Consider the following 56160-nt stretch of genomic DNA (forward strand, 5'->3'; position numbering starts at 1 on the left):
CGCCGAGGCGGATGGCCTGAAGCAGGCGCTCGACGGTCTCCTCGAAGGCGTTGCCCGCGCGAACCGGCCGGAACAGCGCTTCACCGGCATTCGCCACCGAGGTCGACTCCATCCCGCGAGTTTAAGCCGCGGCGCACCTTCGGAGTGGCTTCGGGCTCGCGAGGCGATCACACTGTGTTCGCGGTGCGGAAAACCAGTGGAACCGGACGGCCACGGTCGGCGACGATGGCACCACCGACACCGAACATCGACGCAGGGGGCGATCCGGTGCACTTCCTGATGGCGGAAGACCTGGTCCACGAGCGAGAGGACGAGCTGCGCCACGGCGTCCGCAACCGCCCACCGGGCCGGGCGACGCCGAGCCGCAGCCCGGGAACGCGCAAGCAGCAACTGGGCTGGCGCCTGGTCGAGGTGGGCCTGCGGCTCGCGGTGGAACCCGAGGACCGCCGGAACTGAGCCAGGCCGCGGCGTCAGCACTCGATGACGTTCACCGCCAGGCCGCCGCGGGCGGTTTCCTTGTACTTCACGCTCATGTCCGCGCCCGTCTCGCGCATCGTCTTGATCGCCTTGTCCAGCGTCACCACGTGGCTTCCGTCGCCGCGCATCGCCATTCGCGCCGCGTGGATCGCCTTCGACGCTCCCACCGCGTTGCGCTCGATGCACGGGATCTGGACCAGGCCGCCGACCGGGTCGCACGTCAACCCCAGGTGGTGCTCCACCCCGATCTCCGCCGCGTTCTCCACCTGGGCCGGCGTGCCGCCCAGCACCTCCGTCAGGCCCGCCGCCGCCATCGCCGACGCCGAACCGACCTCGCCCTGGCAGCCGACCTCCGCGCCCGAGATCGAGCCCGTCTGCTTGAGGATCGAGCCGATCGCGCCCGCCGTGAGCAGGAACGTCACGATCCCGTCGTCGGTCGAGTGCCGGATGAAGCGCTGGTAGTAGTGCAGGACCGCCGGGATGATGCCGGCCGCGCCGTTGGTCGGGGCCGTCACCACGCGCCCGCCCGCCGCGTTCTCCTCGTTGACGGCGAGGGCGTACAGGCTCACCCAGTCCATCGCGTACAGCGGGTCGTCCGCGCCGTCCTCGGCGAGGAGCTTCTCGTGCAGCGAACGCGCGCGCCGCGGCACCTTCAGCCCACCCGGCAGGACGCCTTCGTGCGTGCACCCGTTGCGGACGCACTCCGCCATGACCGCCCAGATGTCCAGGAGCCCGGACCGCACCTCCGCGGCGGTGCGCCACGACAGTTCGTTCGCCAGCATGATTTCGCTGATCGGCTTGCCGGTGGCCGCGCAGTGCGCCAGGAGGTCCGCGCCCGTGCGGAACGGGTACGGCACCGGTGTCGAGTCCTCGACGAACACCGTGTCCGTCTCGTACGACTCGTCGCGCACGAACCCGCCGCCGACCGAGTAGTACGTCCGTTCCCGCAGCACCGCGCCCGACGCGTCGAACGCGCGGAACACCATGCCGTTCGGGTGCGCCGGCAGGGACTTGCGGCGGTGCATGGTGAGGTCGGTGTCCTCGTCGAACGCGATCTCGTGCGTGCCGGCCAAGCGCAGCCGCCCGGACTCGCGGATCTCCGCGATGCGCCCCGGCACGGTGTCGGTGTCGATCTCTTCGGGACGCTCGCCCGACAGCCCGAGCAGGACGGCTTTGTCGCTGCCGTGGCCGAAGCCGGTCGCGCCGAGCGAGCCGAACAGTTCGGACTGGACGCGGGACGTCCGCGCGAGGTCGTCGCCGAGTCCGTCCACAAAGGTCAGTGCGGCCCGCATCGGCCCGACGGTGTGGGAGCTCGACGGGCCGATGCCGATGGAAAACAGGTCGAAGACGCTGATCGCCATTGATCCGCCCCTTCCTATCGTGCCAGCAGGGAGCTGGCTTCTTGCGAAGCCGGGCCCTGGTCGGCGAGGTGGGCCAGGTTCTCCGGCAGCTCTTCTCCACGGTAACGCTTGGTCTGGGCGTAGAGCCGTCCCGCGCGGTACGACGAGCGCACCAACGGCCCCGCCATCACCCCCGCGAAACCCATCGCCTCCGCGGCCTTCGAGTGCTCGACGAACTCCTCCGGCTTCACCCACCGGTCCACCGGGTGGTGCCGCGGCGAGGGACGCAGGTACTGCGTGATCGTCAGGATCTCGCACCCTGCGTCGACCAGGTCCTGCATCGCCGGAGCCACCTCTTCGGGCGTCTCGCCCATGCCCAGGATCAGGTTCGACTTGGTCACCAGACCGGCTTCACGCGCCCTGGTGATGACCTCCAGCGACCGCGCATACCGGAACCCCGGACGGATCCGCTTGAAGATCCGCGGCACCGTCTCCACGTTGTGCGCCAAGACCTCCGGCCGCGACCCGAACACCTCGGCCAGCTGAGCCGGGTCGGCGTTGAAGTCCGGAATCAGCAGCTCCACCCCGGTGCCGGGGTTCAGCGCGTGGATCTGCCGGACCGTCTCGGCGTAGAGCCAGGCGCCGCCGTCTTCCAGGTCGTCACGGGCGACGCCGGTGACCGTCGAGTACCGCAGCCCCATGGCCTGCACCGACTCGGCGACCTTGCGGGGCTCGGTGCGGTCCAGCTCGGCCGGTTTCCCGGTGTCGATCTGGCAGAAGTCACACCGACGCGTGCACTGGTCACCGCCGATCAGGAACGTGGCCTCACGGTCTTCCCAGCACTCGTAGATGTTGGGGCAACCGGCCTCTTCACAAACGGTGTGGAGGCCTTCGCGGCGCACGAGACCCTTGAGTTCGGTGAACTCCGGCCCCATCCGCACCCGCGTCTTGATCCACGACGGCTTCTTCTCGATCGGCGTCTCACTGTTGCGAACCTCGAGACGCAGCAGCTTCCGCCCTTCGGGCTGAGCGCTCATCGGGACAGGTCCGCGTACAGCGGGTGCTTCTTCGCGAGGGTCTCGACGCGGTCGCGCAGCTTGGCGCGCACGGCGTCGTCGAAGTCCGGCTTCAGCGCCTCGGCGATGACGTCGGCGACCTCGGTGAAGTCTTCCGCCTGGAATCCGCGGGTGGCCAGCGCCGGCGTGCCGATCCGCAGGCCGGAGGTGATCATCGGCGGCCGCGGGTCGAACGGGACGGCGTTGCGGTTGACCGTGATGCCGACCTCGTGCAGCCGGTCCTCGGCCTGCTGGCCGTCCAGAGTGGACTGGACGAGGTCGACGAGCACCAGGTGGACGTCGGTGCCGCCGGTCAGCACCCGGACCCCGGCCGCAGCGCAGTCTTCCTGCGACAGCCGCGCGGCGAGGATGCGCGAGCCTTCGAGCGTGCGCTGCTGGCGCTCCTTGAACTCCTCGCTCGCGGCGATCTTCAGCGCGACGGCCTTGGCCGCGATGACGTGTTCCAGTGGCCCGCCCTGCTGGCCGGGGAACACCGCCGAGTTGATCTTCTTCGCCAGCTCCTCACGCGACAGGATGAGCCCGCCGCGGGGGCCGCCGAGGGTCTTGTGCGTGGTCGTGGTGACGATGTCGGCGTGCGGCACCGGCGACGGGTGCAGCCCGGCCGCGACCAGCCCGGCGAAGTGCGCCATGTCCACCATCAGCTTGGCGCCGACCTTGTCGGCGATGCGGCGGAACTCGGCGAAGTCGAGCTGACGCGGGTACGCCGACCAGCCGGCGATGATCAGCTTCGGCTCGTGCTCGCCGGCCAGGCGCTCGATCTCGGCCAGGTCGACGATCCCGGTCTCCTTGTCGACGTGGTAGGCGACCACGTTGTAGAGCTTGCCCGAGAAGTTGATCTTCATCCCGTGCGTCAGGTGGCCGCCGTGCGCCAGGTCGAGGCCGAGGATCGTGTCGCCCGGCTTGAGCACGGCGAACATCGCGGCCGCGTTGGCCTGCGCGCCCGAGTGCGGCTGGACGTTGGCGTGCTCGGCGCCGAAGAGGGCCTTCGCGCGGTCGATGGCGAGCTGCTCGACGACATCGACGTGCTCGCAGCCGCCGTAGTAGCGGCGGCCGGGGTAGCCCTCGGCGTACTTGTTGGTCAGCACCGAGCCCTGCGCCTCGAGCACGCCCACCGGCGCGAAGTTCTCGGAGGCGATCATCTCCAGGGTGGACTGCTGGCGGGTCAGCTCGTCGGCGACGGCCGCGGCGACCTCGGGGTCGACGTCGGCGAGGTGGGCGTCGAAAGTCGTCATCAGTTCTCCTGGGTGTGCGCGGCGTAGGCGGCGGCGTCGAGCAGCTCCGGCACGTCCCCGGTCAGACGCACCTTCAGGAGCCATCCTTCGGTGTACGGGTCGGAGTTGATGACCTCGGGGGTGTCCGATGTGGTGCCGTTCACCTCGACGACCTCGCCGGAGACCGGCGCGTACAGCTCGCTGACCGACTTGGTCGACTCGACCTCGCCGAACACCTCGCCGGCGGTGATCGTCGAACCCGCGTCGGGGAGCTGGACGAACACGATGTCACCGAGCGACTCGGCGGCGAAGGCGGTGATGCCGACGGTGGCGATGCCGTCCTCGACCTTCAGCCACTCGTGTTCCTTGGTGTACTGCAGGTTCTCGGGGATACTCACAGCTGGGAGTCCTTTACGCGCGGGAGTAGAAGGGCAGGGCGACGACCTCGACGGGCTCGATCCTGCCCCGGATGTCGACGGAGAGCTCGGTGCCGGGCTCGGCGTACGCCCGATCGACGTACGCCATGGCGATCGGGTAACCCAGCGTGGGCGACAGGGCGCCGCTGGTCACCTCGCCGATCTCGGTGCCGTCGGCCAGCAGCTTGTACCCGTGCCGCGGGGCCCGGCGGCCGGCGCCCTTGAGCCCGACCCGCACGCGCGGGACGTCCTGCTTGGACCGCTCCTCGAGAGCCGCGCGGCCGACGAAGTCGCCCGGCTTCTCGAACTTGACGACGCGGCCGAGCCCGGCCTCGAACGGGCTCTGGTCGAGCGTGAGTTCGTTGCCGTACAACGGCATCCCGGCTTCCAGCCGCAGCGTGTCGCGGCAGGCCAGGCCGGCCGGGACGAGGCCGTGCGGCTCGCCCGCGTCCATCAGCAGGCGCCACAGCGCCGGCGCCTCGTCGGCGTCGACGAACAGCTCGAAGCCGTCCTCGCCGGTGTAGCCGGTGCGGGCGAGCAGGACGTCGTGGCCCTTCACCGACGCCGGGACGCTGGCGTAGTACTTGAGCGCGTCCAGGTCGGCGTCGGTCACCGCGCCCAGGATTTCGACGGCCTTCGGACCCTGGACGGCGATCAGCGCGGTGGTCTCGGACCTGTCGTCCACGACGGCGTCGAAGCCCGCGACCCGCTCGGCGAGGGCATCGGCGACGACCTTCGCGTTGCCCGCGTTGGCGACGACCAGGTAGTGCTCGTCGGCCAGCCGGTAGACGACCAGGTCGTCGAGCACACCGCCGGAAGCGTCGCAGATCATCGTGTACCGCGCCCGGCCCGGCTTGACCCCGGTCAGGTTGCCGACCAGCGCGAAGTCCAGGACGTCGGCCGCCTGCTTGCCGGTGACGTGGATTTCGGCCATGTGCGAGAGGTCGAACAGCCCGGCCGCCTCGCGGACGGCCTTGTGCTCGGCCAGTTCGCTGGCGTAGCGGACCGGCATGGACCAGCCGGCGAAGTCGGTGAACAGCGCACCGAGTCCCTTGTGGACTCCGTGCAGGGAGGTTTCCTTCGACACGTCGGGATCAGCCTTCGTAAGCGTTGAGGGGCGGGCAGGAGCACACGAGGTTACGGTCGCCGCGGGCGCCGTCGATGCGACGCACCGGGGGCCAGTACTTGTTCTTGCGCGAAACACCCGCCGGGTACACGGCCAGCTCGCGGTCGTAGGGCTTGTCCCACTCGCCGACCAGCGTCTCCGCGGTGTGCGGGGCACCGCGCAGCGGGGACTCCTCCGCACTCCAGCGGCCGTTGGCCACCTCGTCGATCTCGGCGCGGATGGCGATCATCGCGTCGCAGAACCGGTCGATCTCGCCCAGGTCCTCGGACTCGGTCGGCTCGACCATCAGGGTGCCCGCGACCGGGAACGACATGGTCGGCGCGTGGAAGCCGTAGTCGATGAGCCGCTTGGCGACGTCGTCGACCGTCACGCCGGTCTCCTTGGTGAGCTGGCGCAGGTCGAGGATGCACTCGTGCGCGACCAGGCCGTCCTGGCCGGTGTAGAGCACGGGGTAGTGCGGCGCCAGGCGCGAAGCGACGTAGTTCGCGGCCAGCACGGCGACCTTGGTGGCCGCGGTCAGGCCGGGCGCGCCCATCATCCGGACGTAGGCCCAGGAGATCGGCAGGATCGACGCCGAGCCGTAGGGCGCGCCGCTGATCGGGCCGACGCCGGTCTCGGGACCGGCCGCGTCGAGCAGCGGGTGGTTCGGCAGGAACGGCGCGAGGTGCGCGCGCACCGCGACCGGGCCGACGCCGGGGCCGCCACCGCCGTGCGGGATGCAGAAGGTCTTGTGCAGGTTCAGGTGCGAGACGTCGCCGCCGAACTCGCCCGGCTTGGCCAGGCCGAGCAGGGCGTTGAGGTTCGCGCCGTCGACGTACACCTGGCCGCCGCCGTCGTGGACGATCTTGGCCAGCTCGTCGATCGAGTGCTCGTAGACGCCGTGCGTGGACGGGTACGTCACCATGATCGCGGCGAGCGTGTCCTTGTGGGTGTCCACCTTGGACTTGAGGTCGGCCAGGTCGACGTTGCCCTCGTCGGTGCACTTCACGACGACCACGCGCATCCCGGCGAGCACCGCGGACGCGGCGTTGGTGCCGTGCGCGGACGACGGGATCAGGCAGACGTCACGGGCCTCGTCGCCGTTCGCGCGGTGGTAGGCGCGGATCGCCAGCAGCCCGGCCAGCTCGCCCTGGCTGCCCGCGTTCGGCTGCAGCGACACCTTGTCGTAGCCGGTGACCTCGGCCAGCCAGCCGGCCAGCTGCTCCACCAGCGTGTGGTAGCCCTCGGCGTCCTCGGCCGGGGCGAACGGGTGGATGCCGGCGAACTCGCGCCAGCTGATCGGCTCCATCTCCGTGGTGGCGTTGAGCTTCATCGTGCAGGAGCCGAGCGGGATCATGCCGCGGTCGAGCGCGTAGTCGAGGTCGGACAGCTTGCGCAGGTAGCGCAGCATCGCCGTCTCGGAGCGGTGCGTGCCGAAGACCTCGTGACCCATGAAGCCGCTCTCGCGGGCCAGGCCACTGGGCAGCGCGACACCGTCACCGGCCTCTTCTTCGACGCCGAACGCGCGCAGGACCTTCGCGGTGATCGCGGGGGTACTGACCTCGTCGAAGGCGACGCGGACGTGGTCGGCGTCGACGTGGCCGAGGTTGATCCCGGCCGCACGGGCGGCCGCGTGGACCTCGGCGGCGCCGCCCGGGACGCGCGCGACGACGGTGTCGAAGAAGGACTCGTGCACGACCTCGACACCGGCCGCGCGCAGTGCGGCGGCGAAGCCCGCGGCCAGGCCGTGGACACGCTGGGCGATCTTCTTCAGGCCGTCCGGGCCGTGGTAAACCGCGTACATCGCGGCCAGCACGGCCGGCAGGACCTGCGCGGTGCAGATGTTGGACGTCGCCTTCTCTCGGCGGATGTGCTGCTCACGCGTCTGCAGCGCGAGGCGGTAGGCGGAGTTGCCGTCGGCGTCGACCGAGACGCCGACGAGACGCCCGGGCAGCGAGCGCTCGAGCCCGGAGCGCACGGACATGTACCCGGCGTGCGGGCCGCCGTAGCCGAGCGGGACGCCGAAGCGCTGCGTCGAGCCGGCGGCGACGTCGGCGCCGAACTCGCCGGGCGAGGTGATGAGCGTCAGCGCGAGGAGGTCGGCGGCGACGGTGAACAGCGCGCCCGCGGCCTTCGCCGACTCGGAAATCGCGTGGTAGAAGCCGCGGCCGCGCAGCACGCCGGACGCGCCGGGGTACTGGACGACGACGCCGAAGAACTCGTCCGGCAGGCCGGTGAGCAGGTCGCGGACCTCGACCTCGATGCCGAGGGCCTCGACGCGGGTGCGCACGACGGCGATGGTCTGCGGCAGGCACTCGGCGTCGAGGACGACCTTGTTCGACTTGGACTTGGACGCGCGGCGCATGAGCGTGACGGCTTCGGCGACGGCGGTCGACTCGTCCAGCAGCGAGGCGTTCGCGGTGGCCAGGCCGGTGAGGTCGGCGACCATCGTCTGGAAGTTGAGGAGGGCTTCGAGCCGGCCCTGGGAGATCTCCGGCTGGTAGGGCGTGTACGCGGTGTACCAGGCCGGGTTTTCGAGCACGTTGCGGCGGATCACGCCGGGGGTGACGGTGTCGGAGTAGCCGAGGCCGATCATCTGCGTCATCGGCCGGTTGCGCGCGGCGAGGGCGCGCAGCTCCGCGGTGGCGTCCTCTTCGGACGCGGCGGGCGGCAGGGTGAGTTCCTTCGTCGCGCGGATGGCGCTCGGCACGGCGGCGCCGACGAGGGCGTCCAGGCTGCCGTAGCCGCACTCGGCCAGCATCTTCGCGCGTTCGGCCTCGGACGGGCCGATGTGGCGGGCGTCGAACTGCGTTGAAGTGATGGGGAGCTCCTCGGGCCTGGGCACACAACGGTGCGCTGGGAACTCCCCCTCTGTCATGGCACCTGAGAGTTTCACCGTGGGATGCACGGCTTTCACCTTGGGTGAGGCGCGGGTGCGCCTGCTTTCCAGAGTGGCCTCGCGCGAAGCGGTAACAGGTACCTGAGAGATTCTGGGGAGTTTGCTCCTTCGGTGCCCCACCGACTTCGTGGGGGCTCTCCCGCTCCGGCTCTACGGCCCGATCTGCAGTTGTGACGGTCACGGTACCTGCCGGGTTCGAGGTCCGTCTACTTCACCCGGGCAACACCACATCAGTCTTCGAGCGCGCCTCGACGCATGACGCTCCCGGCGAGCGCCGGTGGCCGCCGGACCCGGCCGGACGGCAGGACCAGGCGCTTGAGCGGCCCGCCCACCGGCACCGGCGGGTGCCCGGCGCCCAGCAGCACCTGCTCGACGATCTGCTCGGCGTGCCACGCCACCGCGTCGTTGAGCCGGTCCAGCGAGGGGTGGTCGCCGTCGAAGACGTCCTCGTCGGCGAGCGTCACCTCGAAGTACGCGCAGCCCGGCGGGACCGCGATCGCCTCCTCGATCGCCCGGACGCCGTCGAGGGGGTCGGTGAACCCGGCTTCGAGCAGCGCCGACCGGTAGATCCGCGCCGCCCGGGCCCGCATGCGGGGGCCGTAGCGGACGACGACCGGGAGCCGTCCGGTCAGGTCCGGCACGGCCAGCCCGTGCAGCAGCATGATCGGCGGCACCGAGTGCACCAGCCGCGGCGCCGGTTCGGCCAGCTCGCGGGCGGTGATCCGGACGCGGTCGGCCATCGCGTCCGGGAGGCCGAAGTAGCGGAAGTCGACGGTGCCGAACCCGAGCCCGTCGGCGACCAGCGACGCCAGCAGCTCGCCGTACCCCCAGATCGGCGACAGCACCACGACCGGCGGCGCGGCGATCACCGGCGACGGCGCGGGCGGCCGCGTCGCCTCCTGCTCGGGCACCTGGATGACCAGCCGCGGCGGCTCGTGCCAGTCGTGCACCTCGGCGACCCGCCAGTAGAGCCCGAGCGGCCGCCACAGCTCGCCGAGGATCTCGTGCTCGATGATGCGGCGCGTCTCGGCGTCGTCGTACGGGAAGTCCCGCGGCGGGACGATCCCGACGTAGTGGTGGTAGGTGACGCGCACTTCGTCGCCGCGGGTCGCCGAGCGGATCCGCATCTCCCAGTCGATCGGCGACGCGGCGATCGCGTTGGCCACCTGCGTGCCGGGCGAGGAGTAGACGAGCGCCGTGGCCTGCCGGAGGAACTGCCCGGCCTGGTCGATGCCCTCCCGCAGCGCCTTCGCCGCCTGCGCGACGTGGACCGGCGACGCGAGGGAGTCGGGCAGCACGCCGGCGACGCGCAGCAGCTCGGCCTCCCCGAGCCCGGTGACCTCGGCGAGCTGCGCCCAGTGGTCGAACACCGTCACCTTCGGCGCGTGCCGGTGCTCGATCCAGCTGCGCAGCGTGGACGTCGGGACGCCGATCCGGCGGGCGGCCTCGTCGAGGGAAAGCCCCCTCGCGCGGATGCCCGTCCGGACCGCTTCCGCCCACTCGCCGGCGCGCCAGTGCGTCACCTCACAAAGCTAACGAAACCGGCTAGCTTTGCGCACGGACGAATCGCCCGCGCGCGCCCGACGCTGTGAGCATGACCACCACCATCATCGCCCTGACGCTCATCGTCGGCGTGCTGACCTTCGCCGCCGGTGCCTTCCTCGCCTCCGAGATCGCCGTCCGCGTGCTGCGCCGCCGCGAACGGCTCGTCTCCGAAGAGCGCAAGAAGCTCAACGCCGCCTGGAGCTACCTGCGGGAGGTCTACGGCGTCAAGAAACCGACCAAGCGTTAGAGCGGGGTGACGTAAGCGCCGGAGATGCCGCCGTCGACCAGGAACTGCGAGGCCGTGATGAAGCTGGCGTCGTCGCTGGCCAGGAACGCCACCGCCGCCGCGATCTCCTCGGGCTCGGCGAACCGGCCGACCGGCACGTGGATCAGCCGCCGCGCCGCGCGTTCCGGGTCCTTCGCGAACAGCTCCTTGAGCAGGGGCGTGTTCACCGGGCCCGGGCAGAGCGCGTTGACGCGGATGTTCTCCCGCGCGAACTGCACGCCGAGCTCGCGGCTCATCGCGAGCACGCCACCCTTGGACGCGGTGTAGGAGATCTGCGACGTCGCCGCGCCCATCACCGCGACGAACGACGCCGTGTTGATGATCGAGCCCTTGCCCTGCCGCTGCATGTGCGGCAGGACGGCCTTGCAGCAGTGGTACACCGACGTCAGGTTGACGCGCTGCACCCGCTCCCAGGCGTCGATGCCGGTGGTCAGGATGGAGTCGTCCTCGGGCGGGGAGATCCCCGCGTTGTTGAACGCGACGTCGACCGAGCCGAACTGCTCGACCGTGCTGTGGAACAGGTTCTCGACCTGTTCGGCGTCGGTGACGTCGGTCTGGACGAACGCGCCGCCGACCTCGTCCGCGGCCGCCTTGCCCTCGGCCGGCGTCAGGTCCCCGATGACGACCTTCGCGCCTTCGCTCGCCAAGCGGCGCGCCGAGGCGAGCCCGATGCCGCTCGCGCCGCCGGTGATCACCGCGACGCGGCCTTCGAAACGCTGGACCATTACTCCTCCGTGCTGAGAAAGACGTTCTTGGTTTCGGTGAACGCCGCCGCGGCGTCGGGGCCCAGTTCGCGGCCGAGGCCGGACTGCTTGAACCCGCCGAACGGCGTCCAGTAGCGCACCGAAGAGTGCGAGTTCACCGACAGGTTGCCGGCTTCGACGCCGCGCGCCACCCGGAACGCGCGGCCGGCGTCGCGGGTCCAGATCGACCCGGACAGGCCGTACTCGGTCGCGTTGGCCATCCGGACGGCGTCGGGCTCTTCGGCGAACGGCACGACGGCGACGACCGGGCCGAACACCTCCTCCGCCACGGCCGGGTGCCGCAGGTCGGGCGGGGTGAGGACGGTCGGCGGGAACCAGTAGCCCGGGCCGGCGGGCGCGCTGCCGCGGAACGCGACGGGTGCGTCGTCCGGGACGTAGGAGGCGACCTTCTCCCGGTGCGAAGCCGAGATCAGCGGCCCCATCTCGGTCTTCTCGTCGCCGGGGTCGCCGACGACGACGCCGTGCACGGCGGGTTCGAGCAGTTCCATGAAGCGGTCGTACGCGCTCGCCTGCACGAGGATCAGCGACCGCGCGCAGCAGTCCTGCCCGGCGTTGTCGAAGACGCCGTAGGGCGCGGTCGCCGCGGCCTTCTCCAGGTCGGAGTCGGCGAAGACGATGTTCGCGTTCTTGCCGCCGAGTTCGAGGGTGACGCGCTTCACCTGGGCCGAGCAGCCGGCCATGATCTGCTTGCCGACCTCGGTGGAGCCGGTGAAGACGACCTTGCGCACGCCCGGGTGGTCGACGAACCGCTGTCCCACCACGGATCCCTTGCCGGGCAGCACCTGGAAGACGTCTTCCGGGACACCCGCCTCGCGCGCCAGTTCGGCCAGCCGGAGCGCGGTCAGCGGCGTCAGCTCGGCGGGCTTGAGGACGACGGTGTTGCCGGCGGCGAGCGCGGGCGCGAAGCCCCAGCCGGCGATCGGCATCGGGAAGTTCCAGGGCACGATCACGCCGACCACGCCCAGCGGCTCCTGGAAGGTGACGTTGACGCCGCCCGGCACCGGGATCTGCTTGCCGATCAGGCGTTCCGGGGCGGCGGAGTAGTAGTTGAGGACGTCCCGGACGTTGCCGGCCTCCCAGCGGGCGTTGCCGATGGTGTGCCCGGAGTTCTCGACCTCCAGCCGCGCGAGGTGCTCGATGTCGGCCTCGACGGCGTCGGCGAAGCGGCGCAGCAGCCGCGCACGGTCGCCGGGGGTCACGTCGCGCCAGGCCGGGAACGCCGCCTGCGCGCGGGCGATCGCCGCGTCGGTCTCCTCGGCGCTGGTCAGCGGGACGGTCCGCACCACCTCCCCGGTGGCGGGGTTCCGGACGTCGAAGCTGCTGGTCATGCCCTCTCCTTGCTCGCGTCGACCAGGGCTCGGAAGAGCCGCACGTCGTCGCTGTCCTGCTCGGGGTGCCACTGGACGCCCAGGGTGAACTCCCCCGGCACCTCGGCGGCTTCGATGGTGCCGTCGGCGGCCCAGCCGACCGGTTCCAGGCCGGCGCCGAGCCGGTCGATGGCCTGGTGGTGGTAGCAGAGGGTCTTGGTTTCCGGGCCCAGGATCGCGGCGGCCCGGCTGCCCTCGGCCAGGGTGACCGTGCCCCGGCCGAACGTCGCCGGCGCAGGCTGGTGCTCGGTGGTTTCCCTCGCTTCCGGCAGGTGCTGGGTCAGGGTGCCGCCGAGGGCGACGCTCATCACCTGCAGGCCGCGGCACACTCCCAGCACCGGCTTGCCCTGGCGGCGGGCCGCTTCGAACAGGCCGAACTCGAAGGCGTCGCGCTCGGGCCGGGTGTAGGTGGCCGGGTGCGGCTCGTGGCCGTAGCGCCCGGGCTCGACGTCGGCGCCGCCGGTCAGCACCAGGCCGTCCACTGTGGACATCAGACGGCCGTGGGCTTCGGACACCGGCGGGAGCAGCACCGGGACGCCACCGGCCGCGACGACGCAGTCGACGTAGAACCGGTGCAGCAGCGCGGCTTCGGTCTCCCAGACCCCGAACTTAGCGGGCTCGAGGTAGCTGGTGAGGCCGATGACCGGTTCAGAGGCGCTCGAAGCCACGGATCAGCTCCCAGTCGGTGACGGCGGCGTTGTAGGCGTCGATCTCGATCTTCGCCGCGTTCAGGTAGTGGTCGACGACGTCGTCGCCGAAGGCGTCGCGGGCCAGGTCGCTGCCGTCGAGGGCCGCGGCGGCCTCGGGCAGCGTCGTCGGCACGGTGCCGCGGTCGGAGTGGTAGGCGTTGCCGCTGAAGGGTTCTTCCAGCTCCAGCTCGTTCTCGATGCCGTGGAGGCCGGCGGCGATGAGCGCGGCGACGGCGAGGTAGGGGTTCACGTCCCCGCCCGGCACGCGGTTTTCGACGCGCAGCGACTCGCCGTGCCCGACGACGCGCAGCGCGCAGGTGCGGTTGTCGGTGCCCCAGGCGATGGCGGTCGGCGCGAAGCTGCCGGGGACGAACCGCTTGTAGGAGTTGACGTTCGGCGCGAAGAAGTAGGTCAGCTCGTGCAGCCCGGCGAGCTGGCCGGCGAGGAACTGCTCCATGAGCGTCGAGAAGCCGTGGTCGTGGTCGCCGGCGAGGACGGCGCGGCCCTCGGTGGAGCGCAGGCTGATGTGGATGTGGCAGGAGTTGCCTTCACGCTCGTTGTACTTCGCCATGAAGGTGAGGCTCTTGCCCTCCTGCGCGGCGATCTCCTTGGCGCCGTTCTTGTAGACGCTGTGGTTGTCGCAGGTGCGCAGGGCGTCGGTGTAGCGGAAGGCGATCTCCTGCTGACCGGGGTTGCACTCGCCCTTGGCGGACTCGGGGTAGAGCCCGGCGCCGGCCATCTCGTTGCGGATGCGGCGCAGCAGCGGCTCGAGGCGCGCGGTGCCGAGCATCGAGTAGTCGACGTTGTACTGGTTGGCCGGCTTGAGACCGTGGTAGCGCTTGTCCCAGGCGGCTTCGTAGGTGTCGTCGAAGACGATGAACTCGAGTTCGGTCCCGACGTAGGCGGCGAGCCCGCGCTCGGCGAGCCGGTCGAGCTGCCGGCGCAGGATCTGCCGCGGCGACATGGGAACGGGACCGCCTTCGACCCGCTCGACGTCGGCGAGCACCAGCGCGGTGCCCTCGTGCCACGGGATCTCGCGCAGCGTCTCGAGATCGGGGCGCAGCACGAAGTCGCCGTAGCCGCTGTCCCAGGAGGAGAGCGCGTAGCCGTCGACGGTGTTCATGTCGACGTCGACGGCCAGGAGGTAGTTGCAGGCCTCGGTGGCGTGCCCGACGACCTCGTCCAGGAAGTACTCCGCCGAGCAGCGCTTGCCCTGGAGCCTGCCCTGCATGTCCGTGATCGCGACGAGCACGGTGTCGATCGTGCCCGCGTCCACCCGGGCCCGGAGCTCGTCGAGGGTGAGCATGCCTCGCCTGCGTGCCATCAGCCACCCCAAAGGTTTGATGCGAATCCTTTGCGGGTCCTTCCTACCGGGCGAGGGGCGCGGGGTCAACTGGAACAAAGGTATCTTTTTGAGCCATTGAGTTGCGGTCGGCCGTGCGGGTGCGGGACGGCCGCTGTGCTGGTGTCCGGGACCCGCGCCGGCTTCCCGGCTCGCTGCTCCGGGCCCCGCGTCACGCCCGCCGCTCGGCCGGCGTTGCGACGGGTAGCCCGGCTCGCGCGGTGGAGTCGCGGTGGCGGCCCGCCGCGCCGACCGACCACCACCCCGCTCGACCGGCGTTGCGGCAGCGCGACGGGTAGCCCGGCTCGCGCGGTGGAGTCGCGGTGCCGGCTCGCCGCGCAGCCGCCCGCCCCACGGCCGGCCATCGCGCAGCGTTCGGCAGCCGCGGCCGCCAGTCCTCCGCCGCGGCCCGCCCCACGGCGGCCACCACCCCCGCCCGCCCCGCGTCGGCCACCGCGCAGCGCTCGGCACCACGCCCCGACCTCCCGCTCCCCGGCTCCATCCACCCCACCCGCCCCCGGCCTGCGCTCACCGCCGGATTGCGCGGTTTGCCCGGCTGAGAAGACCCTGTGAATTCGCCGCGCCGGGAGGAATTCCGGGTACTCCCACGTTGAACGGGGCAGGAGAGGTGAGATCGATGACCACAGCATTCACGCAGCAGAACACGATCGGACAGCAGCAGGCGCGGCCCCAGCTGCCGACCATGCCCACCGGCTGGCCGATCGGTTCCTACGAGTCCTACGAGCAGGCGCAGCGCGCGGTCGACCACCTCGCGGGCACGGACTTCCCGGTCACCGACGTCACGATCGTGGGCGTGGAGCCGATGCTCGTCGAGCGCGTCGCCGGCAAGATGTCCTGGGGCAAGGTCCTGGGCAGCGCGGCGACCTCCGGCGCGATGTTCGGCCTGTTCCTCGGCCTGGTGCTCAGCCTGCTGAACCCGGGCGCGGGTCTGGTCCCGATCGTGATCGGCCTCGTCGCCGGTCTCGGGTTCAACCTGCTCTTCGGCGCGCTGGGCTACGCGGTGAACCGCAACAAACGCGGGTTCATCTCCCAGAGCCAGCTGGTCGCCCGCCGCTACGACGTCCTTTCCCAGCCGCGCAACGCCGAGAAGGGCCGCGCGCTCCTGGCGGACCTCGCGGCGCGCAGCGCCTTCGGCCACTGACACCCTGAAGAGCGAAGGCCACCTCCGCCGGGAGGTGGCCTTCGTCGTACCTGGGGACAGCTCCGGTCGCCACTCCCCGAACTGTCGGTGCCCGCCGGTAGCGTGGAAAACGGGGGCTGCTCAGCTCCCCGAGGCCACCGCGGGAGCGTCCGGAACCCCCGTCGGATCCGGAGTCCCCGCCGGGCGGCCCGCCCGCAGCAGCTCGCCCCAGCGCGCCCGGTCGTACTCCGCCGGCGCCGTCGAAACCAGGAACTCCCGCAGGATCGCCAGGAACCGCTCGGGGTCCGCGCGGTGCGGGAAGTGCCCGGCGCCCTCGAACAGCACCAGCCTGCTGCCCGGCATCGCCCGGTGCGCGCGCAGCGCGTGGCCGCTCGGCACGACCCGGTCCTCGGTGCCCCACACCAGCAGCGTCGGGATCCCGCTGGTCAGGTAGCAGCGGTCGAGCATGTTGACGACCTGCCCGCGCCAGTCGACGACCGAGCGCAGCGTCCGCAGGAACGCCGACCGGGTGCTCGGCTCCAGCAGCCGGACGTACCGGGTCAGCACGTAGTCGAGGTCGGTGTCCTCGAACACCCGCAGCAGCCCGGCGAACCCGCGCAGCGCCGTCAGCGCCGGGCGGCTGCCCAGCAGCGGCAGGACCATTCCCGCGCCCGGGGCCGCGGCCAGCCGCAGCAAGGGGTGCACGCCCGCGCCCACCCCGCCCGAGCCGACCAGGACGAGGCGCTCGCAGCGTTCCGGGAACTGGTAGGCGAACTGCATCGCGACGCCGCCGCCGAGCGAGTGCCCGACCACCGTCACGCGGTCGACGTCGAGCGTGGTCAGCAGGTCGCGCATCCCGCACGTGTAGGCGGCGACGGAGTAGTCCGCGCGCGGCTTGGCCGAAGCGCCGTGCCCGAGCAGGTCGGGCGCGATCACCGTGTGGTCGGCCGCCAGCGACGACAGCAGCTCCAGCCACGTCGACGAGTCGTCACCGATGCCGTGCAGGAACAGCAGCGCGGGCCCGCGCCCGGCCATCCGGTAGGCGCGCTCGTACCCGTGGACCACGCGGGTCCGCGGGGCGAAGGCGTCCGGCACCCACCCAGCTCAGCACGCCCGCGTTCGCGGGACGTTTCGCGCACGTTGGGATCGGGTGAACGCCGGGAGCGGCCCCGAACCGGCTCCCGGCGTTCGTTCCCCCGTTACTTCGTCGGCGTCGGCGTGGCCGGCGCGGACGAAGACGTCGGTGCGGTGGACGTGGCCGGTGCGGTGGACGTGGCCGGCGGGGCCGTCACCTTCGGGATCGCCGCGCTGAACGGCACCCCCGCGTCCTCGCGGCAGGCCGAGCGGTACCCGTTGTAGCCGTTGTAGTTGCCCTCGTCGTCGGTCACGCCCTGCTCGACCCGCGGCCGCGGGAACCGGTTGTCCGCGCCGATCTTCTCCTTGGTCCCGCTCGCGCGCTCGCAGCCGTAGCGGGTCAGCGTGAGCGGACGGCCCTCCTCGTCGTAGAGGTAGACCTCGGTCAGCGGCTTGCCCTCGGCGTCGAACGCGTAGACGTTCTCGACCTCGTGGCCGCCGTAGGTCAGCTGCTCGTTGCCGTACCGGTCGGACGACGACGGGTAGTACGACGGCGAGCTCGAGTAGGAGTTCCGGTGGGAGATCAGGTCGACCGCCGCGCCGAAGCCGCCCAGGATGCCGCCGATGACGAACGCCGAGATCGGCACGGCGAGCCACAGCAGCCGCCGGTCACGGCGCACGCGCGGCCCCGCCCACACCGCCGCGCCCCCCGCGACGAACAGGAAGGGCAGCAGCAGCACCGCGCTGCGCGATCGCAGCATGAGCAGCAGCCCGAACGCGATCAGCACGACGGCGCACACGACCCACCACGCCGGTTTCAGCGACGCGAGGTAGGTGATCGCCTTCCCGGAGTCCTCCTGCCGGCGCCCCTTGGCCAGCGTCTCGCGCAGCCACCCGACCTCCGGCAGCGCCAGCACCGGCTCGACCCCGCCGCGCAGCAGCAGGAAGAGGCTGATGAGGAACACGGGCAGGAACAGCACGGCGCCCAGCAGCCCGTCGGGGTCGACGCGTACCGCGGCGGCGAACGCGAACAGCGCGAGCGCCACGGCGCTGAGCACCAGGCCCCAGAACGCGATGCGCGGCTTCGCGAGGCTCGGGGCCTTCGCGGTGGCGAGCACCTGTGTCGCCCCCTCGGCCGGCGCCGGGTACCCGCCGGACGCGCGCAGTTCGGCGGCGTAGCTCTCGGGCGTGCCGAGCCGTTCGATCAGGGCCTCGACGCGGGCGCCCTCCCCCAGCTCGGCCTCGAGCTCCGCCAGGTGCGGGCGGACGTCCTCGAGGATTTCTTCGATCTCGCTCGCGGGCAGGTCGGCGAGCGCGGTGCGGACCCGCGCCAGATACACCCGCACGGCGGTCGGCTTGTCGCTCATGCTGCCTCTCCCACTGCGTCTCCCAGGAGTACGTTCATCGTCGATGCGAAGCTCTGCCAGGTCTTGCCCGACTCCGCCAGCCGGGCCCGGCCCGGCTCGTTCAGGCTGTAGTACTTGCGGTGCGGGCCCTCTTCGCTGGGCACCACGTACGAGGTGAGCAGGCCGGCTTTGTAGAGCCTGCGCAACGTCCCGTACACCGACGCGTCCCCCACCTCGTCCAGGCCGGCGCTCCTGAGTCTTCGCAGGACGTCGTACCCGTAGCCGTCTTCCTCGCGGAGCACCGCGAGCACGGCGAGGTCGAGCACCCCTTTGAGCAGCTGACTGATCTCCACTGCACCCTCCAGTCTTACGCTTGGGAAGGTACCACGCATTGCACAGTAGTGCGCACGGCGGAGGGCCGAACGGGCGTGTCGAGCGCGGCGGCCTGCCACGAAGATGGGGAAATGGATCAGGTCAAGACGGACTTCGAAGTGCTCGACGAACGCTTCGCGCGCGTCAACGGCGACGAGTGGATGCAGCGCCTGTACACCGGCTGCCGCTGGACCGAAGGGCCCGCCTGGTTCCCGGCCGGGCGCTACCTCGTGTTCAGCGACATCCCGAACGACCGGATGCTGCGCTGGGACGAGACGACCGGGCACGTGGGGGTCTTCCGGCAGCCGTCGCAGTACTCGAACGGGCACACTGTCGACCGTCACGGACGGCTGATCAGCTGCGAACAGGGCACCCGCCGCGTCACGCGCACCGAGCACGACGGCTCGATCACCGTGCTGGCGGCGGAGTTCGAGGGAAAGCGGTTCAACAGCCCGAACGACGTCGTCGAGCACTCGGACGGGTCGATCTGGTTCACCGATCCGAGCTACGGCATCGACAGCGACTACGAGGGGTACCGGGCGGAGAGCGAGATCGGCGCGTGCCACGTGTACCGCGTCGACCCGTCGGGCGAGGTGCGGATCGTGGCCGACGACTTCTCACGGCCGAACGGGCTGGCGTTCTCGGCCGACGAGTCGCTGCTGTACATAGTGGACACCCGGCGGCAGCCGAGCCACATCCGCGTGTTCGGCGTGGGTTCCGGGGGAAAGCTCTCGGGCGGCGAGGTCTTCGGGACGTGCGACAACGGCGTGTTCGACGGCGTCCGGGTCGACAGCGAAGGCCGGGTCTGGGCGGCGGCCCACGACGGCCTGCACTGCTTCGCCGCGGACGGCACGCGGATCGGCAAGCTGCGGGTGCCGGAGGTCTGCTCCAACTTCACGTTCGGCGGGCCGAGGGGGAACGACCTGTTCATCACGGCGTCGAGTTCGGTCTACACGCTGCGGGTGACGGTCACCGGGGCGCGCTACCCGTCGTGAGCCGTTGCCAGGCCTGGCTGACCCGGACCAGCCACGCCGCTTCGGCTTCGACGTCCGCGTCGGCTTCCGTGAGGTCGCCGGGCTCGCGTCGCGGCGGCTCGAAGCGGCGGCCCTCGCGGACGGCCTCGATCGCCGCGGCCAGGGCCACCGCCTCGACCGTCGGTGCCACGTCGGCTTCGCGGACTCCGGCTCGGCGGGCCTCCGTCTCCGCGCGGGCCGGGAGGTCCGGGTCGAAGTGGGCCCGCAGCGCCAGGTGGCCGTCGCGGATCTCGATGACCCTGCGGTACAGCGCGAATTCGGCACCGCCCGCCAGCTCGCGGCCCGGGTCGAGCGCGATGCCCGGCACCGCCGCGCGCAACGCCGTCCACAGTGGCTCGATGCGGCGGTACGCGCGGTACGCCCGGATCCGGCCGAGCACCGACGTGAGTGCCGGCGCCCACGCACCGAGGGTCGCGCCGGCGGTGACGAACCCGATCGTCGCCGCGGCGAGCACCGACGAGGGCAGGTCCTCGCGCGCGCCGATCCGGCCCGTCTCGGCGAGGGCGCGGACGTCGTCGATGTCCCAGAACGTCCACGCGAACGCCGCCACCACGCCGACCAGCAGCAGCCACAGCCCGGTGCGCAGCGGTCCCGGCTCCGCGTGCCACGCGCTGCGGGCGAACACCGCGATCAGCAGGCCGAGGCTGATCAGGCTGTAGACGAGGAAGATCACTTTGTCGGCGAGGGCGAACGGCAGGCCGCCGGGTGAGAAGACGGTGTCGTCGCCGACGCGTCGCGGCTCGGAGAGCGTGAAGGACACCGCGAGCAGCACCATGGTGGCGCCGGTGAACAGCGCGTGCGGGGCGAGCCGGGCGCCTTCGCCGCGCCACACGGACTGGGTGAAGGCGACGGCGAACCCGATCGCGCCCAGCTTGAGCTCGTCGCCGGCCAGGCTGAGGACCCATTCGGCGACAGGGCCGGGCCCGGCGAGGGCGGCCATGGCGGGCGTCAGCACGACGATGCCGGCGGCGATGCAGATACCGAAGCCGGCGAGGAACCACATGGTGCGCACCGGCTGGCTGCGGCGCGCCTCGACGAGCTTGTAGCCGAACCCGGCGAACCCGACCAGGCAGAGGTGGTAGGCGAGGGTCTCGATCACGGCGCCCGGCGGCGGGACCGGCCGCCGAAGAGGGAGTCGAAGCGCCGCACGCCGTCCGGGACGTCGGCGGCGAGCTCCCGCGGCTCTTCGGGCCGCACGACGCGCTGGGCGAGCAGGCTCGCGACGAGCTCGGCTTCGCGTTCTTCGACCTCGGTGTAGGTGGTGCGGCCGAGCACGCGCCGGACGAGTTCGGGCGAGAGGTTCGGCATGAGCTGCCGCCCGGCGGCGGCGTCGATGGCGACGCCGTCCGCGCCACCGTCGGCCCCGGTGTGGCCGCAGAGCAGGTGGCCGACCTCGTGGAGCAGGATGTGCCGCCGGTGCAGGGCGGTGGTGTTGGTGGGGTAGAGGATGTAGTCGGCGCGTTCGGTGCTCATGAGCAGCCCGCAGGGAGCGCCCTCGGGGGCGCTGACGGGCATGAGCTCGATGGGCCGCCGCCTGGTGGCGGCGAGGCTCGCGACGAAGGCCTCGGCATCGAAGGGTTCGGGCAGGGCAACGGAACCGGCGACTTCCCGGGCCCGTTTCCACAGGGCGCGCCCCGCGCGCCGCGACGGTTGCGCCACGTCAGCCCTCCCTCCTGCCGCGCCCCCACGGCCTCGGCCGGTTCAACGCGGCGGCGGCGGTGGGGATACGCGGGGGCAGGAAGATCGCGAGCGCGAGTTTCGGCCGCGGTCGCGGGGCGGCGGACAAGGGCCGGCTCGGAGCGGCCGCCGGCTGACGGGGCGCGCCCGACCGCAGGTCAGCGCCCGGCCGACGGCGAAGGCTCGTGCCCGGCTGGTGGCTTGCAGCAGCGCCTGGCCGGTAACCCACGCGAGCGCCCGGCCGGCGCGCGGGTCTGGCCACCGCCGTCACCTCAGGCCTCCCTCTTCGGTGTGCCGCGACCTGCCTCCCTTCGGGCGATCGCGTCGATCATGTCGCTGATCGTGTCCAAGCCGTCCGAGGACAGCGTCACCGCTCGCAGCGCCAGATCTCGGACCCCCGCGTCGCGCAGCGCTCCCAGCAGGGCCAGCTCTTCCGCGATCTTCGTGCTCTGCTCGTCGTCGAAGAAGTATGCCGGAGGGACTCCGAAGAACTGGGCCAGTGCCTCCAGGTGCCGCTTCGTCGGGTTGTCGCGGCGGCCCGTGCGCAGCTGCCACAAGTACGTCGTCGAGAAGCTCTCGCCCGTTGCCTCGCGGCACGCCTTCGCGACCTCTTCGTTGCTGTACGGCTCCCGATCGGGCCTGCGGACCACGTGGAACAGCCGGTCGATCTTGTCGGCCAGCGTCGACTTTCCGGGCTCCTTGACCACGATGCACTCCCTCAGCTACCAGGCACATTCATCCTAGCTGAAAGCTGAACACCATTTATCAACGCAAGTTGGCGCGCGGCCGGGGCTGGCACCGCGGGCAGGAGAACGACGACCGGTTCATGAACGGCTCCCGCCGGATCGCCGTCCCGCAGCGGTGACAGGGCATGCCTTCCTGGCCGTACGCGTCCAGGGAACGGTCGAAGTACCCCGACTGCCCGTTCACGTTCACGTACAGCGCGTCGAACGACGTGCCGCCCGCGCCCAGCGCCGCGTTCATCACGTCCGACGCCGCCGACAGCAGTTCACGCCCCTTCGCGAGCGTCAGCTTCTCCGTCGGCCGGGCCCAGTGCAGGCGGGCGCGCCACAGTGCTTCGTCCGCGTAGATGTTGCCGATGCCCGACACCAGCGTCTGGTCCAGCAGCGCCCGCTTGACCTCGGTGCGCCGCGACCGCAGCGCGCGGACCGCCACGTCGAGGTCGAACGCCGGGTCCATCGGGTCACGCGCGATGTGCGCGATCGTGTCCGGGAGCAGCACGTCGTCACCGATGTCGTGGACGTCGTCGAGCGCCAGGCCACCGAACGTCCGCTGGTCGACGAAGCGCAGCTCCGGCCCGTCGTCGGCGAAGCGCAGCCGCACCCGCAGGTGCTTCTCGTCCGGCGTGCCCTCCGGCTGGACGAGCATCTGCCCGCTCATCCCGAGGTGCGCCAGCAGCGCCTCCTTGTCGGACAGCTCGAGCCACAGGTACTTGCCGCGGCGCCGCGCCGCCTCGACGCGGCTGCCGATCAGCCGCTTCGCGAAGTCCTCCGCGCCGAGCGTGTGCCGGCGGATGGCGCGCGGGTGCAGGACCTCCGCCTCGCGGATGGTCCGGCCCGCGACGTGCGCCTGCAGGCCCAGGCGGACGACTTCGACCTCGGGGAGTTCGGGCATACGACCATTGTGCCCGGGAGGTACGACAGTTTTAGGGGGCGGCCGGTCCGACGTCGGCTTTCGTCAGCGGGACGCGGGTCGTGCCGGACGCGAAGTACTCGTCCGCGCCGACGTCGTACGCCCCCGAACGCGCCTGCAGGTCGAAGTCCTTGGCCGCGGAGGGGTAAGACCCCACGCCGGCGTCGATCGCCGGGCTCCCGGAAGCCAGCCGGTACAGCCCGGCGGCGTCCTTGACCAGTTTCGGGTCCACCGACCGCGACGGGATCCCCGCGGCGCCACCGAAGGTGATGTTGCCTTCGTACTTGACCGTCGACCCGCTCGGCAGCGTCACGAGCGTCCCCGACGTCCCCTTGACGATGTTGTCCGCGACCACGCAGTCCTTCGGCTTGAAGTCGCCGCCGTCGCCGTCGATCACCGAAGAGCTGCCCAGCACCGTGTTGTACGCGACCGTGACGCGGTCCGGGCGGTCGTGCAGCTTGCTCGTCGGCCCGCTGTCGGCTTCGTCGCCGGACCCGAACACGATCGCCCGATCGCCGGAATTCGCGACGTAGTTGTTCACGATCCTGTGGTCGTTGCCGTGGAACCGGATCCCCGAGCCGAAGAGGACATTGCCTTCGACGGTGCTGCGGTTGCCGTGGCGCAGCACGATGTAGCCCCTGCTGTCGCGGATCGTGTTGTAGCGCACCACGTTGTCGGACGACTTGACCGAGATCGCCTCGCTGTCGCCGTCCGCCTTCTCGAACAGGTTGTTCTCGATCAGCGCGTTGGCCGAGTACGACTGGTGGTCGCTGAGTCCCAGCCGGATCGACTCGCCGCCGTTCGAACCGCTGAACTGGTGGTTGTAGAAGTAGTTGTGGTGCACGTGGACGTGCTTGGCCATCGCGCCGGACGGCCCGAGGATCTGCAGGAACACGCCCTGGCTGGTGCGGTTCTGGAAGACGTTGCGGTCGACGACCGTGTCGTCGCCGCTGACCGTCACCCAGTTGCCGTCGGTCGTGAGCTGGAAGTCGTTGCGGGTCAGGCGGTTGCCCGGCGCACCGGCCGGGACGCTCAGCTTCGCGCTGCCCCGGAACTTGAACCCCCGCAGCACGACGTTCGAGACACCGCTCGCGAAGGCGAACGTCTTCGAGCCGGTGATCGTCGCCTGGCCGGTGTGCTCGGCGGCGACGGTCACCGGCGCGGTGGACGTGCCGGACCGCTTGATCGAGAGCGTCGAGCCCGCGGAGTAGGAACCGTCGGCGAGCACGATCGTGTCACCGGGGTTCGCTTTGTCCATCGCGGACTGCAGCGCCGAAAGCGACGTGACGCGGACCTGCGCGGCCGAGGCCACCGGTCCGGGCACGACGACGAGCGCCGCCGCGATCAAGGGGACGAAGAACAGACGCATTCCGCCAAACCTCTCAGTCGGGATCGAGCGCGGCGGATCGCCACACGCTACTGAGCGGTTCGGGAAATCGTCAACGGAGGTTCCCGGTGATCAGGACTCCGGGTCGTCCTTCTTCTCGGCCTCGAGTTCGGCCGACAGCGAGCGCCACGCCGTCTCGGCGGCCTTCTGCTCGGCTTCCTTCTTCGTCGAGCCGGTGCCGTGGCCGAGGGGACGGCCGGCGACGAGCACCGTGGCCGTGAACTCCTTGCGGTGGTCCGGCCCGGTGTCCTCGACCTTGTACTCGGGCACGCCGAGGCCGGCCGACGCGGTCAGCTCCTGCAGGCTCGTCTTCCAGTCGAGCCCGGCACCGCGCAGCGGCGCTTCGGCGAGCAGGCCGTCGAAGAGGTGGTGCACGAGCTTGCGGGCGATCTCGATGCCGTGCTCGAGGTAGGCGGCACCGATGACCGCCTCCAGCCCGTCGGCGAGGATGCTCGCCTTGTCCCGGCCGCCGGTGAGCTCTTCGCCCTTGCCCAGCAGCAGGTGCGCCCCGAGCCCGCCCTCGCCGAGCCCGCGCGCGACCCGCGCCAGCGCGTGCATGTTGACGACGCTGGCGCGGAGCTTCGCGAGCTGACCTTCGGGCAGGTCGGGGTGCGTGGTGTAGAGGTGGTCGGTGACGACCAGGCCGAGCACCGCGTCACCGAGGAACTCGAGCCGCTCGTTCGGCGGCAGGCCCCCGTTTTCGTACGCGTACGAACGGTGGGTCAGCGACAGCCGGAGCAGCTCGGGGTCGAGTGTGACCCCGAGCGCTTCGAGCAACGGCGCCGGATCGGCGGGTGGTCCCCCGGGCGTCTTGCCCCCCATGTCGGCTACCCGATCAGGCGGGCTCGACGACCTGGCGGCCGTTGTGCTGGCCGCACGACGGGCACGCGACGTGCTGGAGCTTCGGCTGCTTGCAGGCGCGGTTGGAGCAAGGCACCAGCTGCACCGGAGCCGCCTTCCACTGGCTGCGGCGGGAGCGCGTGTTGGATCGCGACATCTTCCGCTTCGGGACGGCCACGAGTAGATCTCCTTAAGACGGTCTGCTCGCGGTCGTGCGAGCGAACTTCCTCACCATCGAGCTGGACGCTCGTCAGGCTTGCTCTTGTTCAGCTGGGCCCGGGCTTTTCGCCCGCGTTCTCGTCGAAGCGCTCGACCAGTGCGGCCCACCGAGGGTCTATCTTCTCATGCCCGTGTCCGGGCTCGAGATCGGCCCACTTGACGCCGCAGTCCGTGCAGAGCCCGGCGCAGTCTTCGGTGCACAGCGGCGCCAGCGGGAGGGCCAGCACGACGGCGTCGCGGACGATGGGTTCGAGGTCGATCTTGTCGTCGACCAGCCGGGGGATCTCGTCCTCCTCGGTGGTCTCCTCCGTGGCCGACCCCGGGTAGGCGAACAGCTCCTGGACCTCGACCTCGACCTCTTCGGTCAGGGGGTCGAGGCAGCGGGCGCAGGTGCCCTTCGCCGTGGCCTTCGCGGTGCCGCTGACCAGCACGCCTTCGACGACGGACTCGAGCAGCAGGTCGAGTTCCAGCTCGGAGCCGGCCTCGATGGTGATGACGTCGGGGACGCCGAGCGGCGTCTCCACCGGCACGCTGCGCGTGAGGGCGCGGCTGAGGCCGGCGTGACGGCCGAGCTCACGGGTGTCGATCACCCACGGGCTGCGGTCGTCGAGCTGGGGGGTCTTGTTCTCGGACATCCAATCCAGGGTACGCACGGGCCGCCACCACTTTTGAGCTGGGCGGCGCGGGCGTCACGCGACGGCTGAGAAGCTCGTCACACCTGGTAGTCGTAGAGCGTCGGCCGCCCGCCGGAACCCGGCAGGTTCGCCGGCGACCGCAGGTGGTTGCGGCCCGAGTCGACCGTTCGCAGCGTCGTCGCCAGCAGCTCGGAGAACTCCGCCAGCTTGCCGTCCACGTACGCGTCGCAGTCCGCGCGCTGGCGGTCGGCCTCCGCGTGGGCTTCGTCGACGATCCGGGCCGACTCCGCGTGGGCCGCCTGGACGACCTCCGTCTGGGCCACCATCCGCGCCTGCTCGGCGCGGCCGTCCTCGATCGCGCGGTCGTAGGCGTCGCGGCCGGCCTGGATCATGCGCTCGGACTCCGCGCGGGAGCGGTCGGTGAGGTTCTGGTACTCCGCCTGGCCCGCCGCCACCGTGCGGTCGGCCTGGTCGTGGGCGTCGGCGAGCATCTGCTCGGCGCGGGCGCGCGCGTCGGCCAGGATGCGCTCCGCCTCGTCCGTCGCCTCCGCGATCGCGCGCTCGGCCTCGGCGTTGGCCCCCGCGACCGTCTCCCCCGCCTCCTTGCGGGCGGCGTGGATCAGGTCGTCGCGCTTGTCGAGGACGTCCTGGGCGTCGTCGACCTCCGCGGGCAGCGCGTCGCGGACGTCGTCGAGGAGTTCGAGCACGTCGCCGCGGGGCACCACGCAGCTGGACGTCATCGGGACGCCGCGCGCCTCCTCGACGATGGTGACGAGCTCGTCGAGCGCCTCGAAAACCCGGTACACGGCAACTCCAATCCCCTGTCGCTGGGACCAGTCTGCCCGTTTCGGCGGCCGAACCGGTGAACGCCACCGGCACCGGGCGTGTCCCCCAGGAACACGCCCGGTGCCGGCTCCCCCTACGGCAGCACGAACGCCGGATCGGTGATCACCCGCGTGAGCTGCTCCTCGGTCAGCGGGTAGCCCAGGCCGCCGGTCACGATCACCGTCGAGCCGTCGGGCCGGTAGAGGAACCCGGTGCTGCCCTCGCGCACCGGTCGGCCGTTCTCGCCGGGGTAGACCAGTTCGGACAACACGAGCTGGCCGCCGCCGGGCCGCGGGAGCCGGACGCAGTGCGACTCGACGCCGGCCGCGGTGCAGAGCCGGTCGGCCGGGACGACCTCGTGCGCGGCCGACGCCCCGCGCACGACCAGCTGGAAGTTGCCGGGCCGTCCGCTCGCGTCGACGAATTCGGCCGTCACGCTCATCCGGTCCGGCCCGATGCTGTCGGCGGGCGACCGGCCCAGGGTCAGGTCGTGGACACCGGGCAGCGCCCGCGTGACAGCTTCGGCGAGCGCCAGCCGGATCCGGGACTGCTCGGCCACCGACGGCGGCACCGGTGCGGCCGCGGGTCCCACCGGCTCCCGCGAGGGGAGCAGGGCCAACGCGGCCGCGAAGACCGCGACGGCGGCGAGGACCACCCCGGCGGACCGGCGCCGGACGTGCCGCGCCGCGCGGTCGGCGACCTCGTCGGGGTCGAAGCCCAGCGGCGGTTCCGCGATCTCCACCTCGCGCAGGCGGGTTTCGAGGTCGGTCACCAGGTGCTCCTCTCCGCGCTGTGCTCGAGCACGCCCCGGAGGGTCTCGAGGCCGCGGGCGGCCTGGCTCCGCACGGTTCCCTCCGAGCAGCGCAGCACCTCGGCGACCTCGGCCGCCGGCAGGCCGGCGCAGTAGCGGAGGACGACGGCGGCGCGCTGCTTCGGCGGGACTTCGGCGAGTGCGCGCAGGAGCGGACCGGAGATCCCGGTCTCGGGCGCGGGCGAAGGCAGGTCCGGCACGACGCCGTCACGGCGTTCCCGGCGGCGCCACGGCCGGCGGGACTCGTCGAGCCAGCAGCGCAGCAGGACCTGCCGGGCGTAGTTGTCGACCGGGCCGCGCCGGGTGATCTTCGGCCACACCCGGTACAGCTTGACCAGTGCGTTCTGGACGAGGTCCTCCGCCAGGTGCCAGTCGCCGCACAGCAGGTAGGCCGTCCGTCTCAGCGCGACCGCGCGGGCACGGGCGAACTCCCGGAAGTCCGTGTCCTCCGCCGCCCGCATCGCGCCTCCTCGTCCGGTCCCGGTGTACCTCACGGACGAGGGGGCGCGGCGCGTTGCACGGGCTTCAGGAATTCAGGTCGATCCGCTTGAACGTGGCGTAGTGGTCGGGCGTGTAGGCCAGTTCGCCCGCCTCGCCGGCGATCACCCGGTCGTCCGTGCCGACGGCGAAGAGCCGGTAGTAGCCCGCGGCGCAGGCCGGGAGCACGCCTTCGCGGTTCTCGTAGGTCGTGCCGGTGGACGCGCCGCCGCGGACGTTGTCGACCACCGTGCGAGCCGCCGGCGACAGCTGCGAGTACCCGATCCCGGTCAGCTTCGACAGGTCGCCGCACTGGGACGGCGTGCTGCCGCCGTCGATGTCGATGACCTGGAAGGTGGCGTAGTGGTCGCCGGTGTAGAAGTACTCGCCGCCCGAGCCGGTCACGATGCGGCGCGTGCCGCGGTTGCTCGAGCCGGGCGTCGGCACCGTGTATTCGTGGTAGTAGCCCGACGCGCACGACGGGAGGATGCCTTCGCGGTTGTCGAAGACGACGCCGTCGTTCTGCGGGTACGGGAACGGCCCGTCGGTCTGGATCAGGTTGTACGTCGTCGTCGCTTCGGCGGGCAGGGCCGAGAGCGTCGTGTGCGAGAACCCGGAGAGGTCGCCGCAGGAGTTCTGCGCGGCGACCGCCGGTGAGTTCGTCACCGCTTCGGCGGCGGTGACCCCCATGGACAGCGTGGCCAGGAGCGCGAAGAGGACCGCGACCAGGCGTGATCGGTAGTTGGTCATTTTCGGACCGTAACTCGATCGAGTGATCTTCAGAAGACGGGAACGTGAACTCGGCCGGTAACGGCCGCAAGTCCCGACGAACGTAGGGGGTCGATCAGCGCCCGAGCCTCGGGAACTTCGCCGAGAGCCGCTCGTAGACCACCGGCGGGACCAGGTGCTCGATGTCGCCGCCGAGGGCCGCGACCTCCTTCACGAGCGAGCTGGACACGAAGCCGTACGCCGGGTTGTTCGCCATCAGCAGCGTCTCGACGCCGGTCAGCTCGCGGTTCATCTGGGCCATCTGCAGCTCGTAGTCGAAGTCGCTGACCGAGCGCAGGCCCTTGGCGACCGCCGCGATGTCGTTCTCGCGGCAGTAGTCGACCAGCAGGCCCTCCCACGAGTCGACGCGCACGTTCGGCAGCTTCGAGGTGATCTCGCGCAGCATCTCCAGGCGCTCTTCGATCTCGAAGAGGCCCTTCTTGCTCTTGTTGACCCCCACCGCGACGACGACCTCGTCGAACAGCACGCTGGCCCGTTCGATGATGTCGAGGTGGCCGTTGGTGGCCGGATCGTAGGAACCGGGACAGACCGCACGCCGCATGGCGCGGACGCTACCGTGCCGCACCCGGTTTCCGCCGCGTGGCTCACGCCACAGGCGTGTATTCGGCCCAGAAGACCGCCGTGTCGCCGTACTTCTTCGCGCGCGTCGCTTCGAAGCCCGGCGGCCAGTCCGGCTCGCCGTCGCGCGCGGCGCGTTCGATCACCACCAGCGCCGACGAGCCCAGCCAGCCGCCCGCGGCCAGCGACGCCAGGACCTTGCCCAGCGCGGCCGCGTCGACGGCGTACGGCGGGTCGGCCAGCACCAGGCCGAACGACGACGGCGCGGGCGCCGCGACGACCGCCTCGACCTGCCCGGCCCGGACCGTGCCGCCCAGGCCCAGCGCCGTCACGTTGCCGCGCAGGACGTCCACCGCGCGCCGGTCGGACTCCACGAACAAGGCGTCCGCCGCGCCGCGGGAGAGCGCTTCGAGGCCGAGCGCGCCCGAGCCGGCGTAGAGGTCGAGGACGCGGGCGCCGTCCACCTCGCCCGCCGTCTCCAGGGCGTTGAACAGGGCTTCCCGCACGCGCTCCGACGTCGGCCGGGTGCCCTTGGGCGGCACCTTCAGCCGCCGCCCGCCCGCCGTCCCGGCCACGATCCTGGTCACCCCCCGATTGTGAAGGCATGACACGGGGCACTGATGGCCGGGACATCGGTGTGCCCGCCGGAGCCAACGCGTAGAGTCGTTCTTCGCCCTCGGAGGCGATCCAGAGCTGTCAAGGAGCCATGCGTGTCGGAACCTCGGGTCAGACGGGCCGAGATCGCCATCGAACAAGCCCACGTCGATCGCGTGTACACCCGTCTGGACGAACTGCGCACCCAAGCCGAGGCGATGCGCACGAAGGGCTACGAGATCGGCCAGGGCGCGCAGCGCGAGGCGATCTTCGAGCAGGCGTCGATGCTGTTCGAGCGCGACATGATGGTCTACCACGCGAACCAGACGCTCCAGTCGCTCGACGCCGAGTACGAGGGGCTCGTCTTCGGCAGGCTCGACGACCGCGAGGGCGAACGCACCTACGTCGGCCGGCTGGGCATCCGCGACGCCGAGTTCGACAACCTCGTCACGGACTGGCGCGCGCCGGCCGCGGCCGCGTTCTACCAGGCCACCGCCGAGGAGCCGATGGACGTCGTGCGGCGGCGCGTGATCCGCTGCTCGGGCCAGAACGTCCTCGACGTCGACGACGACGTCCTGATCGCCGACGCCGTCCCCGAGGACATGCAGATCGTCGGCGAAGGCGCGTTGATGGCCGCGCTGGGGCGCTCGCGCGGCGAGAAGATGCGCGACATCGTCGCGACCATCCAGAAGGAGCAGGACGAGGTCATCCGGGCGCCGTGGCGCGGGGTCACCGAGATCACCGGCGGCCCGGGCACCGGCAAGACCGCCGTCGCCCTGCACCGCGCGGCCTACCTGCTCTACCGCTACCGCCGCCAGCTGGGCGGCGCCGGCGTCCTGGTCATCGGGCCGTCGGGCGTGTTCACCAGCTACATCTCGCGCGTCCTCCCCTCGATGGGTGAGACGAACGTCGAGCTGCGCGCGCTGGGCGAGGTCCTCGACGGGCTGGAGGCGACCCGCCAGGACGCGGCGCCGCTGGCCGCGATCAAGGGGTCGCTGCGGATGCGCAAGATCCTGCTGCGCGCGCTGCGCGACACGCCGCCGGACGCGCCGGAGGAGATGCGGATCGTCTACCGCGGCGAGGTCCTCAAGCTGACCGCGCGGGAGCTGGAGAAGGTCCGCCGCAAGGCCCACACGCAGGGCGCGCCGCCGAACCGGTCGCGGATCCGGGCGGCGGAGCTGCTGCTCGACGCGCTGGCGGCGAAGGCCGAGGAGTACGCGAAGGCCGACGGCAAGCAGATCGACCGCGCGGAGCTGATCACCGACCTGGGCGAGCGGATCGACTTCCACCGCTTCCTGGTCGTCTGGTGGCCGATCCTCTACCCGGCGCAGATCCTCAGGTGGCTGGGCGAGGAGAAGCGGCTGGCGTCGGTGGCGAAGGGCGTCCTGAACCGGCAGGAGATCTCGCTGCTGGCGGCGGACCTCGCGGACCGCTCGCGCGGCTGGTCGATCGCGGACGTCGCGCTGCTCGACGAGCTGCGCGTGCTGATCGGCCCGCCGCCGAAGCGCAAGCGCCGCCAGGTGATCGAGGTCGAGCCGGAGCGCTCGGGCGGCGCGCCGACGCGCCCGGAGCACTACGACGAGTACTCCCACGTCGTCGTCGACGAGTCGCAGGACCTCTCGCCGATGCAGTGGCGGATGGTCGGGCGGCGCGGCAAGTACGCGAGCTGGACGGTCGTCGGCGACCCGGTGCAGAGCTCGTGGCCGGACCCGGCGGAGGCGGCTTCGGCGCGCGACCAGGCGTTCGGCGTCAAGACGGCCCGCCGGCGCTTCACGCTCCGGACGAACTACCGGAACTCGGCGGAGATCTTCGACCTCGCGGCCAAGGTCGTGGCGGGGCACGCGGAGGCGGGCGAGCTGCCGGTGGCCGTGCGCAAGACCGGCGTCGAGCCGGAGGTCCGCCCGGTCGAGGCGGCGGGCCTGGCGACCGCGACGCAGGCGGCGGTGAAGGAGCTGCTGGGCGCGGTCGAGGGCACGGTCGGCGTCATCACGGCGATGGACCGGGTGCCGGAGGTCGCGGGCTGGGTGTCGGGACAGGCGGACGAGCGGCTCAAGGTCGTCGGCAGCCTGGACTCGAAGGGCCTGGAGTACGACGCGGTCGTGCTCGTGGAGCCGAACGACCTGATCGTCGAGTCGACGACGGGCCGCCGGGTGCTGTACGTGGCGCTGACCCGGGCGACGCAGCAGCTGATCGTGCTGGCCTCGAACCCCGACTGGATCCCGGCGGGCTGACCCCGGGCACGCTGAAGGGCTCCTCCGAGGGCGGGATGCGGGGGCTCCCGTCCTTGAAGGAGCCCTTCAGACCCCCGGTGAATGAACGTCGCGGGACGTGGCGTCCGAGGGCATGTCTAGTGGACAAACGTTGTTCGGTGTCCGCGTGCCGGCACCGAACAACAACGCCGAACAACTCGTTATGAACAGGGCGGCCGGTAATCGATGCCCGGCAGGCTCGCCGACCACTCGGCTTCGGTGACCCGGGGTGCCGCGACGGCGCAGATCCTGTCGGCCGCCCGGTCAGGATCGGTCTCGGCGAACCGTACCTTCCCGTCCGCGACCGCGCCCGCCAGCGTGTGGCCGTCCGGGGCGAACTGCACCGCGTAGACCCGGTCCCCTTCCTCGGGCAGCACCGCGTACGGCTCGGCGCGGGCGACGTCCCACAGCCGGATCGTGCGGTCGTAGCTGCCGGAGGCCAGCACGCGACCGTCGCCGCTGAAGGACACCGCCATGACGATGTCGGTGTGGCCGGCGAGGACCGCCGAGACCTTCGCGGCGGCGGGATCGGCGACGGACCACAGGCGCACCACGCGGTCGGCGCCCGCCGTCGCCAGCATGCGGCCGTCGGGGCTGAACGCGACCGAGAAGACCGTGTCGGTGTGCCCTTCCAGCTTCACCAACGATCTGGGGGCGCGGGGCGCCGAGACGTCCCACAGCCGCGCGGTGTGGTCCCAGCTGCCGCTGGCCAGCGTCCGGCCGTCGGGGCTGAAGGCGAGTGTGTGGACGTCGTCGTCGTGCCCCTGCAGCTTGGCGACCTCGACCGGGTGCAGGCGGTCGGCGAGGTCCCAGAGCCGGACCGTGTGGCCGTCGCCCGCCGTGGCCAGTACCTTGCCGTCCGGGCTGAACGCGACCGCGTCGATGTCGTCGTGCGGCCGGGAGAAGACCGTCGGCGGCCCCGGGTGGGCCGGGTCGGTGATGTCCCGCAGCGTCATCGTGTGGTCCCAGCTGCCGGTGGCCAGGGTGCGGCCGTCCGGGCTGATGGCGACGCCGCAGACCGCGTCGCCGAAGCCGCCGATCGTGGCGATCGTGCGGGGTGCGGCCGGGTCGGCGAGGTCGTGCAGCCGCACCACCTGGTCGTAGCCGCCGGTGGCAAGGACCCCGAGGCCGAAGGCTTCGTGGCACGCGCGCGCCGTGTGGGCGGGGACGGCCGGCCCGGGCAGGTCCCAGAGCCGGGCCGACTGGTCGTCGCTGGCCGTGGCGAGCGTGCGCCCGTCGCGGCTGAACACCACGGACCCGACCGCGCCGATGTGCCCGGGCAGCGACTGCAGCTCCCGCGGCTGCCGCGGGTCGGCGACGTCCCACAGCCGCGCGGTGCGGTCGAAGCCGGTCGTGGCCAGGGTGTGCCCGTCGGGGGCGAACGCGACCGAGCGCACGATGGCCTTGTGCGCGCCGAGCGAGGCCAGCTGCGCCGGGGCGGCGGGATCGGTGACGTCCCACAGGCGCGCGGTCTGGTCCGCGCTCGCGGTGGCGAGGGTGTGCCCGTCGCGGCTGAAGGCGACCGAGTGCACGACGTCGGTGTGCCCGGCCGCGACGCCGAGCGAGCGCTTCCCGGGAACGTCCCAGAGGCGGGCGGTCTTGTCGGCCGACGCCGAGGCGAGCAGCCGGCCGTCCGGGCTGAACGCGAGGTTGTTGACGTACGAGGTGTGCCCGGTCAGCTCCCCCGCCTGCCGCGGGTGGCCGGGGTCGGTGGTGTCGTACAGCCGCAGCGCGCCGGTGACGTCGGCGGTCACCAGCAGCGGCGCCACCGGGCTGAAGGCGACCGCGTAGGACTTGCCGTCGTGCTGCTCGACGATCGTGCCGGGCCCCGGCCGGGCGGGGTCGCGCACGTCCCAGACCCGGGCGGTGCCGTCGAACCCCGCGGTGGCGACGGTCCGGCCGTCGGCGCTGAAGGCGACGTTGTTGACGTTGCCGGTGTGCCCGGTGAGCACGCCCAGCGGCACCGGGTGGTGCGGGTCGTGGACGTCCCACAGGCGCGCGGTGCCGTCCCAGCTCGCGGTGGCGAGGACGCGGCCGTCCGGGCGGAGGGCGACGGTGTTGACCCGGCCGGTGTGCCCGGTGACGCGCGTCGAATACGGCGTCGCGAACACACCGAGCACGCTGCTGCGTGCCTCGGCGCCCGGGTCGAGGCGGTACGCGGCGAGCGCGAGCTGCGCGGCCAGCGCGGGGTTGGTCGCGCGCATGGCCAGCGCCTGCCCGGCGACCTTCTGCGCGAGCGCGCTGTTGCGCTGGTCGGTGGCCGTGCTCTCCGCGCGCACCGCGTACACCGTGGCCGCGACGGCGACCACCAGCAGCACGGCGAGCAGCGCGACGAGCTGCCGCAGCCGCCGGGTACGCCGGCGGTCGCGTTCCCGTTCCGCGTGCTCGACGGCGAGGCTCGCGTCGAGGAACCGCCGTTCCCGCCGGGAAAGCGCGGTGTCCTGGCGGGCGGCCCACTCCCGCGCGATGGCCAGCCGGGTGCCGCGGTGGAGCCAGCCGGGGTCCTCGCCGACGGCCTCCCAGGCGTCGGTCGCCTCGGTGAGCTGGCGGTGCACGCGCAGGCCTTCGCGGTCTTCGGTGAGCCACTCGCGCAGGCGCGGCCAGCCGCGGATGAGGGCTTCGTGCGTGATCTCGATGCCGGTGTCGTCGAGGGTGACCAGCCGCGCGGCGGCGAGGCCGTCGAGCACGACGGCGGTGTCCTCGTCGTCGGTGTCGAGCTCGCCGCGGCCGATCCGGCGCTTGGTGTCTTCGGTGCCTTCGCCGAGCGCGGTCATCCGGAGGAAGACCTGCCGGGCCAGCCGCTGCTGGCGCGCCGAGAGCCGCGCGAAAGTGCTTTCCGACGTCTGGGCGATGGCCCGTTCGATGCCGCCGGTCGACTCGTACCCGGCGAGGGTGAGCGTGGTGCCGCGCCGTCGTCGCCACGTTTCGAGGAGGGCGTGCGAGAGCAAGGGCAGGACGCCGGGGCGGCCCGTGGCGTCGGCGACGAGCCGCGAGACGAGCGCGGTCTCGACGCGGTACCCGGCGTCAACGGCGGGCCGCGTGATCGCCTGCCGGAGCTCCTCGGTGGTCATCGGGCCGACGAGGACCTGCGCGTCCTGCATGGCTTCGGCGAGGTCCGCGTGCCGCGCGCAGTGGGTGTAGAAGTCGGTGCGGATGCCGAGGACGACCCGGGTCCGGCTGCCGGGCTCGGTGGTGGCGGTGACGAGCGCGTCGAGGAAGCGGGCCCGTTCCTGCTCGTCCTGGCAGAGGGTGAAGACCTCTTCGAACTGGTCGACGACTACGACGACGTCGGTGTCGTCCAACTCGGCGAGCTGGCGGGCGGCGAGACCGAGGTTGCGCGGGTGCGCGGCGAAGTCGTCGAGCAGCGCGCCGGGCGCGAGGCCGAGCGCGGCCGCGAACTTGACCGCGCACTCCTGCAACGGCCGGGCGCCGGGGGTGAGCAGGATGACCGGGTCCTTCACCGACGGCAGCAGGCCCGCCCGCAGCAGCGACGACTTCCCCGAGCCGGAGGCGCCGAGAACGGCGAGAAAACGTTGTCCCGAAAGCCGGGTGACGAGCTTTTCGACCAGCCGTTCGCGGCCGAAGAACCGGCTCGCGTCGGCGGGGGTGAATGCGGACAGCCCGACGTACGGCGGCTTTTCCCCGGTTTCCGGCGCGGGCGCGGCGGCCTCGTCCGGGCGCGCGCCGTCGGCGACGGCGTGCCAGCGCTCTTCCCATTCACCGGGCACCCCGCCGCAGGCCCGGACGTAGGCCAGGGTCACGGCCAGGCTGGGGAGTTTCCGCCCGCCGGCGGCCTCCGAAAGCGTCCCGGCCGAATAGTGCGCACGCCGGCCGAGCTCGCGGTACGTCGGATTCCCGGCACTTTCCCGCAACCGCCGGAGATCGGCGGCGAATCCGGTCAGCGGGTCGTCCCCGGGATCCAAGGGTCGCTCCGGACGCGGCACCCCGTCCTCCCTTTTCCGGTTTCCGGCCCCACGGTATCGGGTCGCGCGCCCGGCCGGGCGGGGTTGGGGAAACCCCTTTCAGGCGACTCCGGCGAGGACTCGCGCGGCGATCTCCGCGTCCAGCGGGCTCGTGTCCGCGCCCACGGGCTCGCCGGGCGACCACCAGCGGAACCCGAGCCCTTCTTCGCCGAGGCTGAGCCGGGGCGCGGCGCCGAGATCGGTCCGGTAGACGGCGAGCAGCTCCCGGCGCGCGGGCCGGGTCAGGGCGAACTCGGCCACCGCCGCGAAGGTCAAGGCCACCCCGCGGATGCCGGTCTCCTCGGCCAGTTCGCGGGCCGCCGCGCGGCGGGTGCCCTCCCCGGCCTCCCGCATGCCGCCGGGCAGCTCCCACTGCTGCCGCCGCCGGTCGAACATCATCAGGACGGCGCCGGCGTGGACGGCCACGACCAGGGAGGCGGGCACCGGGATTTCGCCGGCCAGCCGCGTGAGATCGCTTTCGGGAACCTGACGCACGGCCAGCAGGACGTTGCCCGCACGATCGCGGAGGGGAAGCTCGGCCATGCGTCATCTTCCCCGGTTCGTGAAGGCCGTCACAGCGGGCCGGGAAGCAAACGCGGCACCGGGGCGTTGACCCCGGTTGTGAGCTCACTGCCTGACGTGCCGCTGTCCGTGCTCGACCTGTCCCCCGTCTCGGAGGGGAACACCGTCGGCGAGACGCTGCGCAACACCCTGGACCTCGCCCGCCACGCGGAACGGCTGGGCTTCACCCGCTACTGGCTGGCCGAGCACCACAACATGCCCGGCATCGCCAGCTCCGCGACGGTCGTGCTGATCGGGCACGTCGCCGACGCGACCGAGCGGATCCGCGTCGGGTCGGGCGGCATCATGCTGCCCAACCACGCCCCGCTGGTCGTCGCCGAGCAGTTCGGCACCCTGGAGGCGTTCCACCCGGGCCGCATCGACCTCGGCATCGGCCGCGCGCCGGGCACCGACCAGCGGACGGCGCTGGCGCTGCGCGGCCCCGGCGGGCTGTCCGCGGACAACTTCCCGGAGCACCTGCAGGAGCTGATCGGCTACTTCACCCATTCGGAGGCCCGTGGCGTCAACGCGGTGGTCGCCGAGGGCAACCAGCCGCCGGTGTGGCTGCTCGGCTCGAGCGGCTTCAGCGCGCAGCTCGCCGGGCGGCTCGGGCTGCCGTTCTCCTTCGCCCACCACTTCGCGGCCGAGAACACCATCCCGGCCGTGCAGCTGTACCGCGAGAACTTCCGGCCCGGGGTGCTCGACGAGCCGTACGTGATGCTCGGCGTGTCGGTCGTGGCGGCCGAGACGGACGAGCGCGCGCGGTTCCTGGCCGGGCCGTCCGGGCTGACGTTCCTGAGCCTGCGCCGCGGCCGCCCGATCGCGCTGCCGACCCCGGAGGAGGCAGCCGAGTACCCGTACACGGAGATCGACCGCGCGTTCCTGGCCGACCGCTTCGGCTCGAGCATCATCGGCTCGCCGGAGACGGTCCACAAGGGACTCGAGCAGCTGCTGGCCGACACCGGCGCGAACGAGCTGATGGTCACGACGATGGTGCACGGGCACGCCGACCGCGTCCGGTCCTACGAGCTGCTGGCCGGCCTCAAGTCCTGACTCCACCGCACCGAAGGGCACCTGCACGCGCTGGAGGTGCCCTTCCGTGCGTCCGGGCGCCGCAAAAGTGCTCTTCCGTCACTTCCGGCAGCCGGGTCGGTATTTTCTTTTCCATCTTTGACAACAAGATCCGTTCCGTTTGTCAGCACCCGACAAGAAAAGGCGCGGTTACCAGCCCGTGACCGCGTGATCCCGCTGAAGTTCTTGTCTCCCAGCAGGGCCCTCGTTAGCGTACCGACCAGTAGGAAACGGCACGGCGATCCCCGAGACCGTGAATGGCCGACCATTGTTACCCTGTTCGGACCATTTCCCCTTGCTCACCTCGGGTGTATTCGGCGTGCCGCCGAAACCGCTGGGGAGGCACACGAATGGCCGAACGGACGACGACGGCGTCGTTCCCCGGGGCCGCCGCGCTGCGGCAGACCGGGCGGCTCTACGGGCTCGGCCTCGACGTCGTCCGGCTGACGTTCCGCCGCCCGTTCCAGGCGCGTGAGCTGATCCAGCAGTTCTGGTTCATCGCGAGCGTCTCGATCCTGCCGACGGCCCTGGTGTCCGTCCCGTTCGGCGCGGTCATCGCGCTGCACATCGGGTCGCTGACCACGCAGATCGGTGCGCAGTCGTTCACCGGCGCGGCCAGTGTCCTGGCCATCATCCAGCAGGCCAGCCCGATCGTCACCGCGCTGCTCATCGCCGGCGCGGGCGGGAGCGCGATGTGCGCGGACCTGGGGTCGCGCACCATCCGCGAAGAGATCGACGCCATGGAGGTCCTCGGCGTCTCACCCGTGCAACGGCTCATCGTGCCCCGCGTGCTCGCCGCGATGGGCGTCGCGGTCTTCCTCAACGGCATGGTCAGCGTCGTCGGCGTGCTCGGCGGCTACTTCTTCAACGTGATCATGCAGCACGGGACGCCGGGTGCGTACCTGGCGAGCTTCTCGGCCCTGGCCCAGCTGCCCGACCTGTGGATCAGCGAGATCAAGGCGGTCATCTTCGGGTTCGTCGCCGGGGTCGTGGCCGCCTACCGCGGGCTCAACCCCAAGGGCGGGCCGAAGGGCGTCGGGGACGCCGTCAACCAGTCCGTGGTCATCACGTTCCTGCTGCTGTTCGTGCTGAACCTGGTGCTCACCACCGTGTACCTGCAGCTCGTGCCGCCGAAGGGGAGCTGAGCCGTGGTGACCACCGACGTCCCGAGATCCGCCCGGGTCCGCGAAACCGTCGACCGGAGCTTCGGCTTCCTCGACACCCTCGGCGACCAGATCCTGTTCTTCCTCCGCGCGATCGCCTGGATCCCGCGTGCGCTGCACCGCTACCTGCGGGAGATCGTCCGGCTGCTGGCCGAGGTCAGCTTCGGCAGCGGCGCGCTCGCCGTCATCGGCGGCACGATCGGCGTGATGATCGGGATGACCGTCGCCACCGGCACGGTCGTCGGCCTGCAGGGCTACTCCGCGCTCAACCAGGTCGGGACGTCGGCGTTCGCCGGGTTCGTCTCCGCCTACTTCAACACCCGCGAGATCGCGCCGCTGGTGAGTGGCCTCGCGTTGTCCGCCACCGTCGGCTGCGGCTTCACCGCGCAGCTGGGCGCGATGCGGATCTCCGAGGAGATCGACGCCCTCGAGGTCATGGGCATCCCCAGCGTCCCCTACCTGGTGACGACGCGGGTGATCGCCGGCTTCCTCGCCGTCATCCCGCTCTACGCGATCGGGCTGCTGTCGAGCTACCTCGCCTCGCGGCAGATCACCGTGTGGTTCTTCGGCCAGTCCGCGGGCACCTACGACCACTATTTCCTGCTGTTCCTCCCGCCCGGCGACGTGCTGTGGTCGTTCGGGAAGGTCCTCGTGTTCAGCGTCGTCGTGGTGCTGGCCCACTGCTACTACGGCTTCCGCGCGAGCGGCGGCCCGGCCGGGGTCGGCGTGGCGGTCGGTCGCGCGGTGCGCACGGCGATCGTCGCGATCAGCGTGCTCGACTTCTTCCTGTCCCTGGCGATCTGGGGTGCGACGACCACCGTGCAGGTGGCCGGATGAGACGCGAAACCCGCCGCAAGGCCGGGATCCGCACCGCGGGCGTGCTGTTCCTGGTGGTCATGGGCGTCCTCGTGACGCTCTCGATCAAGGTGTACGACAAGGACTTCGTCAGCACGGTCCCGGTGACGCTCAAGGCGAGCCGGATCGGCAACCAGCTGCAGCCGGGCGGTCAGGTCAAGGCCCGCGGGGTGCTCGTCGGCGAGATCCGTGAAGTGCGGGCGACCCCGCAGGGTGCCGAGATAGCGCTTGCTCTGGAGCCGGACAAGGTGGACCTGCTGCCCGGCAACGTCTCCGCGCTCCTGGTGCCGAAGACGCTGTTCGGCGAGCGGTACGTCCAGCTGTCCATTCCGGACGGTGTCCGGGCCCCGCACCTGGTCGCCGGTTCCGTGATCGAGCAGGACCGGTCGGCGAACGCGATCGAGCTGGAACGCGTCTTCGACAACCTGCTGCCGCTGCTGAAAGCCGTCCAGCCGCAGAAGCTCGCGACGACGCTGACCGCGGTCTCGACGGCGCTGCAGGGGCGTGGCGAGCAGATCGGCGAGACGCTTTCCACCGCTGCCGACTACCTGACGGACTTCACCCCGCAGCTGCCGGCGTTCACCAAGGACGTCCAGGACCTCGCGTCGGTTTCCCGGCTCTACGGCGACATCGCCCCCGACCTGCTGGACGCGCTCACCGACTCCGCCGTCACGCTGAACACCGTGCGGGACAAGGCCCCCGACCTCGCGACGGTCTACCAAGAGGTGTTGAGTTCGTCGGGTGAGGTCCGGGAGTTCCTGAACCGCAACAAGAACACCATCATCGCCCTCTCCGCCGACAGCCGCTCGGCGCTGGAGGTCGCGGCGCGCTACTCCCCCAGCTTCCCGTGCACCATCAAGGCGATGGACGCGCTGCGCGAGCCGGTCGACGAGGCGCTGGGCAAGGGCACGAACCAGCCCGGCATGCACGCACAGGTCACCGTCAGCCAGGCCCGCGGCAAGTACGTGCCCGGCAGGGACGACCCGATGTACCCGGCCGACGGCGGCGGCCCGCGCTGCTACCCCAGCGGCGTCTCGCCGACCACCGGCACCGCCGCGGTGGCGCCCGGCGCGCCGCAGCACCCGCTGGTGACCGGCACGCGCGACGACCTCGGCGTCGCGAACTCGCCGCAGGAACGGGAACTGCTGGCCACGATCCTGGCGCCGCAACTGGGCGTGCCCACCGGGCAGGTCGCGGGCTGGAGCAGCGTGCTGGTCGGCGCGCTCTACCGCGGCACGGAGGTGACGCTCAAGTGAGGAAGTTCGCCGCCCCGCTGATCAAGAGCCTCATCTTCGTCCTGGTCACCACGGCCGCGACCGTGCTGCTGGCCGTGTCCATCGCGAACACCGGTGTCGGCCGGACCGACCTCTACGGCGCCACGTTCACCGACGCGACCTCGCTGAACGTCGGCGACGACGTCCGGATCTCCGGGGTCCGGGTCGGCCAGGTCGAGGAGCTGGAGATCGCCGACCACAGCCTGGCGCACGTCCGGTTCTCCCTCGACCAGGGCCGGCAGCTGCCCGCCGACGTCGGCGCGGTCATCAAGTACCGCAACATGGTCGGCCAGCGCTACATCGCGCTCGAACGCGGCGCGGGCGGGAAGGGCACACTGCCGGTGGGCGGGGAGATCCCGCTGAACCGCACGACGCCGGCGCTGGACCTGACCGACCTCTTCAACGGTTTCAAGCCGTTGTTCCAGGCGCTCTCGCCCACCGACGTCAACCAGCTCTCCGGCGAGATCGTCCAGGTGCTGCAAGGCGAAGGCGGCACGGTCGAAGAACTGCTCGCCCACACGGGGTCGCTCACCTCGACGCTGGCGAGCCGCGACCAGCTCATCGGCGACGTCATCACCAACCTCAACCACGTGCTCGGCACGGTGAACAGCAAGGGAACCGCGCTGACGACGTTGATCTCGACGCTGCGGGAGCTCGTCTCCGGCCTGGCCGCGGACCGCACCGCGATCGGCGACGCGATCGGCGGCCTCGGCGACCTCTCGACGGCCACCGCGGGCCTGCTCGGCGACGCCCGGACGCCGTTGAAGGACAGCATCACCGGGCTCGACGGCGTCACGAAGAACCTCGCCGACGAGAAGACGTTGCCAGGCCTCGAACAGACGCTGTCCACGCTGCCCGGGAAGCTGAACAGCCTGGGCCGGATCGCCTCCTACGGCTCGTGGATGAACTTCTACCTCTGCAGCTCCACCCTGCAGACCACGCCCCCGCGCGGGACGCCGGTCACGGCGGAGAGGTGCGGCTCGTGAAGTCCTTCAAGGAACGCAATCCGCTCGCCCTCGGCGTCGCCGGCAGCGTCGTGCTCGCCGCGCTGCTGACCGTGACGTTCAACTACGACAACCTGCCGGTCGTCGGCGGCGGCACCACCTACCGCGCCGAGTTCTCCGAAGCGGCCGGGCTGCAGGCCGACGACGAGGTCCGCGTCGCCGGCATCAAGGTCGGCGAGGTGCGCGACGTCGAGCTGGCCGACGACCACGTGCTCGTCACCTTCCGCGTCAAGAACGCGTGGGTCGGCGACCGGACGTCGGCGGAGATCCGGATCAAGACGCTGCTGGGCCGCAAGTTCCTCGCGCTCAAGCCGACCGGCGACGCCGTGCAGGACCCGGGCCAGGCGATCCCGCGCTCCCGGACGGTCACCCCCTACGACGTCACCGAGGCGTTCAACGGCCTCGCGAACACCGCGGGCGCGATCGACACCACGCAGCTCGCCGACAGCTTCACCGCGATCAGCGACACCTTCCGCAACGCCCCGGCCCACGTGCGCACCGCGCTCGACGGCCTGTCCGCGCTGTCGAAGACCGTGTCCTCCCGCGACGACCAGCTCGCCGACCTGCTGGCCAACGCCCGCAAGATCACCACGACGCTGGCGAACTCCAACGAGGACTTCGAGCAGCTGCTCTCCGACGGCAACCTGCTGCTCGGGGAGCTGGACCGGCGCCGCCAGGCCATCCACGACCTGCTGACCGGCGCGCAGGCACTGGCGACCCAGCTCTCCAGGCTGGTCGCCGACAACACCGCGGCGCTGAAGCCCGCGTTGAGCCAGCTGAACACGGTGACCGACCTGCTGTCGCGCCAGAACGGCAACCTGGAGCAGAGCCTGGCCGCGGCCGGCCCGGTCTTCCGGCTGGCGAACAACGCGCTGGGCAACGGCCGGTGGCTCGACGCCTACCTCTGCGGGCTGCTGCCGGAGAACCGCGACCCGTGCACGCCGCCGAAGCAGTTCGGAGCCCCGAAGTGAACGCCACCCGCACCTACCGGTTCCTCGCCGCGGCGGTCGTCACGGCGCTCGTCGTCGTGGCCGGGCTGTGGTGGGTCTTCTCCGGCTCGGGCCTCGACCGCGCGACCGTGCTGTTCTCCCGCGCGGTCGGCGTCTACAGCGGCTCGGACGTCCGGCTGCTCGGCGTCCGGATCGGCCAGGTCGAGTCGGTGACCCCGCGCGGCGAGCAGGTCGAGGTGACGCTGACCTACGACGGCTCCGCGCCGATCGCGGCCGACACCGACGTCGTCGTCATCGCGCCCAGCGTCGTCGCCGACCGGTACGTCCAGTTCTCCAAGCCCGCGCGCGGCGGGCCGCGGCTGGTGAACGGCGCGGTCATCGGCGTCGACCGCAGCGCGACCCCGGTCGAGCTGGACGAGCTGTACGCCAGCCTCGACACGCTCACCAAGGCGCTCGGCCCGGACGGCGCCAACAAGAACGGCGCGCTCTCGGACCTGCTCACCACCGGTGCGAACAACCTGCGCGGCAACGGGACCGCGTTCAACGACTCGGTCAAGCAGCTCTCCGAACTGGCCCGGACCCTGGCCGGCAACTCCGGCGACCTGTTCACCACCGTCCGGGAGCTGCAGCGGTTCACGTCCATGCTGGCCGCCAACGACGACCAGGTGGCCAAGGTCAACCAGCAGCTGTCGTCGGTGTCGGGCACGCTGTCGGCCAACCGCGACGAGCTGGCTTCGGCCCTGCGGTCGCTCGGTACCGCGCTCGGGGACATCCAGGGGTTCCTCAAGGACAACCGGGCGCTCATCAAGTCCAATGTGGACAAGCTGGCGGTGACCACGCAGACGCTGGTCGACCAGCGCGCGTCCCTGGCCGAGTACCTCGAAACCGCGCCGCTGGCCGCGACCAACCTGCTCCAGACGATCGACCCCGCCACCGGGGCGCTGCAGAGCCGCACCGACCTGCTCGACTACCTGCCCCTGCCGGTGACCGGGTCGGTCTACACGAACGAGGCGGGCGGCCGATGAGACCACTGCGACGCGTAACCGCACTGGCGGCGGGTTGCTGCCTGGTGCTGACGGCCTGCTCCGGCGAGTTCAAGGGCGTCTACGACCTGCCGCTGCCCGGCGGCGCCGACGTCGGCGACCACCCGTACCACGTCACCGTCCAGTTCGCCGACGTCCTCGACCTGGTGCCGCAGGCCGCGGTCAAGGTCGGCGACGTCCCGGTCGGCCGGGTCCGGACCATCCGTCTCGGCGCGGACGGCTGGACCGCCGAAGCCGTCGTCGAGGTCAACGGCGACGTCGTGCTGCCCGCCGACGCCGTCGCGCGGCTGCGCCAGTCCAGCCTGCTCGGCGAGAAGTTCGTCGAACTGGCCGCGCCCGAAGGGGAAGCGAAGCAGACCGCGCGGCTGGCCGACAACGCCGTGATCCCGGTGTCGCGCACCAACCGCAACCCCGAGTTCGAAGAGGTCTTCGGCGCGCTTTCCCTGCTGCTCAACGGCGGCGGCATCGGGCAGCTGCAGACCATCAACCGCGAGCTGAGCAAGGTGATGACCGGCAACGAGACGCAGATCCGCTCGTTCCTCTCCGGCGTCAACACCCTCGCCACCGACCTCGACGCGCACCGCCAGGACATCACCGCGGCCCTCGAAGGCGTCAACCGGCTCGCGACGACGCTCGCCGACCGCGACAAGCAGGTCGAAGGCGCGCTCACCGACCTCACGCCGGGCCTGCGCACGCTGACCGACCAGCGCACCCAGCTGGTGGCGATGCTGCAGTCGCTCGACGACCTCTCCGGCGTCGCCACCGACGTCATCCACAAGAGCAAGGACGACCTCGTCGCCGACCTGCGGGCGCTCGCGCCGATCCTGCACCGCCTGGCCGACGCCGGGGCGTCGCTGCCGAAAGCCCTGGAAATCCTGCCGTCGTTCCCGTACACCGACGCCGTCATCCCGGCGATCAAGGGCGACTACCTCAACGTCTACCTGTCGGTCATCCCCGCTCCGGGGACGACACTGCCCCCGCCGGGCGAGGGCACCCCGCCGGACCTGCCGGTCCTGCCGCTGCCGTCGGGAGGCCAGTGATGCTGACCACCCGGGTCCGGATCCAGGTCGTCGCGTTCGTCGTGATCTCGCTCGTCACCGTCGCGTTCGTCGGCGCGAACTACGCCGGGATCGACCGGCTCTTCGGCGGCAGCGGCTACACCGTGAAGCTGGAACTCGCCGAGGGCGGCGGCATCTTCACCAACGGCGAGGTGACCTACCGCGGCGTCGCCGTCGGGCGGATCGGCGAGCTGCGGCTGACGCCGTCCGGGATGGAGGCCGACCTGGTCATCGACGGCTCGGCCCCGCCGATCCCGTCGAACGCCCAGGCGGTGGTGGCCAACCGGTCCGCGGTCGGCGAGCAGTACGTCGACCTGCGGCCGCGGACGTCCGACGGCCCGTACCTGGCCGGCGGCTCGGTCATCCCGCGGGAGAAGACGACGCTGCCGATGCCGGTGCAGCACCTGCTCGGCGACCTCGACTCGCTGACGGCGTCGGTGCCGACCGGCGACCTGCGCACGGTCGTCGACGAGCTGGACGACGCGCTGCGCGGCACCGGCCCGGACCTGCAGGTGCTGCTCGACACCGCGACGTCGTTCACGAGGGACGCCGCGGCCAGCCTGCCGCAGACGACGAAGCTCATCGACGACGGCTCGACCGTGCTGCGCACCCAGCTGGACTCCTCGGCCGAATGGCGCTCGTTCACCAGCAACGCCAAGCTGTTCGCCGCACAGCTGTCCTCTTCGGACGGTGACCTGCGGCGGCTGATCGCCACCGCGCCGCCCGCCGCGTCCGAGCTGGGCACGCTGCTGAAGGAGACCCACCCCGGGCTGCCGATCCTGCTGGCCAACCTGCTCACCACCGCGCAGGTGGTCCAGGCCCGCACCGGCGACCTGGAGCAGCTGCTGGTCATGACGCCGAAGATGGTCGCGGCGACGTCGACGGCGTTCGACGGCGGCGAGGCCAACCTCGGCATGGCGCTGACGTTCTACGACCCCGTCCCCTGCCGCGCCGGGTACGAGGGCACGCGGTTCCGGCCCAGCACCGACACCTCGCCGCTGCCGTTCAACACCGGCGCGTCGTGCACGCTCGAGAAGGGCGACGCGACCTCGGTGCGGGGGTCGCAGAACGTGCCCCGCCCGCCGGTGCCCGCACCGGCGGTGCCCGGCCCCGGCGCCCCGCTCACCACGCCGGGCGGCCTGGCGGTGTCCCCGACCCTCGAGGAGATGCTGTGGCTGGGAAAGTGAAGTGGCCGCTGCGGGCGGCGGTGCTCGCGGTCGTCGTCACCGCCGCCTTCGCGGCCTGGTCGGGGTTCGCCTGGTACCGCACCGCGCACAGCGAGGAACTCACCTACGGCACCACGCGCGACGAAGCGCTGAGTGCCGGACGCGAGCTGGTCGCGCGGCTGTGCACGCTGGACTACCACCAGCTCGACCAGGGGCTCGGGCAGTGGCTCGACGCCTCGACCGGCCCGCTGCACGAGCGGCTCGCCCACACCGACGACGCCACGAAGAAGACGCTCACGCAGGACGCGACGGTGTCCACCGGCAAGGTCCTGGACGCGGCGCTCAGCGAACTGGACGAGCACGCCGGCACCGCGAAGCTGATCGCGTCGGTGGAGATCACCGCGCAGAAGGCCGGCGTCGCGCCGGCGACCAAGCGCAACCGGTTCGCCGCGGGACTGACCCGGACCGACGGCGGCTGGAAGCTCAGCGCGCTCGACGAGCTGCCGGTGGGGGCGCGATGAGCACCACCACGGAAGACGATGTGGCCGTCGAAGAGGTCGTCGCCGAGGAGCCGCGGCGGCGCCGGTGGCTGCTGCCGCTGCTGGTCGCCGTCTCGGTGCTGTTCGCCGGGACCGGCGTGGCGTTCACGGTCGCGGCGCGGTCGGCGGCGGACGACCCGGCCGCGGCCAACCACGCGCTGACCGACGTCGGCGCCACCGCGGAGGTCACCTCGGCGGTGACGCTCGCGCTCAACCGGATCTTCTCCTACGCCTACGACCGCACCGACGTCACCGAGCAGGCCGCGAAGGACGTCCTGCGCGGCGACGCCCTCGCCACCTACGACCGGCTGTTCGCGCAGGTGAAGGAAAAAGCACCGGCCCAGAAACTGGTGCTGACGACGCGGGTGACGTCGTCGGCGGTGCAGGAGATACGCGACGGCCACGCCCGGCTGCTCGTGTTCCTCGACCAATCGGCGACCCGCGCCGACAACAATTCCAGCAGTTCCGCCGCGGCCCAGCTTTCGGTGGTCGCGGAACGCGAGGGAAACACCTGGAAAATCACCGGGCTCACCCCTCGCTGACCCCGTTTTCCCCACCGTTTCACAATGTGAAGGAGAGTCGGCATGCTTACTTTGTCGCGCACTCGGAAGAACGGCCGGAAATGGGCGCGCGCGGCCGCGGTCACGGCGGCAGCGGGCATCGCGATGAGCGTGGTCACCGCCGTTCCGGCCTCGGCCGACGTGGTCGAGATCCCGGTCGGCTACACGGTCACCGGCAGCACGGTCGTCAAGAAGACCGGCAGCGCGATGGCCCTGGGCCCGGGCACCCTCGACGGCGCCCTGATCATCGACGACCAGACCGGCTCGGTCGGCCTGCGCGCCGACCTCACGCTGCCGCCGTCGCAGGCCAACATCTCGCTGGTCTCGGGCATCTTCAAGATCAAGGCGAAGGTCAAGATCACCCCGACGGGCCCGGCCACGGGCACCATCGCCGACGGCACGCTGACCACGCACGCCCAGGCCAACATGGAGATCTACGACATCTGGGCGGGCCTGCTGGTCCCGGTGATCCCGCTGCCGACGGTGCCGGGCAGCTGCAAGGCGAGCAAGCCGCTCGACCTGGACCTCAGCGCCAAGGACGTCGACATCTTCGGCCCGAAGATCACGGTGACGGGCACTTACACCATCCCGGACTTCAAGAACTGCTTCATCGCCGACCTGGCCCTCGGCGCGCTGGTGTCGGGCCCGGGCAACACGATTTCCCTGGACCTGGCGGCCAAGACCGACGGCTGATCCGGTACGAAAAGAGGGGCTTCCCGGCGCGGGGAGCCCCTCTTTCCGTCGCCTGATCAGCAGGGCGCGTTCGGATCCGCCTTGAGCGCGACGGTGAACCGGTCGCCGGCGGAGAGGGAGAGGAACGGACCGCAGAGGCCCCAGCTCACCGGGTCGCCTTCGGTCACGTCGTTGGACCCCCAGGCGACGTAGTCCCCGTTGCTCTTGAGCGCGAAGTTGAAGGTCCACCCCGCCTCGATCGCGACGACGTCCGACAGCGCCGCCTCGGGGACGTCGACCTGGTGGTTGTCGTTGCGGCCCCAGGCGATGACCCGGCCGTCCTTGAGCGCGAGACTGTGCTGGTGACCCGCGGAAATCGCGGTGACGCCCGACTTCGCGTCGGCGGGGACGTCGGTCTGGCCGTGGTCGTCGGCGCCCCAGGCGAGCACCCCGCCGTCCTTGAGCGCCAGGCTGTGGTCGCCACCCGCGGACACCGCGGTGACGCCGGAGGTCGCGGCGGCCGGGACGTCCGAGCGGAGCCCCCAGCTGAGCACGCGCCCGCCTTTGAGGGCGAGGTTGTGCATGGCGCTGGTCGAGATGGCGGTGACGCCGGACCTCGCGTCGGCGGGCACTTGGGCCTGGCCGTACCAGTCGTTCCCCCAGGCCAGGACCCCGCCGTTCTTCAGCGCGAGCTCGTGGCCCCAGCCCGCGGCGATCGCGCTCACGCCCGACAGCGCGGCCTCGGGGACCTCGGTCTGCCCGAAGTTGTTGTCGCCCCACACCAGGACCTGGCCGCCCCGCAGGCCCATGGCGTCCATCCCGCCCATGGAGACGGCGCTGAGCCCGTCGGAAGCCTCCGGGGGCGGGCCCATGATGTAGTTCGAGAAGCCCCATTCGACGACGCCGCCGGTGCCCGGCGCCTGCGCGGAAGCGGACGCCGCCGACACCACCGGCACGGCGGCCAGGGTGGCGGCGAGCAGCACGGAGGCCCGGCGGTGGGCAGAGCGGAAACGGGGGGCCACGGCATCCTCTTTCGCTGAATCGATTCCCGCGGTCACGGTGCGCGCGTGGTATCGATAGTAACGCGCACAACCGCCGATCGGAACGCGGTCGAGTATTTGTCAAGAACGCACCAAGGTCATCACCGCACTGCTCCGGTGTTGACAAAAACTCATCCGGACAATGGCCGTCGGAAACCGACCACGTGACATCCTTGTTGCGCAACCGACTGGCGAGTAACCTCATTTATCACAGCCACCTCGCGAGGGTTGGGGCTGCACCAGGGAAAACACCCGGGGGAATTCGCGGTACCGATTCGGTCCGCGGGGCGCGTGGGCAACGCCCGCCCGAGACGTCAACTGGATGATCGAAGGAGATTGGCAGTCATGACCCGACTCAGGAACCTGTCCCTCAAGGCGGCCGCGACCGCCGCCACCGTCAGCGCGCTCGGCATGGTGCTGACCGGTGTGGCCTCGGCCGACACGACCTACAACGCCGGCGCGACCTACCGGTGCACCTTCCCCGGCATCCCGCAGCAGGACGTGGCCATCACCGCGTTCCTGACCGGTCCGGACTCGATCGCCGCCGGCGGCACCGCCGTGCCGACCAACGTCGGGGGCACCGCGACGATCTCCGCGGCCGTCCACTCGCTGCTGACGGCCGTCGGCTACGACGGTCTCCGCGGCACCGCGACCGTGCCGGTGACCGCCGCGAGCGGCTCGGTCTCCGGACCGGCGAGCGGACTGAACATCCCCGAGACGATCTACCCGGCCGGCGGCCCGATCACGGTGAACATCAGCCAAGTGGCGTCCTCGTCGATCCCGACCTACACCGCGCCGGCGGCCGCGGGCAGCGACACGCTGTCGCTCGGCACGCCGATCACCGCGGCCCTGCAGTTCCACAAGGCGTCCAACAACACCTGGGCGAACTGGAACATGAGCTGCACGCCGAAGACGACGAGCCCGGCGCAGAACCTCGCGTTCTCGCCGAGCTTCGTCATCACGTGACAGCGCTGATCTAGGTTTCACCGTAGGGATGGCCGGGGCCCCGGCCATCCCTACGGCTCGTTCCCCGGTGGTACGGACAGGAGCACGGCATGACCCCACGGCTGACCCGGCGGACGGCGACCCGCGGCGCGCTCGCGCTGCTGTGCGCGGTGTCGGTGAGCACCGGCGCGTTCACCGGGACGGGTTCCGCCGCGCCCGGGACCGCCGCCGCGGACGCCGGCAAGGGCGGGCGCGAGGTCGCGAAGACAGTCGCGGCGACCTGCCCCTTCGCCGACCCGGTGGGGCCGCTGAAGCTCGACGTGAAGACCGAGGCCACGCTGCCCGCCTCGATGACCACGGGCAAGCCCGCCACGATCGACGGCTTGGCCGTGTCGTTTTCGCTACCGCGCGCCGCCGCCCAGCAGCTGCTGGGTGCCGCCACCACCCTCGAAGGCGGCCTGACCTTCCAGTTGCTGCTGGAGCAGGGCAAAGTCAAGGACACCCTCGCCGTCCCGCTGACCATCGCCGCGACCCCGCTCCCGGCCGAGGGCGACCTGCCCCTGACGGCCAAGGGAAAGCTCCCCGCGTTCTCCCCCTCCGCCGCCGGCCTGCTGAAGATCCGGCTGACCGCGCCGAAACTCGCGCTGGGCCCGACGGGCGCGCCGCCCGAGCAGCCCGCCCAGCAGGTGCCGTGCACCGCCGACACCGGACAGGACCTCTCCTTCGGCTCGGTCGCCGTGCTGGCCGCCACCGCGCCGCCGTCCGGGAAACCGCTGCCCGGCAAGAAAGCCACGCCGGCGCCTCAGCCTGGTGGCACGAAGAAGCACTCCCTGCTCGACGATGAGCCGCCGGTGGACGAAAACGTCACGCTGGTCCTGCCGCTGCAGCCGAACCAGATCGACAACACGGCCACGATCGCCAAGACCGGCGCCAAGATCCACAGCAAGCCGGCCGCGCTGGTCAACGGCGTCTGGTTCCGGATCACGACGCCCGACGGGTTCCCCATCCGCAGCGAGATCACCGGCGAGGTGGCGTTCGCGCCGGTGACGGTGTCCTACCTCGGCTACGGGTTCTTGCCGATCACCGCGACGGTCGAGTTCCTGCCGGCCGACTACCGCAGCGGCACGATGATCCACTCGTTCGGCACGCTGTTCGACGGGATCCTGCGCAACCACCTCGACGTGGTCTCCCGGCTGAGCGACGTCAAGGTGAACGGCGTCCCGCTCGACGCCGGCCCGGACTGCGTCTCGGCGACGCCGATGCCGATCGACATGATCGGCGAGTACGACCCGTTCACCGGCGGCCTGATCGGCACCGACCCGGCGAACCCGGACCCGAAGTACCGCGGCTTCACGTTGCCCCCGTTCAAGAACTGCGGCGCGGCGGAGAAGCTGAGTTCGCTGTTCACGGGCCAGAACTCGGGCCCGGGCAACCAGGCCTCGGCGCGGCTGACGATCATCCAGCTGTGCATGGAGGCCGACCACCGCAACTGCCCGCCGGTCGCACCCATTCCCGCGGAGGCCTTCCGCGCGAGCCGCTGACCCTTTTGGACCGCGCCGATCTCCGCGCGGGGGCCGGGCCGGGTGGCGCGGCGGACGTGACCGGCTACCGAGGCGTCCACTGTGGACGTGAGCCGGCCCCCGAGCGCGGCGAGGGCAGCAGCTCGCTCACCGGGTACCGCAACGGCAACGGCGCCGCGCCCGCGCGCAACGCCAGCTCCATCTCGAACCGCGCCGCCGGGTCGCGAAGGCTGTCGCCGAACGTCGCCTGCAGCTGGCGCATGCGGTAGCGGACCGTCTGGGGGTGGACCCCCAGACGCTCCGCTATCTCCACCACGTTGCCCTGGCTGTCCAGCCACGCCCGCAGCGTCTCCAGCAGACGCTCCTGCTGCTTGCCCGTCATGTCCGCCAGCGGCGCGAACAGGCGGTGCCGGAGCGTGCCGACCAGGCCCGTGTCGGAGTTGACCAGCAGCGTCGCCAGGTGCTCCTCCGCGCGCAGCACCGGGCGCGGTGCCAGCACGCCGCGTTCGGCGAGGTGCAGCGCGTTGCGGGCCCAGCGCAGGGAATCCGCCACCGACGCCAGCGGGACGCACGGGCCGATCGACAGCCGGCAGTCCGGCAGGGCCACCTGCAGCGTCGCCAGGCGGGCGCCGCCGAGTTCGCCGGGAACCACCAGCTTCGGGTCGGGTGTGTCGAGCTCGGCGAGGATGTCGGCGTCGAGCCCCGCGTGGCGGCGGGCCGGGGCGACGCCGTCGGCCGGGCAGACCGCCACCGGCGTCGCGTCCGTCGGCACCGGCCAGCCGATCAGCTGGGCCAGCTCGGCGATCGCCTTCGGGGAGGCCGGCGGTACCTCCAGGATCAGGTGCAGCAGCTTGCGGCGCCAGGTGTCGAGCGCTCCCGCCGTGCGCGCCTTCGCCTCCAGGTAGCCGTCGAGCGCGACGGAGGCGAGTTCGTCCATGAACGCCAGCATCGCGTCGGCCAGCTGGGACATCACCGCCGACGAGAGCCCGCTTCTGCGCCCGACGCGCATGATCCGCCGCCACGACACGCGCGCGCCGACCCGGTACGCCGACTGCAGCGTGTCGAGGCTGCGGCCCTCGCGCATTTCGTTCTGCCCCAGCCGGTGGTGGACCTCGTGGGACTGTTCCTTCGAGACCGACGGGTCGGCGATCTGCGCGACGAACAACGTGATCGCGTATTCGACGCCGGCCCGGATGGACTTGCCGTACGGGCCGTCGAGCGGGCGCGCGTAGGCCGGGATGGTCGCGCGGATCTCGTCGACGATCTCGGCCGCGAGGCTGGCCAGCTCGGGCCGGAGGATGTCGGCGAGCTTGCGGGGCAGTGCGGCCGGTGGCGCAGCGTGTTCGAATCCGCGCTCCACCGACATCGCAGCTCCTTCGCTCCGCCCCGGGACTCCGGCACGCGCGTGCGTGACCGGGTACCCCGCACCTGAAGCGGGGTGACAACGGACACATCGAAAAGCTAGCGCCGAATGTGTCACCCGAATGAGAGGAAACCGATTTCTTGTCAGGTTCGTGACAAGTTCACCGGACGCGGCTGCGGGAAGCTGACAAGTATCCCGCCGACTGCACGTTCGCCTGCCTGCGAACGGCCGAACCACCCAACGAACGGTTCGCGGTGCGGTTACGCCGGCATCTTGTATCGTGTGGTTGATACAAGCGAGGAGGTCCGCATGCCGTGGGACAACGTGCTGGCGGTGGCGCTCGTCACCGGGCTGATCGGCCTGGCGATCCTGATCGTGCTCTGGCCGGGTGAGAAGCAGGGAAAACGCTTGCTGGTGCGCTGGGGCATCCCCGATCCGGACGCCGGCGAGGTGATGCTCGCCGTCCGGTACCTGAAGCGCCGCCGGTTCTGGTACCCGTGGCTCTTCCTCGCCCTGCCGCCGCTGCTCGACGACACCGGCCCGGGCGCGCTCTTCGCCACCCTGCTGCTGGGCGGCCTGATCGCCGAACTGCTGGCGCAGCGGCCGTCCCGCGGCCCGCGCCGGGAAGCGGACCTCGTCCCCCGGACCTTGCTGGGCGTCGTCCCGGCCTGGGTGCTGGTGCTCGGCGTGCTGGCCGCCACCGGGTCGATCACGCACCTCGCGCTGACGGCGCAGTGGAAGCTGCTGGCGGTCGCCGCGGGCACGGCGGTGATCTGCGCGGCGATCACCCTGCTCGCGGTGCGCCGCCCGCCGGTCGGCGGCCCCCGGGTCGACCTGGCGCTGCGCTGCCGCAGCACGCGGGTGGCGATCGGGCTGGGCATCGGCGCCTGCACGGCGATCGGCTGGCCGGCCGGTGACCTCCGCTCGCTGCTGGTGGTCGTGCTCGGGCTGGCCGCGTTCCTGGCCGTCACCGCGCCGGTGAAGCGGCAGCCGGCCCCGGCGTGAAGATCGTCGTCGACACGGAGAACGGGCTGGCACCCTGGCGGCAGGTGCACGACCAGGTGGTCCACGCGGTCAAGACGGGCTCGCTGGCGGAGGGCACGCGCCTGCCGCCGATCCGCCAGCTGGCCCGTGACCTGGGACTGGCGTCCGGAACGGTGGCCCGCGCGTACCGCGAACTGGAGGCGGCGGGCTGGGTGACGACGGCACGGGCCCGCGGCACGGTCGTGACGCTCCCGGAAGGCCGCCCGGTCCCCGCGGAACTGCTCCTCGCCGCCGCGGCGACCTACGCGACCCAGGCCCGGGAGCTCGGCGCCGACCTGGACACCGCCGTCAACGCCCTCCGTGCGGCCTGGTCGTGAGCAGCCGGCCCACCGCTTCCAGGACGGGCGTCAGCACCTCGACCTCACGCGAACTCCCCACGCACTCCGTGATCCCGGCGCCGACGACCTCGAACCGCTGCAGCGCGTCCAGTTCGGAGACCAGGCGGGCGATCGTCCAGCCGTCCGGCTCCGGGTGGTTCACCCCGGCGAACTCCCCGGGATCCAGCACGTCCAGGTCCACGTGCACGTACAGCTTTTCCACCCCGGTCAAGGCATCCAGTGCCGGGACGGCCAGTCCGCGGTCGACCGCCGCGCGTTCCTCCGGGTCGAACACCCGCGTCCCGAGCAAGGCCACGCGTCCCGGTTCCAGGGCCGGGTCGGCCGCGAACTCCGGGTCGCCCTCCCCGAACAGCGACCGCAGCACCATCCCGTGGAACGCCCCCGACGGCGACGTCGAAGCCGTGTTCAGGTCCGCGTGCGCGTCGAACCACGCGACGCCGAGGCCCGGCCCGTAGCGGTAGCGGGCCACGCCGATCGCGACCAGTTCGACCCCGCAGTCGCCGCCGACGGTCAGGACCGGGCCGCCCGGGGACTCCAGGGCCGCCAGCTGGGCCGCGCGGTTCGCCCCGGTCAGCACCGCCCGCGACGCGATCCCGCCGTCCACTTCGGACAGCGCGCGCGTCTGCCGGACGTGGTGCACCGGCCGGCCGAGCACGTGCCCGGCCAGCTCCGCGAGCGCGAGGCACCCGTCCGGCAGCTCCGCCGCCCGCGGTCCCACGGCGCCTTGGCGCTGCGGGACCGCGTTGATCAGCGTCATTCCAGGACGAGCAGGAGATCGCCGCCCTCGACCTGCTGGACGTTCGTGATCGCCAGCCGGCCCACCTTGCCGCCGGCGGACGCGGTGATCGACGCCTCCATCTTCATGGCCTCGATCGTCGCGACCGTCGCGCCGGCCTCGACCGTGTCGCCCTCGGCCACCTGCAGCGTGACGACGCCGGCGAACGGCGCGGCGACCTGCTTCGGGTTGCCCTTCTCCGCCTTCTCGGTCGCCGGGATGTCCGAGGCGATCGAGCGGTCGCGGATCTGGATCGGCCGCAGCTGGCCGTTGAGCGTCGACATCACCGTGCGGACGCCGCGTTCGTCGGCCTCGCCGATCGCCTCCAGCTCGATGAGCAGCCGGACACCCGGCTCGAGGTCGACGGAGTACTCCTCCCCCGGCCGCAGCCCGTAGAAGAAGTCCTTGCTGGGCAGCACGGACGTGTCGCCGTAGGCCTCGCGGTGTGCCTCGAACTCCTTGGTGGGCGCCGGGAACAGCAGCCGGTTGAGCGTCCGGCGCGGCTCCGAGGCGAGCGCCGAACGGTCCTCTTCGGACAGTTCCTGGACCGGCTTCGCCGCCGCGCGGCCCTCCAGGGCCTTGGTGCGGAACGGCTCCGGCCAGCCGCCGGGCGGGTCGCCCAGCTCACCGCGCAGGAAGCCGATCACCGAGTCGGGGATGTCGAACTTGTTCGGCTCCGCCTCGAAGTCGGCCGGCGAGACGCCCGCGCCGACCAGGTGCAGCGCGAGGTCGCCGACGACCTTCGACGACGGCGTCACCTTCACCAGGTGCCCGAGGATCTTGTCGGCCGCGGCGTACATGGCCTCGATGTCCTCGAACCGGTCGCCCAGGCCCAGCGCGATGGCCTGCGTGCGCAGGTTCGACAGCTGCCCGCCGGGGATCTCGTGGTCGTAGACGCGCCCGGTCGGCGACGCCAGCCCGGCCTCGAACGGCGCGTAGATCTTGCGCACGCTCTCCCAGTACGGCTCCAGGTCCCCGATCGCCCGCAGGTCCAGGCCGGTCGTGCGGGCCGAGTGGTCGGTGGCCGCCACGATCGAGGACAGCGACGGCTGCGACGTC

At 71.6% G+C, this 56160-nt stretch carries 56 protein-coding genes and 1 riboswitch (2 of these 57 running past the window's edge); of the genes, 21 read left to right on the plus strand and 35 right to left on the minus strand.

Annotated elements, in window-relative coordinates; translation table 11 throughout:
* Window positions 1–112 carry the beginning of a FadR/GntR family transcriptional regulator gene (locus ACWEVP_RS12460; RefSeq protein WP_452062644.1) on the minus strand. It extends 608 nt beyond the left edge of the window, so only the first 112 of its 720 coding nucleotides appear in the window; it begins with the start codon at window positions 110–112; its stop codon lies beyond the left edge, outside the window.
* Between the two features lie 113 nt (window positions 113–225).
* Here ACWEVP_RS12460 and ACWEVP_RS12465 point away from each other — a divergent pair, with 113 nt between their 5' ends.
* The gene (locus ACWEVP_RS12465) at window positions 226–456 is read left to right on the plus strand and encodes a hypothetical protein (RefSeq protein ID WP_452062645.1); all 231 of its coding nucleotides are present in this window, start codon (window positions 226–228) and stop codon (window positions 454–456) included.
* Between the two features lie 14 nt (window positions 457–470).
* Here ACWEVP_RS12465 and ACWEVP_RS12470 read toward each other — a convergent pair whose 3' ends face one another.
* From ACWEVP_RS12470 to ACWEVP_RS12500, 7 genes are all read right to left on the minus strand, one after another.
* Entirely contained in the window at window positions 471–1838 is a 1368-nt protein-coding gene (locus ACWEVP_RS12470) for an L-serine ammonia-lyase (RefSeq protein WP_452062646.1), read from the minus strand.
* Between the two features lie 14 nt (window positions 1839–1852).
* On the minus strand, window positions 1853–2854 hold the full coding sequence (lipA, locus tag ACWEVP_RS12475) for a lipoyl synthase (protein WP_452062647.1): 1002 nt from the start codon (window positions 2852–2854) through the stop codon (window positions 1853–1855).
* Window positions 2851–4125, minus strand: coding sequence for a serine hydroxymethyltransferase (gene glyA / locus ACWEVP_RS12480; RefSeq protein WP_452062648.1), 1275 nt, complete (start codon window positions 4123–4125; stop codon window positions 2851–2853). The genes lipA and glyA overlap by 4 nt, the downstream gene beginning before the upstream one ends.
* Window positions 4125–4502 (minus strand): glycine cleavage system protein GcvH, encoded by a 378-nt coding sequence (gcvH, locus tag ACWEVP_RS12485; RefSeq protein ID WP_452062649.1) that lies wholly within the window; start codon window positions 4500–4502, stop codon window positions 4125–4127. The genes glyA and gcvH overlap by 1 nt, the downstream gene beginning before the upstream one ends.
* 13 nt (window positions 4503–4515) lie before the next feature.
* Entirely contained in the window at window positions 4516–5607 is a 1092-nt protein-coding gene (gene gcvT / locus ACWEVP_RS12490; protein WP_452062650.1) for a glycine cleavage system aminomethyltransferase GcvT, read from the minus strand.
* A 7-nt stretch (window positions 5608–5614) separates the two neighbouring features.
* Window positions 5615–8446: an aminomethyl-transferring glycine dehydrogenase gene (gene gcvP, locus ACWEVP_RS12495; protein ID WP_452062937.1), complete on the minus strand. Its 2832-nt coding sequence runs from the start codon at window positions 8444–8446 to the stop codon at window positions 5615–5617.
* Between the two features lie 136 nt (window positions 8447–8582).
* A riboswitch (glycine riboswitch) is annotated at window positions 8583–8676 on the minus strand.
* Between the two features lie 78 nt (window positions 8677–8754).
* Window positions 8755–10047, minus strand: coding sequence for a helix-turn-helix domain-containing protein (locus ACWEVP_RS12500; protein WP_452062651.1), 1293 nt, complete (start codon window positions 10045–10047; stop codon window positions 8755–8757).
* Window positions 10048–10118: 71 nt separating this feature from the next.
* On the opposite strand from ACWEVP_RS12500, the gene ACWEVP_RS12505 reads away from it, so the two are divergent.
* Window positions 10119–10316 (plus strand): hypothetical protein, encoded by a 198-nt coding sequence (locus ACWEVP_RS12505; RefSeq protein ID WP_410642034.1) that lies wholly within the window; start codon window positions 10119–10121, stop codon window positions 10314–10316.
* Here the strand turns inward: ACWEVP_RS12505 and ACWEVP_RS12510 are convergent.
* From ACWEVP_RS12510 to ACWEVP_RS12525, 4 genes are read right to left on the minus strand one after another with little or no spacing between them, the layout of a single operon-like run.
* Window positions 10313–11080, minus strand: a complete 768-nt coding sequence (locus ACWEVP_RS12510) for a 3-oxoacyl-ACP reductase (RefSeq protein ID WP_452062652.1) — start codon at window positions 11078–11080, stop codon at window positions 10313–10315. The genes ACWEVP_RS12505 and ACWEVP_RS12510 overlap by 4 nt on opposite strands.
* Window positions 11080–12447 (minus strand): aldehyde dehydrogenase family protein, encoded by a 1368-nt coding sequence (locus ACWEVP_RS12515; RefSeq protein WP_452062653.1) that lies wholly within the window; start codon window positions 12445–12447, stop codon window positions 11080–11082. The genes ACWEVP_RS12510 and ACWEVP_RS12515 overlap by 1 nt, the downstream gene beginning before the upstream one ends.
* Complete coding sequence (locus ACWEVP_RS12520) at window positions 12444–13154, minus strand: gamma-glutamyl-gamma-aminobutyrate hydrolase family protein (RefSeq protein WP_452062654.1); 711 nt, start codon at window positions 13152–13154, stop codon at window positions 12444–12446. Before ACWEVP_RS12520 ends, ACWEVP_RS12515 begins: the two co-directional genes overlap by 4 nt.
* Window positions 13135–14481 carry a glutamine synthetase family protein gene (locus tag ACWEVP_RS12525; RefSeq protein WP_452062938.1) on the minus strand — a complete coding sequence of 449 codons (1347 nt, stop codon included), beginning with the start codon at window positions 14479–14481 and terminating at the stop codon, window positions 13135–13137. Before ACWEVP_RS12525 ends, ACWEVP_RS12520 begins: the two co-directional genes overlap by 20 nt.
* 673 nt (window positions 14482–15154) lie before the next feature.
* Here ACWEVP_RS12525 and ACWEVP_RS12530 point away from each other — a divergent pair.
* Window positions 15155–15679, plus strand: coding sequence for a general stress protein (locus tag ACWEVP_RS12530; RefSeq protein WP_400883761.1), 525 nt, complete (start codon window positions 15155–15157; stop codon window positions 15677–15679).
* Between the two features lie 120 nt (window positions 15680–15799).
* Here the strand turns inward: ACWEVP_RS12530 and ACWEVP_RS12535 are convergent, their stop codons facing one another.
* The 3 genes from ACWEVP_RS12535 to ACWEVP_RS12545 form a co-directional block, all read right to left on the minus strand.
* Entirely contained in the window at window positions 15800–16693 is an 894-nt protein-coding gene (locus tag ACWEVP_RS12535) for an alpha/beta fold hydrolase (RefSeq protein ID WP_452062939.1), read from the minus strand.
* A 164-nt stretch (window positions 16694–16857) separates the two neighbouring features.
* Complete coding sequence (locus tag ACWEVP_RS12540) at window positions 16858–18099, minus strand: DUF1700 domain-containing protein (protein WP_452062655.1); 1242 nt, start codon at window positions 18097–18099, stop codon at window positions 16858–16860.
* A complete protein-coding gene (locus ACWEVP_RS12545) occupies window positions 18096–18431 on the minus strand; it encodes a PadR family transcriptional regulator (protein ID WP_452062656.1) in 336 nt (111 codons plus the stop codon). The genes ACWEVP_RS12540 and ACWEVP_RS12545 overlap by 4 nt, the downstream gene beginning before the upstream one ends.
* 111 nt (window positions 18432–18542) lie before the next feature.
* Between ACWEVP_RS12545 and ACWEVP_RS12550 the strand changes: the two genes are divergently transcribed.
* Window positions 18543–19445, plus strand: coding sequence for an SMP-30/gluconolactonase/LRE family protein (locus ACWEVP_RS12550; RefSeq protein WP_452062657.1), 903 nt, complete (start codon window positions 18543–18545; stop codon window positions 19443–19445).
* On the opposite strand, the gene ACWEVP_RS12555 is transcribed toward ACWEVP_RS12550, so the two are convergent.
* From ACWEVP_RS12555 to rsmD, 14 genes are all read right to left on the minus strand, one after another.
* Window positions 19420–20583, minus strand: a complete 1164-nt coding sequence (locus ACWEVP_RS12555) for an MAB_1171c family putative transporter (RefSeq protein ID WP_452062658.1) — start codon at window positions 20581–20583, stop codon at window positions 19420–19422. The two genes, ACWEVP_RS12550 and ACWEVP_RS12555, sit on opposite strands and share 26 nt — an antisense overlap.
* Window positions 20580–21143 carry a hypothetical protein gene (locus ACWEVP_RS12560; protein ID WP_452062659.1) on the minus strand — a complete coding sequence of 188 codons (564 nt, stop codon included), beginning with the start codon at window positions 21141–21143 and terminating at the stop codon, window positions 20580–20582. The genes ACWEVP_RS12555 and ACWEVP_RS12560 overlap by 4 nt, the downstream gene beginning before the upstream one ends.
* A gap of 290 nt (window positions 21144–21433) precedes the next feature.
* The gene (locus ACWEVP_RS12565) at window positions 21434–21868 is read right to left on the minus strand and encodes a helix-turn-helix domain-containing protein (RefSeq protein WP_086674935.1); all 435 of its coding nucleotides are present in this window, start codon (window positions 21866–21868) and stop codon (window positions 21434–21436) included.
* Window positions 21869–21926: 58 nt separating this feature from the next.
* Window positions 21927–22796, minus strand: coding sequence for a bifunctional DNA-formamidopyrimidine glycosylase/DNA-(apurinic or apyrimidinic site) lyase (gene mutM, locus ACWEVP_RS12570; protein ID WP_452062660.1), 870 nt, complete (start codon window positions 22794–22796; stop codon window positions 21927–21929).
* Between the two features lie 31 nt (window positions 22797–22827).
* Window positions 22828–24183, minus strand: a complete 1356-nt coding sequence (locus tag ACWEVP_RS12575; protein ID WP_452062661.1) for a chondroitinase-B domain-containing protein — start codon at window positions 24181–24183, stop codon at window positions 22828–22830.
* Between the two features lie 90 nt (window positions 24184–24273).
* Window positions 24274–25023, minus strand: a complete 750-nt coding sequence (gene rnc / locus ACWEVP_RS12580) for a ribonuclease III (RefSeq protein WP_452062662.1) — start codon at window positions 25021–25023, stop codon at window positions 24274–24276.
* 13 nt (window positions 25024–25036) lie between these two features.
* Window positions 25037–25219: a 50S ribosomal protein L32 gene (gene rpmF, locus ACWEVP_RS12585; RefSeq protein WP_003090635.1), complete on the minus strand. Its 183-nt coding sequence runs from the start codon at window positions 25217–25219 to the stop codon at window positions 25037–25039.
* A gap of 88 nt (window positions 25220–25307) precedes the next feature.
* Complete coding sequence (locus ACWEVP_RS12590) at window positions 25308–25895, minus strand: YceD family protein (protein WP_452062663.1); 588 nt, start codon at window positions 25893–25895, stop codon at window positions 25308–25310.
* A 77-nt stretch (window positions 25896–25972) separates the two neighbouring features.
* A complete protein-coding gene (locus ACWEVP_RS12595; protein ID WP_452062664.1) occupies window positions 25973–26701 on the minus strand; it encodes a DivIVA domain-containing protein in 729 nt (242 codons plus the stop codon).
* A 113-nt stretch (window positions 26702–26814) separates the two neighbouring features.
* Window positions 26815–27492, minus strand: a complete 678-nt coding sequence (locus ACWEVP_RS12600; RefSeq protein WP_452062665.1) for a hypothetical protein — start codon at window positions 27490–27492, stop codon at window positions 26815–26817.
* Entirely contained in the window at window positions 27489–27992 is a 504-nt protein-coding gene (locus ACWEVP_RS12605) for a SigE family RNA polymerase sigma factor (RefSeq protein ID WP_452062666.1), read from the minus strand. The genes ACWEVP_RS12600 and ACWEVP_RS12605 overlap by 4 nt, the downstream gene beginning before the upstream one ends.
* Window positions 27993–28056: 64 nt before the next feature.
* Window positions 28057–28758, minus strand: coding sequence for a ribonuclease domain-containing protein (locus ACWEVP_RS12610; protein ID WP_452062667.1), 702 nt, complete (start codon window positions 28756–28758; stop codon window positions 28057–28059).
* 94 nt (window positions 28759–28852) lie between these two features.
* Complete coding sequence (coaD, locus tag ACWEVP_RS12615) at window positions 28853–29338, minus strand: pantetheine-phosphate adenylyltransferase (RefSeq protein ID WP_452062668.1); 486 nt, start codon at window positions 29336–29338, stop codon at window positions 28853–28855.
* A 43-nt stretch (window positions 29339–29381) separates the two neighbouring features.
* Window positions 29382–29942 carry a 16S rRNA (guanine(966)-N(2))-methyltransferase RsmD gene (gene rsmD / locus ACWEVP_RS12620; protein ID WP_452062669.1) on the minus strand — a complete coding sequence of 187 codons (561 nt, stop codon included), beginning with the start codon at window positions 29940–29942 and terminating at the stop codon, window positions 29382–29384.
* A gap of 123 nt (window positions 29943–30065) precedes the next feature.
* Here rsmD and ACWEVP_RS12625 point away from each other — a divergent pair, with 123 nt between their 5' ends.
* Window positions 30066–32180 carry a HelD family protein gene (locus ACWEVP_RS12625; RefSeq protein ID WP_452062670.1) on the plus strand — a complete coding sequence of 705 codons (2115 nt, stop codon included), beginning with the start codon at window positions 30066–30068 and terminating at the stop codon, window positions 32178–32180.
* A 179-nt stretch (window positions 32181–32359) separates the two neighbouring features.
* Here ACWEVP_RS12625 and ACWEVP_RS12630 read toward each other — a convergent pair whose 3' ends face one another.
* The gene (locus ACWEVP_RS12630; protein ID WP_452062671.1) at window positions 32360–36121 is read right to left on the minus strand and encodes an nSTAND1 domain-containing NTPase; all 3762 of its coding nucleotides are present in this window, start codon (window positions 36119–36121) and stop codon (window positions 32360–32362) included.
* Between the two features lie 99 nt (window positions 36122–36220).
* Entirely contained in the window at window positions 36221–36703 is a 483-nt protein-coding gene (locus ACWEVP_RS12635) for an NUDIX hydrolase (RefSeq protein WP_452062672.1), read from the minus strand.
* A 78-nt stretch (window positions 36704–36781) separates the two neighbouring features.
* Between ACWEVP_RS12635 and ACWEVP_RS12640 the strand changes: the two genes are divergently transcribed.
* From ACWEVP_RS12640 to ACWEVP_RS12695, 12 genes are all read left to right on the plus strand, one after another.
* Entirely contained in the window at window positions 36782–37774 is a 993-nt protein-coding gene (locus ACWEVP_RS12640) for an LLM class flavin-dependent oxidoreductase (RefSeq protein ID WP_452062673.1), read from the plus strand.
* A gap of 368 nt (window positions 37775–38142) precedes the next feature.
* Window positions 38143–38937, plus strand: coding sequence for an MlaE family ABC transporter permease (locus tag ACWEVP_RS12645; RefSeq protein WP_364450897.1), 795 nt, complete (start codon window positions 38143–38145; stop codon window positions 38935–38937).
* Between the two features lie 6 nt (window positions 38938–38943).
* Window positions 38944–39792, plus strand: a complete 849-nt coding sequence (locus ACWEVP_RS12650; RefSeq protein WP_452062674.1) for an MlaE family ABC transporter permease — start codon at window positions 38944–38946, stop codon at window positions 39790–39792.
* Window positions 39789–41066, plus strand: a complete 1278-nt coding sequence (locus ACWEVP_RS12655; protein WP_452062675.1) for an MCE family protein — start codon at window positions 39789–39791, stop codon at window positions 41064–41066. The genes ACWEVP_RS12650 and ACWEVP_RS12655 overlap by 4 nt, the downstream gene beginning before the upstream one ends.
* A complete protein-coding gene (locus ACWEVP_RS12660) occupies window positions 41063–42070 on the plus strand; it encodes an MCE family protein (RefSeq protein WP_452062676.1) in 1008 nt (335 codons plus the stop codon). The genes ACWEVP_RS12655 and ACWEVP_RS12660 overlap by 4 nt, the downstream gene beginning before the upstream one ends.
* Window positions 42067–43059 (plus strand): MCE family protein, encoded by a 993-nt coding sequence (locus ACWEVP_RS12665; protein ID WP_452062677.1) that lies wholly within the window; start codon window positions 42067–42069, stop codon window positions 43057–43059. Before ACWEVP_RS12660 ends, ACWEVP_RS12665 begins: the two co-directional genes overlap by 4 nt.
* A complete protein-coding gene (locus ACWEVP_RS12670) occupies window positions 43056–44063 on the plus strand; it encodes an MCE family protein (protein ID WP_452062678.1) in 1008 nt (335 codons plus the stop codon). Before ACWEVP_RS12665 ends, ACWEVP_RS12670 begins: the two co-directional genes overlap by 4 nt.
* On the plus strand, window positions 44060–45121 hold the full coding sequence (locus ACWEVP_RS12675) for an MCE family protein (RefSeq protein WP_452062679.1): 1062 nt from the start codon (window positions 44060–44062) through the stop codon (window positions 45119–45121). Before ACWEVP_RS12670 ends, ACWEVP_RS12675 begins: the two co-directional genes overlap by 4 nt.
* Window positions 45121–46326, plus strand: a complete 1206-nt coding sequence (locus tag ACWEVP_RS12680; RefSeq protein WP_452062680.1) for an MCE family protein — start codon at window positions 45121–45123, stop codon at window positions 46324–46326. Before ACWEVP_RS12675 ends, ACWEVP_RS12680 begins: the two co-directional genes overlap by 1 nt.
* Complete coding sequence (locus tag ACWEVP_RS12685) at window positions 46311–46826, plus strand: hypothetical protein (RefSeq protein WP_452062681.1); 516 nt, start codon at window positions 46311–46313, stop codon at window positions 46824–46826. The genes ACWEVP_RS12680 and ACWEVP_RS12685 overlap by 16 nt, the downstream gene beginning before the upstream one ends.
* Window positions 46823–47386, plus strand: coding sequence for a hypothetical protein (locus ACWEVP_RS12690; protein WP_452062682.1), 564 nt, complete (start codon window positions 46823–46825; stop codon window positions 47384–47386). Before ACWEVP_RS12685 ends, ACWEVP_RS12690 begins: the two co-directional genes overlap by 4 nt.
* Window positions 47387–47428: 42 nt before the next feature.
* Window positions 47429–48097 (plus strand): hypothetical protein, encoded by a 669-nt coding sequence (locus tag ACWEVP_RS12695; protein WP_452062683.1) that lies wholly within the window; start codon window positions 47429–47431, stop codon window positions 48095–48097.
* A gap of 56 nt (window positions 48098–48153) precedes the next feature.
* Here ACWEVP_RS12695 and ACWEVP_RS12700 read toward each other — a convergent pair whose 3' ends face one another.
* Window positions 48154–49098 (minus strand): RCC1 domain-containing protein, encoded by a 945-nt coding sequence (locus ACWEVP_RS12700; RefSeq protein ID WP_452062684.1) that lies wholly within the window; start codon window positions 49096–49098, stop codon window positions 48154–48156.
* A gap of 363 nt (window positions 49099–49461) precedes the next feature.
* Here ACWEVP_RS12700 and ACWEVP_RS12705 point away from each other — a divergent pair, with 363 nt between their 5' ends.
* Both ACWEVP_RS12705 and ACWEVP_RS12710 read left to right on the plus strand, forming a co-directional pair.
* Complete coding sequence (locus ACWEVP_RS12705; protein ID WP_452062685.1) at window positions 49462–50082, plus strand: DUF6801 domain-containing protein; 621 nt, start codon at window positions 49462–49464, stop codon at window positions 50080–50082.
* Between the two features lie 89 nt (window positions 50083–50171).
* On the plus strand, window positions 50172–51602 hold the full coding sequence (locus ACWEVP_RS12710) for a DUF6801 domain-containing protein (RefSeq protein ID WP_452062686.1): 1431 nt from the start codon (window positions 50172–50174) through the stop codon (window positions 51600–51602).
* A 64-nt stretch (window positions 51603–51666) separates the two neighbouring features.
* Here the strand turns inward: ACWEVP_RS12710 and ACWEVP_RS12715 are convergent, their stop codons facing one another.
* The gene (locus tag ACWEVP_RS12715; RefSeq protein WP_452062687.1) at window positions 51667–52947 is read right to left on the minus strand and encodes a PucR family transcriptional regulator; all 1281 of its coding nucleotides are present in this window, start codon (window positions 52945–52947) and stop codon (window positions 51667–51669) included.
* A 306-nt stretch (window positions 52948–53253) separates the two neighbouring features.
* Here ACWEVP_RS12715 and ACWEVP_RS12720 point away from each other — a divergent pair, with 306 nt between their 5' ends.
* Both ACWEVP_RS12720 and ACWEVP_RS12725 read left to right on the plus strand, forming a co-directional pair.
* The gene (locus ACWEVP_RS12720; protein ID WP_452062688.1) at window positions 53254–53949 is read left to right on the plus strand and encodes a hypothetical protein; all 696 of its coding nucleotides are present in this window, start codon (window positions 53254–53256) and stop codon (window positions 53947–53949) included.
* Window positions 53946–54305 carry a GntR family transcriptional regulator gene (locus ACWEVP_RS12725; protein WP_452062689.1) on the plus strand — a complete coding sequence of 120 codons (360 nt, stop codon included), beginning with the start codon at window positions 53946–53948 and terminating at the stop codon, window positions 54303–54305. The genes ACWEVP_RS12720 and ACWEVP_RS12725 overlap by 4 nt, the downstream gene beginning before the upstream one ends.
* On the opposite strand, the gene ACWEVP_RS12730 is transcribed toward ACWEVP_RS12725, so the two are convergent.
* Complete coding sequence (locus tag ACWEVP_RS12730) at window positions 54277–55083, minus strand: arginase family protein (RefSeq protein WP_452062690.1); 807 nt, start codon at window positions 55081–55083, stop codon at window positions 54277–54279. The genes ACWEVP_RS12725 and ACWEVP_RS12730 overlap by 29 nt on opposite strands.
* A protein-coding gene (locus ACWEVP_RS12735; protein WP_452062691.1) for a pyruvate carboxylase crosses the window boundary here: on the minus strand, window positions 55080–56160 show its 3' end. Its footprint extends 2297 nt past the window's final position; 1081 of the gene's 3378 nt are visible here — the last part of the coding sequence; its start codon lies off the right edge, out of view; its stop codon occupies window positions 55080–55082. Before ACWEVP_RS12735 ends, ACWEVP_RS12730 begins: the two co-directional genes overlap by 4 nt.

Source organism: Amycolatopsis sp. NPDC003865, assembly GCF_053605345.1.

Excerpts from the sequence above, each read along its gene's own strand:
- ACWEVP_RS12465 (WP_452062645.1), top strand. The coding sequence starts at position 226 with ATGGCACCACCGACACCGAACATCGACGCAGGGGGCGATCCGGTGCAC.
- ACWEVP_RS12470 (WP_452062646.1), bottom strand. The coding sequence starts at position 1,838 with ATGGCGATCAGCGTCTTCGACCTGTTTTCCATCGGCATCGGCCCGTCG.
- lipA (WP_452062647.1), bottom strand. The coding sequence starts at position 2,854 with ATGAGCGCTCAGCCCGAAGGGCGGAAGCTGCTGCGTCTCGAGGTTCGC.
- glyA (WP_452062648.1), bottom strand. The coding sequence starts at position 4,125 with ATGACGACTTTCGACGCCCACCTCGCCGACGTCGACCCCGAGGTCGCC.
- ACWEVP_RS12505 (WP_410642034.1), top strand. The coding sequence starts at position 10,119 with ATGACCACCACCATCATCGCCCTGACGCTCATCGTCGGCGTGCTGACC.
- ACWEVP_RS12510 (WP_452062652.1), bottom strand. The coding sequence starts at position 11,080 with ATGGTCCAGCGTTTCGAAGGCCGCGTCGCGGTGATCACCGGCGGCGCG.
- ACWEVP_RS12515 (WP_452062653.1), bottom strand. The coding sequence starts at position 12,447 with ATGACCAGCAGCTTCGACGTCCGGAACCCCGCCACCGGGGAGGTGGTG.
- ACWEVP_RS12525 (WP_452062938.1), bottom strand. The coding sequence starts at position 14,481 with ATGCTCACCCTCGACGAGCTCCGGGCCCGGGTGGACGCGGGCACGATC.
- ACWEVP_RS12530 (WP_400883761.1), top strand. The coding sequence starts at position 15,155 with ATGACCACAGCATTCACGCAGCAGAACACGATCGGACAGCAGCAGGCG.
- ACWEVP_RS12535 (WP_452062939.1), bottom strand. The coding sequence starts at position 16,693 with ATGGCCGGGCGCGGGCCCGCGCTGCTGTTCCTGCACGGCATCGGTGAC.
- ACWEVP_RS12540 (WP_452062655.1), bottom strand. The coding sequence starts at position 18,099 with ATGAGCGACAAGCCGACCGCCGTGCGGGTGTATCTGGCGCGGGTCCGC.
- ACWEVP_RS12550 (WP_452062657.1), top strand. The coding sequence starts at position 18,543 with ATGGATCAGGTCAAGACGGACTTCGAAGTGCTCGACGAACGCTTCGCG.
- mutM (WP_452062660.1), bottom strand. The coding sequence starts at position 22,796 with ATGCCCGAACTCCCCGAGGTCGAAGTCGTCCGCCTGGGCCTGCAGGCG.
- ACWEVP_RS12575 (WP_452062661.1), bottom strand. The coding sequence starts at position 24,183 with ATGCGTCTGTTCTTCGTCCCCTTGATCGCGGCGGCGCTCGTCGTCGTG.
- rnc (WP_452062662.1), bottom strand. The coding sequence starts at position 25,023 with ATGGGGGGCAAGACGCCCGGGGGACCACCCGCCGATCCGGCGCCGTTG.
- ACWEVP_RS12590 (WP_452062663.1), bottom strand. The coding sequence starts at position 25,895 with ATGTCCGAGAACAAGACCCCCCAGCTCGACGACCGCAGCCCGTGGGTG.
- ACWEVP_RS12605 (WP_452062666.1), bottom strand. The coding sequence starts at position 27,992 with ATGCGGGCGGCGGAGGACACGGACTTCCGGGAGTTCGCCCGTGCCCGC.
- ACWEVP_RS12610 (WP_452062667.1), bottom strand. The coding sequence starts at position 28,758 with ATGACCAACTACCGATCACGCCTGGTCGCGGTCCTCTTCGCGCTCCTG.
- coaD (WP_452062668.1), bottom strand. The coding sequence starts at position 29,338 with ATGCGGCGTGCGGTCTGTCCCGGTTCCTACGATCCGGCCACCAACGGC.
- ACWEVP_RS12635 (WP_452062672.1), bottom strand. The coding sequence starts at position 36,703 with ATGGCCGAGCTTCCCCTCCGCGATCGTGCGGGCAACGTCCTGCTGGCC.
- ACWEVP_RS12645 (WP_364450897.1), top strand. The coding sequence starts at position 38,143 with ATGGCCGAACGGACGACGACGGCGTCGTTCCCCGGGGCCGCCGCGCTG.
- ACWEVP_RS12655 (WP_452062675.1), top strand. The coding sequence starts at position 39,789 with ATGAGACGCGAAACCCGCCGCAAGGCCGGGATCCGCACCGCGGGCGTG.
- ACWEVP_RS12675 (WP_452062679.1), top strand. The coding sequence starts at position 44,060 with ATGAGACCACTGCGACGCGTAACCGCACTGGCGGCGGGTTGCTGCCTG.
- ACWEVP_RS12680 (WP_452062680.1), top strand. The coding sequence starts at position 45,121 with ATGCTGACCACCCGGGTCCGGATCCAGGTCGTCGCGTTCGTCGTGATC.
- ACWEVP_RS12690 (WP_452062682.1), top strand. The coding sequence starts at position 46,823 with ATGAGCACCACCACGGAAGACGATGTGGCCGTCGAAGAGGTCGTCGCC.
- ACWEVP_RS12695 (WP_452062683.1), top strand. The coding sequence starts at position 47,429 with ATGCTTACTTTGTCGCGCACTCGGAAGAACGGCCGGAAATGGGCGCGC.
- ACWEVP_RS12705 (WP_452062685.1), top strand. The coding sequence starts at position 49,462 with ATGACCCGACTCAGGAACCTGTCCCTCAAGGCGGCCGCGACCGCCGCC.
- ACWEVP_RS12710 (WP_452062686.1), top strand. The coding sequence starts at position 50,172 with ATGACCCCACGGCTGACCCGGCGGACGGCGACCCGCGGCGCGCTCGCG.
- ACWEVP_RS12715 (WP_452062687.1), bottom strand. The coding sequence starts at position 52,947 with ATGTCGGTGGAGCGCGGATTCGAACACGCTGCGCCACCGGCCGCACTG.
- ACWEVP_RS12720 (WP_452062688.1), top strand. The coding sequence starts at position 53,254 with ATGCCGTGGGACAACGTGCTGGCGGTGGCGCTCGTCACCGGGCTGATC.
- ACWEVP_RS12730 (WP_452062690.1), bottom strand. The coding sequence starts at position 55,083 with ATGACGCTGATCAACGCGGTCCCGCAGCGCCAAGGCGCCGTGGGACCG.